Annotated in this window: 40 protein-coding genes, 2 tRNA genes and 1 other RNA gene (2 of these 43 only partly in view); 22 read left to right on the forward strand and 21 right to left on the reverse strand. The window is 71.0% G+C overall.

Annotated elements, in window-relative coordinates; genetic code table 11:
• The 4 genes from ACLQ2R_RS14470 to rnpB all read left to right on the forward strand — a co-directional run.
• A protein-coding gene (locus ACLQ2R_RS14470; protein ID WP_425959994.1) for a Nif3-like dinuclear metal center hexameric protein crosses the window boundary here: on the forward strand, positions 1-402 show its 3' end. 435 nt of this gene lie to the left of the window's left edge; only the last 402 of its 837 coding nucleotides appear in the window; the start codon falls outside the window, past its left edge; it ends in the stop codon at positions 400-402.
• The gene (locus tag ACLQ2R_RS14475) at positions 399-1,139 is read left to right on the forward strand and encodes a zinc ribbon domain-containing protein (protein WP_425959995.1); all 741 of its coding nucleotides are present in this window, start codon (positions 399-401) and stop codon (positions 1,137-1,139) included. The genes ACLQ2R_RS14470 and ACLQ2R_RS14475 overlap by 4 nt, the downstream gene beginning before the upstream one ends.
• A gap of 26 nt (positions 1,140-1,165) precedes the next feature.
• A complete protein-coding gene (locus ACLQ2R_RS14480; RefSeq protein ID WP_425959996.1) occupies positions 1,166-2,644 on the forward strand; it encodes a histidine phosphatase family protein in 1,479 nt (492 codons plus the stop codon).
• A 165-nt stretch (positions 2,645-2,809) separates the two neighbouring features.
• Positions 2,810-3,204, forward strand: an RNA gene (gene rnpB / locus ACLQ2R_RS14485) — RNase P RNA component class A.
• 508 nt (positions 3,205-3,712) lie between these two features.
• Here the strand turns inward: rnpB and ACLQ2R_RS14490 are convergent.
• The gene (locus ACLQ2R_RS14490; protein WP_425959997.1) at positions 3,713-5,185 is read right to left on the reverse strand and encodes a hypothetical protein; all 1,473 of its coding nucleotides are present in this window, start codon (positions 5,183-5,185) and stop codon (positions 3,713-3,715) included.
• Between the two features lie 291 nt (positions 5,186-5,476).
• On the opposite strand from ACLQ2R_RS14490, the gene ACLQ2R_RS14495 reads away from it, so the two are divergent.
• Genes ACLQ2R_RS14495 through ACLQ2R_RS14510 form a run of 4 tightly spaced genes read left to right on the forward strand, consistent with a single transcriptional unit; the run spans position 5,477 to position 9,926 of the window.
• On the forward strand, positions 5,477-6,244 hold the full coding sequence (locus tag ACLQ2R_RS14495; protein WP_425959998.1) for an ABC transporter ATP-binding protein: 768 nt from the start codon (positions 5,477-5,479) through the stop codon (positions 6,242-6,244).
• On the forward strand, positions 6,229-8,058 hold the full coding sequence (locus ACLQ2R_RS14500) for a hypothetical protein (protein ID WP_425959999.1): 1,830 nt from the start codon (positions 6,229-6,231) through the stop codon (positions 8,056-8,058). The genes ACLQ2R_RS14495 and ACLQ2R_RS14500 overlap by 16 nt, the downstream gene beginning before the upstream one ends.
• A 36-nt stretch (positions 8,059-8,094) precedes the next feature.
• Positions 8,095-9,303, forward strand: a complete 1,209-nt coding sequence (locus ACLQ2R_RS14505; protein WP_425960000.1) for a sensor histidine kinase — start codon at positions 8,095-8,097, stop codon at positions 9,301-9,303.
• Positions 9,300-9,926 carry a response regulator transcription factor gene (locus ACLQ2R_RS14510; RefSeq protein ID WP_425960001.1) on the forward strand — a complete coding sequence of 209 codons (627 nt, stop codon included), beginning with the start codon at positions 9,300-9,302 and terminating at the stop codon, positions 9,924-9,926. Before ACLQ2R_RS14505 ends, ACLQ2R_RS14510 begins: the two co-directional genes overlap by 4 nt.
• A gap of 137 nt (positions 9,927-10,063) precedes the next feature.
• Here the strand turns inward: ACLQ2R_RS14510 and ACLQ2R_RS14515 are convergent, their stop codons facing one another.
• The gene (locus ACLQ2R_RS14515; protein WP_425960002.1) at positions 10,064-10,573 is read right to left on the reverse strand and encodes a MarR family winged helix-turn-helix transcriptional regulator; all 510 of its coding nucleotides are present in this window, start codon (positions 10,571-10,573) and stop codon (positions 10,064-10,066) included.
• 133 nt (positions 10,574-10,706) lie between these two features.
• Between ACLQ2R_RS14515 and ACLQ2R_RS14520 the strand changes: the two genes are divergently transcribed.
• On the forward strand, positions 10,707-11,498 hold the full coding sequence (locus ACLQ2R_RS14520; protein ID WP_425960003.1) for a hypothetical protein: 792 nt from the start codon (positions 10,707-10,709) through the stop codon (positions 11,496-11,498).
• A gap of 229 nt (positions 11,499-11,727) precedes the next feature.
• A complete protein-coding gene (locus tag ACLQ2R_RS14525) occupies positions 11,728-12,081 on the forward strand; it encodes a DoxX family protein (protein ID WP_425960004.1) in 354 nt (117 codons plus the stop codon).
• A 76-nt stretch (positions 12,082-12,157) separates the two neighbouring features.
• Here ACLQ2R_RS14525 and ACLQ2R_RS14530 read toward each other — a convergent pair whose 3' ends face one another.
• Together ACLQ2R_RS14530 and ACLQ2R_RS14535 are read right to left on the reverse strand one after the other, a co-directional pair.
• Positions 12,158-12,463, reverse strand: coding sequence for a hypothetical protein (locus ACLQ2R_RS14530; RefSeq protein WP_425960005.1), 306 nt, complete (start codon positions 12,461-12,463; stop codon positions 12,158-12,160).
• 78 nt (positions 12,464-12,541) lie between these two features.
• Complete coding sequence (locus tag ACLQ2R_RS14535; RefSeq protein WP_425960006.1) at positions 12,542-14,287, reverse strand: helix-turn-helix domain-containing protein; 1,746 nt, start codon at positions 14,285-14,287, stop codon at positions 12,542-12,544.
• 915 nt (positions 14,288-15,202) lie between these two features.
• Between ACLQ2R_RS14535 and ACLQ2R_RS14540 the strand changes: the two genes are divergently transcribed.
• Positions 15,203-17,893 carry a ricin-type beta-trefoil lectin domain protein gene (locus ACLQ2R_RS14540; RefSeq protein ID WP_425960007.1) on the forward strand — a complete coding sequence of 897 codons (2,691 nt, stop codon included), beginning with the start codon at positions 15,203-15,205 and terminating at the stop codon, positions 17,891-17,893.
• Positions 17,894-18,095: 202 nt separating this feature from the next.
• Here ACLQ2R_RS14540 and ACLQ2R_RS14545 read toward each other — a convergent pair whose 3' ends face one another.
• Positions 18,096-19,472 carry a hypothetical protein gene (locus tag ACLQ2R_RS14545; protein WP_425960008.1) on the reverse strand — a complete coding sequence of 459 codons (1,377 nt, stop codon included), beginning with the start codon at positions 19,470-19,472 and terminating at the stop codon, positions 18,096-18,098.
• A gap of 833 nt (positions 19,473-20,305) precedes the next feature.
• Here ACLQ2R_RS14545 and ACLQ2R_RS14550 point away from each other — a divergent pair.
• The 6 genes from ACLQ2R_RS14550 (at position 20,306) to ACLQ2R_RS14575 (ending at position 26,353) form a co-directional block, all read left to right on the forward strand.
• Positions 20,306-21,721, forward strand: a complete 1,416-nt coding sequence (locus ACLQ2R_RS14550; protein WP_425960009.1) for a hypothetical protein — start codon at positions 20,306-20,308, stop codon at positions 21,719-21,721.
• A 46-nt stretch (positions 21,722-21,767) separates the two neighbouring features.
• A tRNA-Lys gene (locus ACLQ2R_RS14555) sits at positions 21,768-21,840 on the forward strand.
• Between the two features lie 20 nt (positions 21,841-21,860).
• A tRNA-Pro gene (locus ACLQ2R_RS14560) sits at positions 21,861-21,935 on the forward strand.
• Between the two features lie 200 nt (positions 21,936-22,135).
• Positions 22,136-23,521 carry a hypothetical protein gene (locus tag ACLQ2R_RS14565; protein ID WP_425960010.1) on the forward strand — a complete coding sequence of 462 codons (1,386 nt, stop codon included), beginning with the start codon at positions 22,136-22,138 and terminating at the stop codon, positions 23,519-23,521.
• A gap of 169 nt (positions 23,522-23,690) precedes the next feature.
• Entirely contained in the window at positions 23,691-25,115 is a 1,425-nt protein-coding gene (locus tag ACLQ2R_RS14570) for an AAA family ATPase (RefSeq protein ID WP_425960011.1), read from the forward strand.
• Positions 25,112-26,353 carry a DUF2201 family putative metallopeptidase gene (locus ACLQ2R_RS14575; protein ID WP_425960012.1) on the forward strand — a complete coding sequence of 414 codons (1,242 nt, stop codon included), beginning with the start codon at positions 25,112-25,114 and terminating at the stop codon, positions 26,351-26,353. The genes ACLQ2R_RS14570 and ACLQ2R_RS14575 overlap by 4 nt, the downstream gene beginning before the upstream one ends.
• Positions 26,354-26,517: 164 nt before the next feature.
• Here the strand turns inward: ACLQ2R_RS14575 and ACLQ2R_RS14580 are convergent, their stop codons facing one another.
• From ACLQ2R_RS14580 to ACLQ2R_RS14595, 4 genes are read right to left on the reverse strand one after another with little or no spacing between them, the layout of a single operon-like run.
• Complete coding sequence (locus tag ACLQ2R_RS14580) at positions 26,518-26,673, reverse strand: hypothetical protein (protein WP_425960013.1); 156 nt, start codon at positions 26,671-26,673, stop codon at positions 26,518-26,520.
• A complete protein-coding gene (locus ACLQ2R_RS14585) occupies positions 26,660-27,511 on the reverse strand; it encodes a macro domain-containing protein (RefSeq protein ID WP_425960014.1) in 852 nt (283 codons plus the stop codon). Before ACLQ2R_RS14585 ends, ACLQ2R_RS14580 begins: the two co-directional genes overlap by 14 nt.
• 8 nt (positions 27,512-27,519) lie before the next feature.
• Positions 27,520-28,218 carry a TIR domain-containing protein gene (locus ACLQ2R_RS14590; protein ID WP_425960015.1) on the reverse strand — a complete coding sequence of 233 codons (699 nt, stop codon included), beginning with the start codon at positions 28,216-28,218 and terminating at the stop codon, positions 27,520-27,522.
• Between the two features lie 7 nt (positions 28,219-28,225).
• Entirely contained in the window at positions 28,226-29,869 is a 1,644-nt protein-coding gene (locus ACLQ2R_RS14595) for a hypothetical protein (protein WP_425960016.1), read from the reverse strand.
• Positions 29,870-30,658: 789 nt separating this feature from the next.
• Here ACLQ2R_RS14595 and ACLQ2R_RS14600 point away from each other — a divergent pair.
• Positions 30,659-30,901 (forward strand): hypothetical protein, encoded by a 243-nt coding sequence (locus ACLQ2R_RS14600; protein WP_425960017.1) that lies wholly within the window; start codon positions 30,659-30,661, stop codon positions 30,899-30,901.
• A 26-nt stretch (positions 30,902-30,927) separates the two neighbouring features.
• Here ACLQ2R_RS14600 and ACLQ2R_RS14605 read toward each other — a convergent pair whose 3' ends face one another.
• The 6 genes from ACLQ2R_RS14605 to ACLQ2R_RS14630 all read right to left on the reverse strand — a co-directional run bounded on the left by ACLQ2R_RS14605 (position 30,928) and on the right by ACLQ2R_RS14630 (position 43,044).
• Positions 30,928-32,259: a TIGR02679 family protein gene (locus ACLQ2R_RS14605; protein ID WP_425960018.1), complete on the reverse strand. Its 1,332-nt coding sequence runs from the start codon at positions 32,257-32,259 to the stop codon at positions 30,928-30,930.
• Positions 32,256-36,473 carry a TIGR02680 family protein gene (locus ACLQ2R_RS14610; RefSeq protein WP_425960019.1) on the reverse strand — a complete coding sequence of 1,406 codons (4,218 nt, stop codon included), beginning with the start codon at positions 36,471-36,473 and terminating at the stop codon, positions 32,256-32,258. The genes ACLQ2R_RS14605 and ACLQ2R_RS14610 overlap by 4 nt, the downstream gene beginning before the upstream one ends.
• A complete protein-coding gene (locus ACLQ2R_RS14615; protein ID WP_425960020.1) occupies positions 36,470-37,711 on the reverse strand; it encodes a TIGR02678 family protein in 1,242 nt (413 codons plus the stop codon). The genes ACLQ2R_RS14610 and ACLQ2R_RS14615 overlap by 4 nt, the downstream gene beginning before the upstream one ends.
• Entirely contained in the window at positions 37,708-39,249 is a 1,542-nt protein-coding gene (locus tag ACLQ2R_RS14620; protein WP_425960021.1) for a DUF2397 domain-containing protein, read from the reverse strand. Before ACLQ2R_RS14620 ends, ACLQ2R_RS14615 begins: the two co-directional genes overlap by 4 nt.
• A gap of 162 nt (positions 39,250-39,411) precedes the next feature.
• On the reverse strand, positions 39,412-39,789 hold the full coding sequence (locus ACLQ2R_RS14625) for a VOC family protein (protein WP_425960022.1): 378 nt from the start codon (positions 39,787-39,789) through the stop codon (positions 39,412-39,414).
• Positions 39,790-39,813: 24 nt separating this feature from the next.
• Positions 39,814-43,044, reverse strand: a complete 3,231-nt coding sequence (locus ACLQ2R_RS14630) for a tetratricopeptide repeat protein (RefSeq protein ID WP_425960023.1) — start codon at positions 43,042-43,044, stop codon at positions 39,814-39,816.
• Between the two features lie 484 nt (positions 43,045-43,528).
• Between ACLQ2R_RS14630 and ACLQ2R_RS14635 the strand changes: the two genes are divergently transcribed.
• Positions 43,529-44,518 carry a ParB/RepB/Spo0J family partition protein gene (locus ACLQ2R_RS14635; protein WP_425960024.1) on the forward strand — a complete coding sequence of 330 codons (990 nt, stop codon included), beginning with the start codon at positions 43,529-43,531 and terminating at the stop codon, positions 44,516-44,518.
• Between the two features lie 272 nt (positions 44,519-44,790).
• Here ACLQ2R_RS14635 and ACLQ2R_RS14640 read toward each other — a convergent pair whose 3' ends face one another.
• Entirely contained in the window at positions 44,791-46,935 is a 2,145-nt protein-coding gene (locus ACLQ2R_RS14640) for a hypothetical protein (protein WP_425960025.1), read from the reverse strand.
• 650 nt (positions 46,936-47,585) lie between these two features.
• On the opposite strand from ACLQ2R_RS14640, the gene ACLQ2R_RS14645 reads away from it, so the two are divergent.
• The 3 genes from ACLQ2R_RS14645 to ACLQ2R_RS14655 all read left to right on the forward strand — a co-directional run bounded on the left by ACLQ2R_RS14645 (position 47,586) and on the right by ACLQ2R_RS14655 (position 50,986).
• Positions 47,586-48,566, forward strand: coding sequence for a hypothetical protein (locus tag ACLQ2R_RS14645; protein ID WP_425960026.1), 981 nt, complete (start codon positions 47,586-47,588; stop codon positions 48,564-48,566).
• 390 nt (positions 48,567-48,956) lie between these two features.
• Positions 48,957-49,913, forward strand: coding sequence for a TIGR01777 family oxidoreductase (locus ACLQ2R_RS14650; protein WP_425960027.1), 957 nt, complete (start codon positions 48,957-48,959; stop codon positions 49,911-49,913).
• Positions 49,914-50,221: 308 nt separating this feature from the next.
• A complete protein-coding gene (locus ACLQ2R_RS14655) occupies positions 50,222-50,986 on the forward strand; it encodes a VOC family protein (RefSeq protein WP_425960028.1) in 765 nt (254 codons plus the stop codon).
• Positions 50,987-51,071: 85 nt separating this feature from the next.
• On the opposite strand, the gene ACLQ2R_RS14660 is transcribed toward ACLQ2R_RS14655, so the two are convergent.
• From ACLQ2R_RS14660 to ACLQ2R_RS14680, 5 genes are all read right to left on the reverse strand, one after another.
• Positions 51,072-53,717, reverse strand: a complete 2,646-nt coding sequence (locus ACLQ2R_RS14660) for a DUF6493 family protein (RefSeq protein WP_425960029.1) — start codon at positions 53,715-53,717, stop codon at positions 51,072-51,074.
• Positions 53,714-55,039 (reverse strand): SWIM zinc finger family protein, encoded by a 1,326-nt coding sequence (locus ACLQ2R_RS14665; RefSeq protein ID WP_425960030.1) that lies wholly within the window; start codon positions 55,037-55,039, stop codon positions 53,714-53,716. Before ACLQ2R_RS14665 ends, ACLQ2R_RS14660 begins: the two co-directional genes overlap by 4 nt.
• A 367-nt stretch (positions 55,040-55,406) precedes the next feature.
• A complete protein-coding gene (locus tag ACLQ2R_RS14670) occupies positions 55,407-56,300 on the reverse strand; it encodes a hypothetical protein (protein WP_425960031.1) in 894 nt (297 codons plus the stop codon).
• Positions 56,297-57,097: an ABC transporter permease gene (locus ACLQ2R_RS14675; protein ID WP_425960032.1), complete on the reverse strand. Its 801-nt coding sequence runs from the start codon at positions 57,095-57,097 to the stop codon at positions 56,297-56,299. The genes ACLQ2R_RS14670 and ACLQ2R_RS14675 overlap by 4 nt, the downstream gene beginning before the upstream one ends.
• A protein-coding gene (locus ACLQ2R_RS14680; RefSeq protein ID WP_425960033.1) for an ABC transporter ATP-binding protein crosses the window boundary here: on the reverse strand, positions 57,094-57,671 show its 3' portion. It continues 136 nt past the right edge of the window; 578 of the gene's 714 nt are visible here — the last part of the coding sequence; its start codon lies off the right edge, out of view; it ends in the stop codon at positions 57,094-57,096. Before ACLQ2R_RS14680 ends, ACLQ2R_RS14675 begins: the two co-directional genes overlap by 4 nt.

Here is a 57,671-nt window from a genome sequence, read left to right on the forward strand (position 1 = left end):
GCCCCCGTACCGCTCGCCGAGTTCGCCCGGCAGGCCGCGCGCGGCCTGCCCGCCACCGCCGGCGGCCTGCGGGTCGCCGGAGACCTCGAACGCCCGGTGCTGCGGGTCGCGGTCAGCGGGGGAGCGGGGGACTCCCTGCTCGGCGCGGCCCGCGCCGCCGGGGTGGACGTGTTCCTCACCGCCGACCTGCGCCACCACCCGGCGAGCGAGTTCGTCGAGGACCCCGGCGCCCCCGCGCTGATCGACGCGGCCCACTGGGCCACCGAGTGGCCCTGGCTCGCCGACGCCGCGGGCCATCTCACGTCCGCGATGGCCGCGCGGGGGATTAATGTTGAGACGCGCGTATCCGAGACGGTCACGGACGCCTGGAACACAACAGCAAAGTGCGAGGATTTCACGTGAAAGCAGCCCCTGCGGCCCAGAAGCGTCTGCTTGACCTGGCCGAACTCGACTCCGCCCTCGACAGGCTGGCCCACCGCCGCCGTACCCTGCCCGAGCTGGCCCAGATCGACGAGCTCTCCGCCCGCATCGCCCGCATCGCGACACAGGTGATCGCCGCCGAGACCGAGTCCGGGGACCTCGCCCGCGAGCAGACCAAGGCCGAGGCCGACGTCGACTCGGTCCGCAGCCGCGCCACGCGCGACCAGAAGCGCCTCGACTCCGGCCAGGTCTCCTCCCCCAAGGACCTGGCCAGCCTCCAGTCCGAGATCGCCTCCCTGAGCCGCAGGCAGAGCGACCTGGAGGAGGTCGTCCTGGAGATCATGGAGCGCCGCGAGACCGCCGACGCGCAGGTCTCCAGGCTCGTGGCCGAGCGCGACGAGCTCGCCGGCACCCGCGGCACCGCCGAGGACCGCAGGAACGCCGTCTTCGCCGAGATCGACAAGGAGAAGGGCGAGGTCCAGGCCAGGCGCGAGGAGGTCGCCGCCGACATCCCGGCCGACCTGCTCGCCCTCTACGGCAAGCTCAGGGAGCAGTTCGGGGTGGGTGCCGCGATGCTTCAGGGCGCCCGCTGCCAGGGCTGCCGCACGAGCCTGTCCATCGCCGAGATCAACCGCATCAGGGCGGCCTCGCAGGAGGAGGTCATCCGCTGCGAGGAGTGCCGCCGGATCCTGGTCCGCACCGCCGAGTCCGGCCTGTGACCCCTCCCTCGTCCTCGTCCTCGTCCTTGTCTTCGTCCGGGTCGGCGTCGGCGTCGGCGGCCTCGTACGTCGTCGAGGCCGACGGCGGCTCCCGGGGCAACCCGGGGCCCGCCGGGTACGGGGCCGTCGTCAAGGACGCCGCCGACGGCCAGATCCTGGTCGAGACGGCCGAGGCGATCGGCACCCAGACCAACAACGTCGCCGAGTACCGGGGCCTCATCGCGGGCCTGGCCTCCCTGCTGGCCCTGGCCGGGGACGGCGCCAAGGTCGAGGTCCGGATGGACTCCAAGCTGGTCGTCGAGCAGATGGCCGGCCGCTGGAAGATCAAGAACGAGGGCCTTCGCCCGCTCGCCCTGGAGGCCGGGGCCCTGGCCAGGCGCCTGAAGGTCACCTGGCGCTGGATCCCCCGGGAGAAGAACAAGGACGCCGACCGCCTGGCCAACGAGGCCATGGACGCCGCCGCCAAGGGGCGTCCCTGGGCCCTGTCGGCGTCGTCGGCGTCCTCGGGCGCGGTGGCGGGCACGTCCGCCGCCCCGGCCGCGAAGCCGACCGGCGCCACAGGAACGTCAGGCTCGTCCACGGAAGCGTCGGCGGCCTCGTCCACGAAAGCCTCCACCTCGTCAGCCTCCACCTCGTCAGCCTCCGCCTCGTCGCGAACGAGGACGTCCGCCTCGTCCGGGGCCGGAACGTCCGGTGGCCGGTCCTCCGCAAAGGGCACCTCCACCACCCCCGGCGGCGGCGCGCCCGCCGAGAACCTGCTCCTCTTCGACACCGTCACCGACGTCACCGACGTCACCGAGGCCGTGCGGCCTCCGGCGAAGGTGAAGGCGAAGGCGGAGCGGAAGGCCACGCCGACGAGCCCCGGCACCGGCTGGCGTCCGCCCACCTCCGTCGCGACCTCGCTGTACCTGCTCCGGCACGGCGAGACGCCCTTCTCGGTCGAGCGCAGGTTCTCCGGGCTCGGCGACCCCGAGCTCACCCCCAACGGCGTGGCCCAGGCCGAGGCAGCCGCCGCGAAGCTGGCAGGGGAGCCGTACGGCCTCCAGGTGATCGTCAGCTCCCCGCTCAGGCGCGCCCGCGCCACCGCGGAGGCCGTCGCCGCGAAGACCGGCCTGGACGTCGTCGTCGAGGAGGGGCTCAGGGAGACCGACTTCGGCGACTGGGAGGGCCACACCTTCACCGAGATCCAGCGCCGCTGGCCCGACGAGCTCTCCGCGTGGCTGGCGGACCCGTCCGCCGCGCCGCCGGGTGGGGAGAGTTTCGGGGTGGCGGCGCGGCGGGTCGAGGCGACCAGGGACCTGCTGATCGAGCGCTACGAGGGCAAGACGGTTCTCGTCGTCTCCCACGTCACACCGATCAAGATGCTCGTGCGGTTCGCGTTGATGGCCCCCCTCGCAGCGCTGTACCGCATGCACCTCGACCTGTCGGCCCTGTCCCTGATCGAGTACTACGCCGACGGCCCGTCGGTGGTGAAGGCGTTCAACGACACCTCGCACCTCCGCTGAACCGGCGGTCCCGGGCCCGTTCCCGGACCCGGCGCGGGACGGCACGCCGGACACCTCAGTCGCTGTCCTGACGTGTTCCGTCCCGCTCGATCCCCATTCCAGCGCGGACGACTTGCCGCTCGGTTGGAGCCCACTTGGGAGCCGATAGGCTTGGATCACGGCGGACGAGCCGGCCGGGCGGCCGCGTCGGGTCTCTTCGGAGGCCCGCCGAGGAAGGTCCGGGCTCCACAGGGCAGGGTGGTCGGTAACGCCGACCCGGGGCGACCCGCGGGAAAGTGCCACAGAGAACAGACCGCCCCGTCGCGAGACGGGGTAAGGGTGAAACGGTGGTGTAAGAGACCACCAGCGCCCACGGTGACGTGGGCGGCTTGGTAAACCCCACCCGGAGCAAGGTCAAGAAGGGACGCTCTCCGGAGCGTCCCGCGCGCGACGTTCGAGGGCTGCCCGCCCGAGCCGCGCGGGTAGACCGCTTGAGGCCGCCGGCAACGACGGCCCTAGATGGATGGTCGCCCCTTCACGCGAGTGAAGGACAAAACCCGGCCTACAGGCCGACTCGTCCGCCCTTGTAGTTCTGAGCTGGGCCTTTTGGTCATTCATGATCCAGAAGTCAGCATCGGGTCAGCACGAGGCTCTTCCGGCACGGCGCCGTACGCCGCATCCATCATGGTTCGTACGGTCGTGTCAGCCTCGGGTACAGGTGCCCTTACGTGTTCACCGTCTCCGTGATCGAAGCATGGCCAATGCGACATTCGTGCCAGAGTCGCAAAAGAGGCGGGGCGGCAAGGGAGACGGGACCGTTTCTTCCACGGTCCCGCATGGTCGAGCGGGGTTTCGACCCGCGTCGTGCCGGTGCCGGTCGGCGAGGGCCGGCTAGCGACTCCCGGCGTCGCTCGGGCCGGGTTCGGCGAGGTCGTCGTTGAAGGTGCGATAGGTGGCGACGGCGTCGTCGAGGAATCGCGCGGACGACGGCTCCGGCTCACCTCCGGTAGTTTCGCTCGGTGGCCCCGTACGGCTCCGGCCCGGGACCTGCCGTCGGCCACGGACCACGAGGTGCGTGGCCGACGCGAGTCAGAAGTCGCGCCACTCGTCGAGCCAATCGCCGGCCTGGGAATCGGGGACGCCGGCGCGTTGCGCCAGGCCGAAGAAGGCGTCCGCGGCCTCTTCTCGCCGGAGCGTGTCGATGATCTCGTAGCGTTCGTCGATCCCGTTGAGTTTCTCCACGAGAGTCCGCAGGATCGGCCGCGCCTCGTCCGCCGTGGCGGGATCGCCGGCGGGCAGGCGGTCGATGGCGCGCGAGGCGGACGCGTAGGCCTCGCACGCGGCGGTGCCCGCCCGCTCGTCGTCATCGGCCCAGTCACGCAGCGGGTTGTCGACGTTGGCCGCCAGCCAGGCGTCGGACTTGGCGCCCCGAACGGTCACGTGGACGGGGTTGCCCTTGTGGCGAGCCTTGAGGAGCGTGGCCTGGCTGCGTCGCACCCCGTCGACGCCCAGGCGGCGCAGGGAAGCGCCGGAAGGCGGCAGGAAGGACGCGTCGACGCCGTAGGCGTCGGTGAGCCGCAGGGTGTGCAGCCGCGGGAAGCCGCTCAGGTCGAACGCGTCCAGCAGTCGGCCGTAGGGCCGGCTCCACCGCAGGTGCAGCGACTCCAGGTCGGTGAGAGCTCCCAGCGCGGCCGGTGACAGGTCACCCGTCACGTGAAGGTCGAGATCGCGAACTCCGTGCAGGCCGTCCGGGACGGTACCGGCCGCGGCGGTCATGGTCAGCCGGATCCACCGGCCGTTCTCGGCCGCCTCGACCGCCTCGGGGGGTTCGGCCGTCAGGCGCAGGTCCATCAGCCCGGGTGGCAGGCGCAGGTGCCGGAGCCCGGTGCCGGAGATCGTCAGTGTGGTGAGATGCGTCGTGCTCAGATCGACGCTGTCCGGCGGGTCGTTCCAGGTGAGCTGATCGATGAGGGGCCGGGCGGTGAGAGCCTCGGCGAGGCCGCGATCGGAACCGGAGTGTCGCAGCGCGGTCAGGTGGGGCAGCGCGTCCAGGGCCGCCCAGCGGAGCCGGGGGAGGTGAGCCGGAAGGTCGAGATCATACGTCGTGGCGCGCAGGGGCAGCGGTCCGCCGCCGAGATCGACCACGACCGGATCGTGCACGTGCCTGTTGTAGGCGGCCTTGGCGTCCGCGGGCACCCGCAGGTCCCAGTGCCGCTGGTGGACGATGGACAGCGGTACGTTCTCCCAGACGCCGTAGGAGTCGGTCTCCTGCGGGACACCGGGAAGGAGCGGCATCCACCCGAGCCGGACGAGATCCGGTGGCGGGGGAACGGAGAGGTCGACCCTGAGCGCGTTCGTTCTCCTCGGCCCCTTCCACCAGTTGTGGTGGGTGAGGACGAGAGGGACGGCCGAGGAGAGGTCCTCCAGTGTGGGCATCGCCTCCGAGTACCAGTCGAGCGCGCACACCGTCCCCCAGCCGTCGGCGCCGATCCCGCCCACCTGGCACGCGCCGTAACCACCCAGCGGGAGGAGCACGACCGCGACGTCACCGACCTTCATCATGGTCGTGAAGGTAGCAACCGCCTATGACAGGATCACGTTCGCTCCGGTCGTCACTGACCGTACGGCCGGGCCGGTTCGGTCCCGCCGCGGCGGACCGTTCTTTCCCGGCCGCCCACCGCCATCCCGCCTTCGTGCCGGAGCCGGAGGAGGGACCGAGCCGTTTCCGCACGGTTCCGCGCGGCCGGGCGTGGGGCACGGCCGAGCATCAACCGATCGGTTGATGCGGGAATCCACCGTCCCGCCCCCCGCACGGGCGATCCGTCACCCCCGCTCCCGCGCGACTCTCAAGGCATGCCAACACACCAGGAGCCAGCACTCCGTACCACCGGACTCCGAAAGGCCTTCGGCGACCACCTGGCCGTCGACGACATCCACCTCACCGTCCCCGCCGGGTCCTTCTACGGCCTGGTCGGTCCCAACGGCGCCGGCAAGACCACCACCCTGGCCATGGCCGTCGGCCTGCTCCGCCCCGACGCCGGCAGCGCCGAGATCTTCGGCGTGGACGTCTGGCGCGACACCGTCCGGGCCAAGGGGCTGATCGGCGTGCTGCCCGACGGCAACGCCATGCCGGAACGGCTCACCGGCCGTGAGGTCCTCACCTACCTCGGCCTGCTGCGCGGCCTGCCCCCCGCCGTCGTCGCCGAGCGCACCGACGAGCTCCTGCGGGTCCTCGAACTCGAATCCGCGGAGCGGACCCTGGTCATCGAGTACTCCACCGGCATGCGCAAGAAGATCGGCCTGGCCGTCGCCCTCCTGCACGCGCCCCGCCTGCTCGTCCTGGACGAGCCCTTCGAGGCCGTCGACCCCGTCTCCTCGGCCACGATCAGGGCCATCCTGCGCAGGTTCACCGGCAGCGGCGGCTCGGTGATCATCTCCAGTCACGTCATGGCCCTCGTCGAGCAGCTCTGCGACCACGTGGGCGTCATCTCCGACGGCCGCGTCGTGGCCGCGGGGCCGCTGGCCGACGTACGCGGCGCCGCGACCCTGGAGGACGCCTTCGTCGACCTCGTCGGCGCCCGCACCGCAGGAACGGAGGGGCTGGCATGGCTCACCTCCTGACCCCCGGACCGCCCCCCGGCCTGCCCGCGCTGGCGCGGCACATGGTCCGCATGCGGCTGACACTCATGCGCCACTCCCTGCGCGGCGACAACGCCTCCAACCTCTACACCGCCGTCCTGTTCGGGCTGGTCATGGCCTTCGGGACGATCGCCGTGGCCGTCCTGTGGCCCGTCCACCTGCCCCTCGTCCTGGCCGTGTGGCTCTGCGGCTGGGTCTTCGGCCCCATCTTCACCGGGGGCGGCAGCGAGGCCCTGCGGCCCGAGTACTTCTCCATGCTCCCGGTCCCGCCGCGCCGGATCGCGGCGGCACTGCTCGCCGGAGCCTTCGCGGGCCCCGCGCCCGCGGTCAATCTCATCGCCCTGCTGTCCCTGCCCGTGTACGGCTGGCGCTTCGGACCGGCCGGAGTGCTCATCGGCCTGGCGGCGGTCCCCGCCACGCTCGTCACCATGGTGATGATCTCCCGCGTCGTCGTGGCGCTCATCGGCCTGTTCGTCAGATCCCGCGCCACCGCGGCCACCGTCGGCATCGTCACCGGCACCGCCATCGCCCTGTGCGGCAACGGCTGGGCACCCGCCGTGGCCCTGGGCGGCGCCGACACCGCCTCCTGGTCCCAGGTCCTCGTCCGCGTCCTGCCCTCCGGATGGGGCGTGGCCGCCGTCGAGGCCCCCTGGCCGCTCGCCCTCGCCGTCCTCGCCGCGAACGCCGGCGTGATCGCCCTCCTCCTGGCCGTCTGGGCGAGCCTGCTGTCGCGGCGCGTCGTCTCGGCCGCACGCGGCGGTGTGCCGCCCCGCCGTGGCACGCCCCGCCCCCTCCCCGCGACCGGCGGTGCCCGCATCGTCGCCGCCAAGGAACTGCGCGCCTGGTGGCGCGACCTCGTCCGCATCCAGCTCCTCGCCACCGCCCTGTCCTACGCCGTCGTCACCCCCCTCCTGCTCGTCACCATCGACGTCTGGATCCTGGTCCCCTTCACGGGACTCATCACGATCGTGATCGCCGCCGCGTCCTCGGCGAACCTCTACGGCGCCGACGGGACCGCCCTGTGGCTCACCCTCATGACCCCCGGCGCGGAACGCGCCGACGTACGCGGCCGCCAGCTGGCCTGGCTCCTCGTCGTCGGCCCGGCCGCCGTCGTCCTCTCCCTGGGCGGCACCCTCGTCAGCGGCCAGACCTGGGCGTGGCCGTGGACACTCGGCCTGCTCCCCGCCCTCCTCGGCGGCGGCGCCGGGATCGTCGTCCTGCTCGCCGTCACCTCGCTCGTCCCCGGCACCGACCCCCACAGGCGCGGCGGCAACCCGCTCAGCACCGGCGCCGACGAGAGCGCCGAAACCGGCCTCGCCTGGCTCGTGCTCCTCGCGGTCCCCGCCACCGCCCTTCCCGCGGCCGGCGCCATCCTCCTCGACCCCTGGGCCGGCGTCGCCACCGGTGTGCTGACCGGCGCTCTCGGTGCCTGGGGATTCGGCAGGATCGCCTATCGCAGGCTCGAGAGGCACGGGACCGACCTGCTCACCCTCATGAAGCACGGCCCGCCCCCCAAGGCCGACAAGCCCACCACCGCGGACCTCCCCGTCCGGCACCGCATCGGCGTCACGATCTGCTACGCCGTCGCCTGGCTGCCGCTGTTCCCCCAGGGACTCGTGCCCATGGTCATGAAGATCTTCGGCGTCGAGGAGCGCGTATGGTTCCTCGCCCTTCATCTCCCGCCGGTCTGGCAATGGCCCACCATCGTCTTCATGATTGCCCTAGGGCTGCTCATGTACGGCTACGCCATCCTGATCCCCATGCGCCTGAACTCGTCCACGTCGGCCGTCAGGTGAGACCCGTCCGTACCCGACAGGAGGGCCGCGTCCCGGATGAACGACCCCTTCCCGCTCTCCGCCTGGGAACGACGCTTCGATCACGCCGTCGAGGTCGTCCCCCACATCACCCTCGCCGCCTCCCTCGTCATCAGCCTGTTCTCACCGCAGCAGCCCGAAGGCGGGATCCCCCGCACCCTCGTGCTCACCGCCGTGGCCCTCGCCTGGACTCTCGGCGCCCGCGTCCTCCTTCCCGCCGCCGTGCGCCGGCGGAGGGCCGCGGTCACCGTTCACTTCATCGGCGTCCTGGCCACCGCCGCGCTGCTGGCCGTCCACGACCAGATCTTCGTCATCTACTGCATCTCCGGCTTCTTCCTCGCCGCGAACTTCGCTCCCTCCAGGTGGACCTTCCCCGCCGTCGCCGCCACCTCCGTCGTCCTGTACGGATCGGTGCTCGACTGGTCCCAGGCCACCGTCCAGCTCGTCGCCTTCTACCTGGTGATCGTCGTCGTGCAGACCCTCGCCATCGGCGGTGGCCACATCGCCGGCATCAGGCTCGAGGACCGGCAGCGCAAATACCGCAAGGCGGTCAGCGACCTTCAGGCCGCCCTGGAGGAGAACGCCGACCTCCACGCCCAGCTCCTCACCCAGGCGCGCCAGGCCGGCATCCTCGACGAACGCGGGCGCATGGCACGTGAGATCCACGACACCCTCGCCCAGGGTCTCACCGGCATCATCACCCAGTTACGCGCCGCCCAGCGCGTCGAGGACTCCGGCACCCACGTCGACCTCGCGCTCGGCCTCGCGCAGGACAGCCTCACCGAAGCCCGTCGATCCGTCGCCGCCCTCCAGCCCCACCAGCTCGAGAACGCCCGTCTCCCCGAGGCCATGACCACCCTGGCCCGCGACTGGACCCGGACCACCGGTGTCGGCCTCCGCGTCGAGGTGACCGGCGACCGCGTCCCCCTCAGCCCCGCCATCGAGGTCACCCTCTTCCGGGTCGCCCAGGAGGCCCTCGCCAACGTCGCCAAACACGCGGGCGCCACCCGGGCGGGCCTCACCCTCTCCTACGCCGGCGCCGTCGTCCTGCTCGACATCCGCGACGACGGCACCGGCGTCCACGACCCCGACGGCAAGGGGTTCGGCCTCAGCAGCATGAGACAACGTCTCCGCGGCGTGGGCGGCTCCCTGGAGATCGAGAGCACGCCCGGCGAGGGCACCGCCGTCAGCGCCACCGTCCCCGCGCTTCAAGGAACCCCCCGATGATCCGTCTCCTCATCGTCGACGACCACCCCATCGTCCGCGACGGCCTGCGCGCCGCCTTCGAGGCCGAGCCCGACATCCATGTCGCCGGCGAGGCCGCCAACGGCCGCGAGGGAATCGACCGCGCCGCCGCACTCGAGGTCGACATCGTCCTCATGGACCTGCGCATGCCCGAGATGGACGGCGTCGCCGCCATCACCGCCCTGCGCCGTTCCCACCCTCGCATCAAGACCCTCGTCCTGACCACCTTCGACGGCGACTCCGACGTCCTGCCCGCCATCGCGGCGGGCGCCACCGGCTACCTCCTCAAGGACGCCCCCACCGACGAACTCCTGCGTGCCGTCCGCGCCGCGGCCGCCGGTGAGCCGGTCCTGTCCCCCTCCGTCGCCGGCCGTCTGATGGGCCAGGTGGGCAGACCGGTCAAGGCCGCCCTCACCGACCGCGAACTCCAGGTCCTCACCCTCGTCGCCGACGGCGCCTCCAACCGCCAGGCGGCCGCCAGGCTCTTCATCAGCGAGGCCAGTATCAAGACCCACCTGCTGCACATCTACGACAAGCTCGGCGTCCGCGTCCGCGTCCGCGCCGCCGCCGTCGGCGAGGGGTATCGACGAGGTCTGCTCCGTTAGCCGGCCGGCAGCCCGCCTTCACGGGGTCACCCTCGCCCGGCCGGAGGAACGCCGTGGACGGCAGCCGGCGGAGCCGTCTTTCCACGGTCCCGTACGGTCGAGCGGGGGCTCGGTCGGCGCCGGCCGGCGAGGGCGGGCTAACGATTCCCGGCGTCGCCCGGGCCGGGTCCGGCGAGGTCGCCGTTGAAGGTGCGATAGGTGGCGACGGCGTCGTCGAGGAACCGCGCGACGACGCGCCGCTCCTCGGCGGAGTAGGTCGCCAGGACGTCGTTCAGCGAGTCGGCGAGGGGGCGCAGCTGCCGCCGGGTGGTGAGCAACGCCTCCGAGGTGGGCTCCAGGGTGACCCTGCGGCGGTCGTGCGGGTCTCGGCGGCGGGCGAGGTGGCCGGCCCGTTCGAGCCGGTCGACGAGCGTGGTCGCCGAACCCGAGGTCAGTCCGACCAGGGTTCCCAGCTCGACCGGGCCGAGCGGGCGCGCGGCGGTCATGAGGTGCTTCATCGCCTGGTACTCGCTCGGGCTGAGGGCGAGCCGGCGTCCCAGCGTGATGTCCAGCGCGGCCGCCGCGACCACGAGACGGTGCAGCGCCCAGGACACGTCGTCCGGCGACGGCTCCGCCTCGCGTTCCTCGCCCGTTCTCCCTTTCGCCATGGCTCCATGCTATCTTAGCTTGATAATCAAGTGACTTGATTGTAGAGGTATGTCGCGCGCGATGACACCACCGGCCGGTACGGCCGTTTCCGCCACCCATGAGAGCGCGTGACCCGACGGAAGGAGAACCGGCATGACCGTCCCGACCGATACCGAGACCGGCACGAAGGCGGCGGACCGTGTGCGGGCCGTCGCCGTGGGGGCCGCCGCGGCCGCGATGATTCTCGTCCCGACGCTCGGTCCGCTGCTCGCCGGAACCCGGGAAGGCGCCGAGGAGTTCGACACCGAGATCACGCCTCCCGACTACGCCTTCGCGATCTGGGCTCCGATCTTCGCGGCCGGCGCCGCCGACGCCGTCCAGCACGCCGTGAACCCGGCGGCGGCGGTCAACCGGCGCACCGGATGGTGGCTCACCGGCGCGTACACGGCGAACGCCTGCTGGTCGATCGCGGCCCAGTCGGGCCGTTTCCGCTACACGCCCTTCATCCTTCCCGTGGCCGCGGGCCTCGCCGCCACCGCGCACCGCAGGGCCCAGCACGACCGGCCGCGTGGCACGGAGCGTCTGAGGGCCCACAGCGCCGGCCTGCTCCTCGGGTGGACGGGCGTCGCCTCCGTCGTCAACGCCTTCGCGGTCCAGCGGCGCGGCAGGTTCGCGACCACCACCCGAACCGGGCGGAACACCGCCCGCCTCGCCGTGGCGGGAGCCGCGGCCCTCCTGAGCGCGGCCATCGCGACGAGCCGGTACGGTCACACCTCCATCGCCCTGGCCGGGACCTGGGCGCTGGCGACCAGCGCGGCCAACCCCGCGCGCACGCCCCGGACCCGGCAGGTCAACGCGGCGGCGGCCGCCCTCGTCGCCGCCACCACGGCGACGCGGCTCCGGAGGACCGGAACAGGGACCGTGCGAGATCGGCGCACCGCCTGACATTCGGGACGGCTGCTTCGTCGGACTACCGGGACGCCGGGCCGTAAGGCTCGAACACCGCCGAGGTCGAGAGGGGAAGCCGGCATGCGCACGCGCACGCCGTCCCCTCGCACGTGCTCGGGTGGTCGTCGTACCCCGCGCCGCACGCCGAAGACGCGCGGCGATCGACGACGCACCGGCAGGCGTGCTCGGCGGACGTTCCCGAAGAGAACGACCACAAAGGAGAACCGTGTTCGCCGTCTATGCCACCGTCACCGTCTTCGCCTCGTTGCTGAACGGCAGCGCCGCCGTCGTCTACCTGATCGGCCACGAGTTTCCCAAGTCCCAGCTGGACATGAAGGGCCTGCCGCGGTCGTGGGCCCCGGCGCTGGGCATGGTGCTGGCGGCGGGCTCCCTGGGGCTGCTGGGCGGGTTCGCCATCCCGATGCTGGGGACGCTCGCCGCCTCCGGCCTCGTGGTGTACTTCATCCTCGCGTTCCTCGCGCACCTGCGCGTGGGCTCCCGCACGCTCGCGAACTTGACCGGGTTCCTCGTCACCTCGGTGGCCGCGCTCGCCGTGAACCTGCTGTACCACTGGTGGTGACCCCCGGAGACGGGCTCACCCACCCGGCCGCCGGGTCCCCGGGCGACGCCACGGCCCCTGACCGGAGTACGTGTGGTCAGGGGCCGTGAGTCGCCTTCACCCGCCGCCACCCGGCGGTGAGCCGGTCGGACGGGCCGTCCCGCCTCCCGTGAGCGGCGGTGACACGTCCGGTTCCGTCGACCCGGTGCTCATAGCCGACGTAGCAGTTGACGCCGTCCGACTCGCGGTAGCACTTCGCCGTCTCGATGCCGCTGATCTTGGTGTAGACGTTGGCGGCGACCCTGCGCCACGACCCGTGGAAGTTCAGCCAGCAGTCCTCGTACTGGAGCGTGAACGCGTCGGTGTCGGCCCAGATGTTCCAGCTGCAGGTGTGGCCGTTCACGCTCCGCGTGTCGCAGTTGTTCCCGGGGTTCACCGGATTCCAGACGTCGCCCCCGCCCCAGTCCCAGATGACGAGGACTCAGGACCGGGACTCGACGAGGATCGGCTCTTCGGTGATCGTGATCGTGTCCCCCGGCCGGACGGCCTCCGCGGTGCCGTCCAACCGGCTCACCGCGCGGACGCGAGGGCCGGCCGTGGTCTCGGCCGTTCCGCCGATCGTCCAGCGGATCGTCGCCTCGTGGTGATCCCCGGGCTCGGCGACGGTGAACTCGCACTGCCACACGTTCTCCGGCATGCCGACGGCCGTCCCGTGACCGCACGAACGGCTGGCGGCGTGGATCAGCCACCGCTGCAGCCGTTCCACCGCCAGCGCGGCGTGGGTGGGGACTCCTCCGACCGCCTGCAGGACGATCGGGATCTTGGTGCCGCCCCAGTTGTAGAAGTACATGCGCTCGAGGTTGAGGTTGCGCGCGTACAGGCCGGTGAGGAAGAAGCGCACGGCGTGGTTCCTGGCCCTGGTCTCGTCCAGCGGTCCCTGCAGCCGAATCGAGTAGGTGGTGCCGGTGTTCCACAGCCGGGGATGGATGCCGGCCCGGTGGAACGCCCGGTCGACGGTGGTCACGAGGTGCAGCATGCTTTCCGGCGGGTCGGACGGGGTGCGCTGGTGAAGCTTGATCCCGGCGACGTCACAGTGACCGTACCCGCCGAGCGCGGCGAACCGCTGAAACGCCCGGCGGCCTTCTGCGGTCCACAACTGCCCCATGCCGGGGCATACCAGGGTCGCTTCGGGGTCTGCCGCGCGAATGATCCCGGCGGCCCGGCGCGTCATCTCCACCAGGGTCTCCATGCTGCCCGCGTAGAATCGCCGGTCGTTGCCCAGCACCCACAGCTCGTAGGCCTGGATGCGCCCCGTGTAGCGCTTCACCAGGGCGCTCAGGAACACGTCCCAGTCGTTCAGGTCGTCGGGCGGTGCCGCTCGCGTGCCGTCCGGGTAGGGGGCCAGGGGGCCTGCGGGACTGGCCCACGGGGGAGTGCCGCCCACGACGAACAGTACGGGGAGCCCGGCCTTCTCCGCGCCGCCGACGTGCCGGTCGAGCACCGACCAGTCGAACGTGCCCCGCTCCGGCTGGATCTCCGCCCAGCGTGTCCCGCCGTCCCACAGGCGCACCGCGCCGACCCGGAACGTCGGCATGGCCCCGGTCCCGGTGTTGAGGGTGACACCGAAGAGCGTACGCGGCACCGCCGCCTCGGGCAGGGTCCACGAGGGGCCGCTCACCCACTGCGGCGTCCGCCCGGAGGGCCGCGGCGCGGGCGACGAGCTCGCCGTCAGGACGAACACGCACAGGATCACCAGTCCCACACCGAGGAACGTCGTGTGCCGCACGTCGAAGGACCTGGACCGCCACGGGATCACGCCGCTCGCCGACGGTTCCGGAGTTCCCCCGGCCACCTCCTGGCCCCGTGGGCCCGGTCCCGCGACCTGCCGATCCGGGGCCGGGGTGTTCCCGGTGGCCTCGATCCCGTCGGGATCCGCGGGGGGACGCGACGGCACGAGCCCGGGTGTTCCCGCCGCGTGCTCCGGGGAGGCGATCGCGCGCGTCCAGCGCCGGTACAGCTCCTCCAGCTCGGCCCTGCTCGCCCCGCACGCTCTGGCGACACGCTCCAGCGTTCCGTAGCTGTCCGGCACGATCTCGCCCCGGCAGTAACGGTGCACGGTGGAACGGCTCATGCCGGTGCGGCGTGCCAGTGCCTCGTAGCTGCGGCCACTGCGCCGCTTCAGTTCGGCAAGCAGTTCGGCCAGGTCCTCGGCCGGCGCTCCTCCCATCTCTCATCTCCCTCGATCCGGAATGGTGGAGCATCCTAGGCCGACGAAAAACCTACTGCCTCGCCGCTTCCGGTGCCAGCGACGGTCGCGGGCACGCTCCCTACCCGGTCTGGCGGAGCGGGCGTCCGCCTCCCCTGCGAGGTCGTGGAGATCCTTCGCCCGCGACCGGCGCCGTCGCCGACCGGGCCGGACGGGGACGCGCCGCCCCGAAGGACCGTGGCCCGAGCTGGCCCGAGCTGGCCCGAGCTGGCCCGCGCGGGACCGACGTCCGCCCTTCGCGCGTCGACGGGCGGCCAACGCTTCCTCCGTCGATGAAAGTTTCATCGACGAATATGATTCGTCGCCTCCGATGTGAACGGCGTCGTTCCTCACCCCGTTCGGAGAGCCGGCCGATCCGGCGCGGATCCGGTGTGCCGCGGGCGCCGCGCGGGGGATCGCGCCGGACGGCCGGTGACCGCCGCGGCGACGGGGACATCGGTCCTTGAACTGGCGGATCGGGTCCACGGGCCGCCAGGTCGCACCGCGCGCACGCCCGGCGGGATCCCGGCGGGTCTCGCGAGCGGTTCACCGCGGCGCGGAAAGGTCACCAGGCGTCGCGGTGCCCGGGGGGCGGGGACGTGCCTTTTCCGGCTTCGCCGACTGTTGCGAGACGCCCCTGTTAATGCGACATTACCCCCAGACGTCAGTCGGCATACGTCATACGTTACAGAACGGTAACGACATGTCTGTTATGGACTCATGAGGCGCGTCATGAGAAGACCTCTCACGCCCCGGCGACGGTGACCCGCGTCGGCGCGATGCCGGGACGGCCGGCCACGGCTCCGCCGGCACCGGCGAGTTCTGCCCGGCGAGTTCTGCCACGGCGGGGTGATCGCGCGTGAACACCCTGCTCGGAACCAGCGAAAGGAACAGAGCGTGAAGTCAGTCTCGTCCACTACCGGGAAGGCGTTGGCGGCGCTTGCGGTGCTCGCCGCCGCCGTGCTGCCGGCCGTCGCAGGTAACACCTCGGCCTCGGCGGCGGCCCAGGCGACCTACTACGTCGCCCCCGACGGCGACGACGCCAACCCCGGGACGATCACGTCGCCGTTCAGGACCCTGCAGCGCGCGAGGGACGTCGTCCGCACGGTGAACGCCACCATGACCGACGACATCCAGGTGTACCTCCGCGGGGGCACCTACCCGGTCGGCGGCACGATCGACTTCACGCCGGCCGACTCCGGGACGAACGGGCACCGGGTCATCTACGCCGCGTACCAGAACGAGACGCCGATCCTCAGCGGAGGCGTTCAGGTCACCGGGTGGACGCAGCACAGCGGCAACATCTGGAAGGCCCCGCTGAACCGCGCCAACAAGCTGCGCGCGCTCTACGTCAACGACAAGCGCGCCTACATGGCGTCGAAGACGATCGCGTCGGCGGGGTGCTCCGGGACCTACACCATCACGGCGGGGCAGGCGTCCTGGGCGTGGGAGTCGGGGTCGCAGTGCGCGGGATCGAAATACAGTCTGAACGACTTCCCCGCCATCGCCGGAAATCAGGACGACATCGAGGTGGAGACGGGGACGACCTGGACCACGGCCATCGTGGGAGTCCGGCAGGTCACCAGTGACGGCGCGAACCGCATCGCCCTGTTCCAGCAGCCGGGAGCGGCCATCGCCCAGGGCGCCTTCAACGGGAACGCCCAGGTCGGCGGCAGCCACAAGGTGATGAACGCCTACGAGTTCCTGGACGCGCCGGGCGAGTTCTTCTTCGACAAGACGAGCCGGACGGTCTACTACTACAAGGCGAGCTCCGAGAACATGGCGACCGCGTCGGTCTTCGCACCGAACAACGTGTCCACCGTTCTCAAGGTCGCCGGCACCTCCACGAGCAACCGCGCCCGGAACATCACCTTCTCCGGCCTCACCGTCCAGCACTCCGACTGGAACCTGTTCAACGTGGCCGGCTCGGCGTTCAAGCAGGCCCAGCAGGGCAACCTCGGCGCACAGGTGTACGCCAAGCAGAACTTCCACGCCTACTACTACCGCAACGTCGACATGGCGCCCGGCATCATTCAGATCGACAACGCCGACGGGCTCGTGCTGGAGAGGAACCGGGTACAGCACACCGGCGTCGACGGAATCAACATGGTCAACGACGTGGTGAACACGCAGTTGATCGGGAACCACACGAACGACATCGCCGGATCCGCCATCGCCGTGGGCCATCCCCAGCACGTCTACATCGGCGACCACACCTCGACGAACCGCGAGAAGTATCCCGTCCAGGTCGAGGGGGCGCCCAAGAACATCACGATAAGGAACAACTACCTCTACGACAGTGCCGTGCTGTTCAACGGGCACAGCCCCATCTCGGCGTACTTCGCCGACGGCCTGTCCATCCAGCGCAACCGCATCGAGAAGACCCCGTGGTCCGGCGTGACGCTCGGCTGGGGCTGGTGGAACTTCGACGGATCGTCGGGCTCGATCGCGCCCAACCGGCCGACCACCACGGCGAAGAACAACACCATCAGCCACAACCACTTCATCGACACGGTGCAGCGCCTGAGCGACACGGCCCCCGTCTACACGCTGGGCAGCCAGCCGGGAACCACGATCACCGACAACTACATGCAGGGCGTCCCGTCCGGCCACAAGTACGGACTCCACCCGGACGAGGGCTCGGCGTACATCACCTTCCGCGACAACGTCCTGAGCGTGGACAAGAACATCACCTGGCTCGTCAACTCCGACGACTTCGGGCGCAAGCACGACCTGAGCATCACGCAGACCTACGGTCCCATCAACAAGGTCTCCAACAAGAACCTGCCGAACAGCACGGTCCAGGACATCCTCGTGTCCTCCGACTACGTCTGGCCGTCGCAGGCCTACGGCATCGCCGTGAACTCCGGGCTGGAGGACGCGTACAGGAACATCGTCCCGCAGGGCAATCTCTCCCTGCCGGACCACGTCCTGCCCGCCAGCACGTTCGTCGCCGCCGGTACGACGTCGATTCCCATCCGCAGCGCCGGCGACGCGAGCAAGGCGGTCTGGCTGGCCCCCTCGGGGACGACGTCCTTCACCGCCGGCGCCACGATGACCAGGGCGGGCGGGACCGCGACCACCATCGCCGTCCCGACGACGGCCGGTGAGTACCGCCTCTACGTCGTGGACGCCCAGGGGAACCGGTCGGCCGAGTCGAAGTCCCTCGTCAGGCAGGGCAACGGCGGAGGCAACCAGCAGAACGGCACGATCGTGGGCGGCCAGTCCGGCCGGTGCGTGGACGTCACCGGCGCCGCGGCGACCAACGGCGCCCAGGCACAGCTGTGGGACTGCAACGGCGGCACCAACCAGCGGTGGACGTACACCTCGGGCAAGCAGTTGCAGGTGTTCGGCAACAAGTGCCTGGACGCCTCCGGCCAGGGCACCGCGAACGGCACCCAGGTGGTGATCTGGGACTGCAACGGGCAGGCCAACCAGCAGTGGAACCTCACCTCCAACGGCACCGTCACCGGTGTGCAGTCCGGATTGTGCCTGGACGCCTTCGGCGGCGGCACCGCCAACGGCACGAAGATCATTCTGTGGTCGTGCAACAGCGGCACGAACCAGCGGTGGACCCTGCGCAACTGACGTGAGGTCCCGCGGGTCACGGACGGTCGAACACGCACCGTCCGCGGCCCGCCCGCCGGGGCCAGGAGGCCGCTCGGCGACCTGCCCGGCCCCGCGCTCACGGCAGGGCCCCACCGAGCCGGCGACCGGGCCGGGCCGGTGTCTCCGGCCCGGAGCGGTCTGCCCGCCTGCTCGGCGAGGGTCCGGCGACGTGTGAGGGGGCTCAGGTGGGGAGCAGGGCCAGCAGGTTGGCGGGGAAGTGCGCGAAGTCGTCGGGGCGGATGGCGCGCAGGACGGTCGCGGCGAGCACCGGGTCGCGCTGGATCATGAGGGTCGCGGTGTCCGGCCGGCTGAAGAACTGCACGGTCATGGACAGCAGCTCGGTGTCACCGGAGGAGTAGACCTTGGCGGGATAGTACTTCCCGACTCTCTGCTGGTTCGACTGCGCGTAGTACGCCTCGAACGCCGGCATGGCACTGACGTCGAAGGCGGGTTCGGGCTTGTCCGCGTTGGGATAGATGTTGACGAGCTGGGGGCCGACCATGCGCATCCTGAGGATCTGCTGCAGGCGCATCCACTCGATCACGGGAAGGTAGAACTCGACCTGGTGCCCGATCTCGTGCACCACCGTCGAGACCTCGTCCATCACCGAGAGGCGCACCTTGTTGCCCACGCGCGCGGCGTTCGCCCGGTACTGCGTCACCCGGGTGCCGATCCAGAAACGACCGGGCTCGACGGTGTCCTCGGTGACCTCGATGTTCGACACGTGCTCCTCGGGGGGCCTGCGCGACGGCTGCACGAGGGCGGCGTAGACGAGCATGCCCGTCGGGGCGTCCTTGTAGAACCGCTCGACGTGTTTGCCGAAGTGCTTCTGGGTCTTGCACGCGTCGGTGACCCTGATGTTGGGCAGGGTGCCGCCCTGGGCGCCGGAGCCGACGGCGAGCTTGCCGGCGTACATGGCCTGGACCACCCTGAGGCCCTCCAGCGCCTGGACCAGCGCGGTTCTGTCGGCCGGGGTGGGATCGCCGGGCGTGTTCACCGCGTTGAGGACCTGGTCGGCGGCCTCCACCAGGGGATCCTTGATCGAGCCCGGGGCGTGGTTCTGGATGAGGAGCTTCAGGTCGGCGGGGACGTCCGCGTGGTTGAGGTAGAGCCGCCGCTCGCACACGGCGACGTAGGGGTCGACGCGCGCGCGTACCGCCGCGTTCACCCGCGCGTGTTCGGCGTCGTCGGCGACGATGGTGTTGGCCGTCGTGTAGGAGCTGGTCGCCCTGATGGCGACCATGGACACGTAGGACACGACCGAGGAGCCGCCGACCATGGGCGAGCACGCGTGCATCGCCGCGTCGACGTGGTTGTTCAGGACGGCCAGCGCGGGCGCGGCGAGCGTGTCGAGCTGGGGGTCGGGAACCGCCGCGAGGAAGTCCGCGACCGCGGCGGCGCACACCGCGTTCTGCGTGATCCCGGCCTCCTTGACGTGCTCCTCCAGGCGCGCCAGCAGCAGCTGGAAGACGGTCGGCGCGACCGCGCCGGGGGTGCAGTTCGCGGTGGAACGGTCCCCGCGCATGCCGCTGTCGGGGGAAGGTTGAGCGGGAAACATGGTGGGCCCTTTCGGGAGAGGTGCGGTGGCGAACCGTGGATCAGATCATCGCTGAATGAGAGTGATATTTCAGCGGAAAAGATGACGTGCGAAGCTTAGACCGGCCGGGTCCGCCCGGCAATTCGCCCTCGCAACATGTCCGCATTCGGACATTTAGCCGGAAAATTGAATTTGATCCCGCCTTAAAGCTTTGAGGCGGGATCATTCTATTTTTCGGGTGATGTACTCCGGGCCGCTTCGTCCTCACCTCCGGCACCGGAGGCGCCCCGAACGGGGTCTCCTGCGGCGTGTCCTGCCGGCGGCCATGATCGATTTCCGCTCCGACGACGTCCTTTCCGCCTCCGGCGGGACCGTGGCCCGCGCACGCCGCGGTGCGGGTGCCGGTCCGGTTCGAGTGTCGGCGGGGGCTTCGCGTGCGCCCTCGGAAGAAGGGTGATTTGTCGTTTTGTGCTATATGTTCGAAATAGCATATTTTGCAATCATCTTTGCGGGTCACCGCAACCCGCCGTTCGAAATGCGGGGAGGACCGAGTGCGGTCTACGCCGTTGGCGGACTTATCTGTGTTTTGCGAATTCACCGAGGTATCTGCAAACCGATGGGGCGAGGCGGCTGTCCTCTGGTGACATGTCCGGAGCGGCACCGGCCGGCTCACACGACGGGGGGGCGGGCTGAGCCGGGTCGCGTGTCCGGTCGGCGTGCCCCGAGGGCGCATCGGGGGCACATGGCGTTGGAGGGCGGGGAGGCTCGGGTCCTCGTCCTCGTCCCGGTGCGCCGCGGCCGGCGACCGGATAATCCGGTCGAAATGGGCCATGACCAACCGGAATGATGACCGCATGACGTTTCGCGATGACCGTACCCGACCGCCCCGCCGGAAGATCCTGGTCGAGTTGCACGCCTCGCTCGACCGCCGGTACCGGCCCGAGGACATCGCTGATCTGGTGCTCCAGGCACTGGACGGGCGTCTGTCGCGGCGGGAGCGCGTGGTGCTGGACCGCGCGGCCAGGCACGCCTCGCGCCGGCAGGGCGGGTTCTCCTCGATGTCCACCGACTACGCCCGTCCGGTCGGCGGAGCGCGGCAGGTCGCGGTGGCCACCCGGCTGTTCGAACGGGCGGTGGAGGTCGATCCCGAGGACCCGGAATCGCTGCTGGAGTTCGCGGCGACCATGGGCCGCGAGATCGGGTGGACGCCCGGGCGCACCGACTTCCTGGCCGACCGGCTGAACCGGGAGGCCCGGGACGCCGCGGGTGTGGACGTGTCCAAGCGGCAGTACAACCGCCGCTTCCGGATGTTGCGCAGGCTCGCCGCCAAGGCGGACACGCTCGGCGCCGAACACGACAAGCGGCGCCTGCTCATGGCGGGCGTCACCGGCTTCGGGGCGGACATCGCGCCGGAGCGGTTCGCCGCGGACGCCGACGCGGCGTGCTTCGTGGCGTACTACACCGCGCGGCGCAAGGTACGCCGGGAGTTCAGCCTGTCGGGACGGGAGAACCCGTTCGATGAGATCGCTTCCCTGCTGCTCGACCGGTGCAGGGCCGGCAGTGACTGGTGGATGATCGCGCAGGTGCGGGCCGCCCCCGACGTCCTGGGACACCTGACCGAACAGGAACGGGGACGGCTGCTCGGCCAGTGGTCGGCGGTCATGCGGCACAGCGCGGAACTGCTGCGCGGCCGCTGGAACCCGCACACCGAACGCACGACGATGATCGTCAAGCGTGGCGACGACTCCACCACCTGGAACAACCTGGCGGTCGCCTACAACACGGCCCGCGCGGGCTGGCTGGCCTGCCTGGCCTCGCTGAACGCACTCGACCTGCTGGACGTGGCGTGCCCGGGCAAGGCGATGCGGCTGATGGCCGCCGACCTGGTCAACTGGCACAGCGGCAGCGGCGGTGGCGTCGATCCGAACACGGCGGTGTGGGCGGCGCTGCCGCCGCCGTGGGAGGTCCTGGACGGGAGCGCGATCTGCTCCCGCGCCGACGTCGAGGCGGCATGCCGTACGGCGCAGCTGGACCCGGAGCGGTCGGGCTGGACCATGCCCGCGCCCGCGCGCGGGGTGGCGGTGTTCCGGCCGACGCCCGAACTGGTGCACGGAGTGAGCATCGCCGACCCGGTCTGGGCCGCCCTGCTCCGGCGGGCGGGGGTGTTCAGCGGCAAGCACGTCAAGCCCGAGATGATCGCCGATGCCCACCGGGGGCTGGCCTCCGGGGTGGTCGCCGGCGACCTGCCCGCCCGGAATCGTGACCGTTAATGCTGTGGCGCCCACCAGGCGGCGTCGAGGAGAATGAGGACCGCGGCCCGCTGTAGTTCAGTGGTAGAACGCCTGGCTCTTCATCCAGGTGGGCGCCGGTTCGAGCCCGGCCGGCGGGGCCGTACGTCATGGGCGTGATCTCGTTGTAGCTCAGTGGTAGAGCTCCCGGCTCGGGACCGGGTGGGCGCCGGTTCGAGCCCGGTCGACGAGGCCACCGCTCAGCGGTTCTCCGCGCGGGGCGGGGAGGTGATGAGCGGCCGCTCATGCCCCGCCCCCCCGCCCCACGCGCGACCGGCACCACCGTGAGGCCCGGTTTTTCGTACGTGGCGGATCCGGCTCGGGAAGTTGTACGCTGATCGCGATGAACATCTACTTCAGCAGATTGGGGGCCCCGTTCCAGCAAGGTGAGTGCTGATGCGCTCCTTGACCGTGAACGAGGATTCCCGCCTTTCCCTCTGGCTGCACGTGCGCGAGTTCGCCGTGCCGCCCCCCATGATCGAGTCCGCGACCGCCCGCCGCCTCAGCGGTGACTGGGCGGGAGCGTGTGCCGCGGCACACGTCGACGTCGATCTCGACCTGCGCTCCGCCGCTCGCGCCCACGGCGGAGAACTCGCCTCCCGCGTCCGGGACGATCTGCGCCGTCTGGCTCCCGACCTGCTGCGCTGGCACATGCCGAGGATCGCCCCCGACGGCCTGCTGCGACCGGGCCTGACCGTCTCCCTGGCCCGGTACCGTCCGGCGTCGCACGGGGGCGGCGGCACGGTGCACCTCGTGGCCCGGACCCCACCGGCCTGGGCGGACGCCGGTCAGCGGATCAGCCTGGCCCTGTGGGACGGGTCCCGGTCCGGGGCCGGCGCGCACCCGCACCCCCGCCCTCACCGGTGCTTCCGCCTCGACCTGCACCGCCACCTGTGGGACGCCCGCAGGGTCGGTGAGCTGCGGGTCCGCTCAGGGGCGGACCGGCCGCCCGCCGACGGCCGCCCTCCTGCCGGCCTCGGCGTACCGCTGGAGCGCGGCTGCGCCGTGGACCGGTGGGCGGCCGAGGCGCGGACACTCCTGCGGGAGGAGGGGCTGACCGGCGGTGCCGTCGCCGTGCGGCTCGGGGGACGGCGCCGGCTGGTGCTGGAGCCGGAAGCCGACGGGGACACCCGCGGACTCCCGGCGTCACGGATCACGGCGGCCCCCGCGAGGGGCGGCGGACGCGCGCTGCCGGTGCTGCCCGACGCGGCGACATGGGTGCTCCCCGACCTGGCGCTGCTTCGCGCCGGGCTGATCGAGGCTGACCGGCTGCACCCGCTCGTCGCGTCGGCGCTCGTGCCGGGCCGTCCACCGGGCGGTGCCTCGCGGCTCCCCGGCGGCACGGCCGGCCGGCGCCTGGTCGAGTGCCGGGGCGCCCGGCACCGGATCGGTCTCGTGGACGGCGTGCTCGTCGCGCTGGACCACGATCCGGCGGAGATCCGTCGCGAGAAGCTGCTGGCCGCGCTGACCGGCACCCCGCTGCCCTGCCTGCGGGTGATCGACGAGGAGCACCGTGACCCGGAGTCCCTCGCCGACGTCCGCGCACGCCTGGACCACGGCGACGCCACCGGCGCCCTGACCGTCGTCGAGGATCTCCTCGATTCCGGCGCACCGCTGCCTGCGGGCACCCTGCGGGACGAGCTGGAGACGGCGGCACTGCGGCGGATCGCGTACGGGCTGTTCCGGGCCGGGCTGGCCGAGGCCGGGCAGGGGCCGGCCCCCCGGCCCGACCGCCGTCCCAGCGGCAGCCGCGCACGTCCGCGTCACACGATGTTCCGCTGATCCGCGGGTTCCGCCGATCCGCGAGCCCTGTCGATCCGCGAGTTCCACCGATCCGCGAGCCCTGTCGATCCGCGGGTCCCATGATCCGCGGGTTCCGCCCTCCTCGTGTCGTCTCATCGCGTTCCTGTCATGACGTCATCCTGCTCGACCAGACCTCGAAGGTGATCCAATGCCCGCATCCGTCCTGCCCGCGTCTCCGTCCACCGCCCTCCTGCCCGCATCCCCGCCCGCTCCCACCCCGCCCGCTCCTACCCCGCTCACTTCCACCCCGTCGGCGACGACCGTGCCCGTGACCACCCCGCCCGTGACCACCCCGCCCGTGACCACCCCGCCCGTGACCACCGTGCCCCCGTCCGCGGCCGCCGCGTCCTCCGGCCCGGCCCATGCCTCCAGGCTGGACGTCGCCGCCGATCTGCTCGCCCTGCTCCGCGACACGGACACGGAGCCGCGCGCCGACACGCAGCTGGAGGCGCTGACCCTGGCCGTGGCGGCCGACCTGCCGGTGCTGCTGTGGGGAGAGCCGGGGATCGGCAAGACCGCGGCCCTGGAGCAGCTCGCCGCGACCCTCGACCTGCCGCTGACCACGGTGATCGCCAGCGTGCACGAACCGTCGGACTTCTCCGGCCTGCCCGTGGTCGGTGACGACCCCGCGGTCCAGGGCGTCCCGATGGCCCCGCCGGACTGGGCCGTACGCCTGGCCGGGACGGGCCGTGGGCTGCTCTTCCTGGACGAGCTGTCCACGGCGCCGCCGGCCGTCCAGGCCGCCCTGCTCCGCCTCGTGCTGGAGCGGCGGGTCGGCGCCCTGCGGCTCCCGCCCGGGGTCCGGATCGTGGCGGCCGCCAACCCGCGCTCCTCCGCGGCCGACGGCTGGGAGCTGAGCGCGCCCCTGGCCAACCGGTTCGTCCACCTGCAGTGGGTACACGACCACGACGTCGTGGTACGCGGCCTCGGCGGGACCTGGCCGCGGGCGTCGCTGCCACGGCTCGACCCCGCTCGGTTGCCGGAGGCCGTGACGTTCGCCCGCCGCGCGGTGTGCGGGCTGCTGGCCGCCCGCCCCGCCCTCGTGCACCGGTTGCCGGGCAACGAGGTCCGCCGGGGCGGCGCATGGCCCTCGCCCCGCAGCTGGGAGATGGCGCTGCGCCTGACCGCCTTCGCCACCGCGGCGAACACGTCCCGGGAGGTGCTGTCCATGCTGGTCCGGGGCGCGGTGGGGGACGGCCCGGGGCTGGAACTGCTGGCCGGCCTGGACCGGATGGATCTCCCCGACCCCGAGACGCTGCTGGCCGATCCTGCGGCGGCCGGCCTTCCGGAGCGGGGCGACCTGCGTCAGGCCGTGCTCGACGGCGTCGTGGAGGCCGTGCGGAAGCGGCCGGAGAAGGCACGCTGGGACGCGGCGTGGGCGGTGCTGGTCCGAGCCCTGGAGACCGGGGCCCCGGACCTGGTGGTCGTACCCGCGAGCACGCTCGCCGCGCTGCGCCGCGAGGACTGGGACGTCCCGGCGTCGATCGAGAGGCTTGCCGGGGTGGTGTCGCTGGGCGGGCGCGCGGACAGGGCCGCGGCGCGGGCCGCGGCCGTCGCGGGGCCGGGCCGATGACGCCCGGCGCGGGGGGAACCCTGGATCTGGAGAAGCTCTTCGCCGCCCGGCTGCTCGCGGCGCGGGCCCGGCCCTACCTGGCGACGGCGCTGTTCGCGCTGCACACGGTCGAGTCGCGGCTCGTGCCGACGATGGCCGTGGACCGGCACTGGCGGTGCTACGTCTCGCCGGTGTTCGTCGCCCGGACCCCGGTGGAGGAGCTGGCGGGGGTGTGGGTGCACGAGGTCTCCCACCTGCTGCGCGACCATCACGGGCGCAGCGACCGGGTCGCGGCGGAGCGGGGACTGACCGGGCCGGGGGAGCGGCTGCGGATGAACATCGCCGCGGACCTCGAGATCAACGACGACGTGTACGGGAACGGCCTGGTCCGGCCCGAAGATGCCGTCGAACCGGGAAGCCTCGGGTTGCCCGAGGGGAAGCTCATGGAGGACTACCTGCGCCGGTTCCGGCTCGGGCCGTACACCCAGGGCCTGGTCTGGCTGGACTGCGGCAGCGGCGCCGACGGGCTGGAGCGGGAGTGGGAGCTCGGGCCGGACGGCGCGAACGGGCTCGGCCCGCAGGAACGGGACGCGGTCCGGTTCCGGGTGGCGGAAGGCATCACCGCCCGCCCCGGGAACGCCCCGAAGGGGTGGCGGCGGTGGGCGGAGGAGGCGTTCCACCCGCCGCAGCCGTGGCGGGACCTGCTCGGCGCGGCGCTCCGCTCGGCGGTCTCGGGGCCGGGCGCGGGGGAGGACTACGTCTACGGCCGGCCGTCGCGGCGGTCCGCCGGCCTGCCCGGCGTCGTCCTGCCGAGCCTGCGGCGCAGACCGCCCCGGGTCTGCGTGGTCATCGACACCTCGGGATCGGTCAGCGACGCCGAACTGGGCAGCGCGCTCCTGGAGGTCGCCGCGATCGTCCGGGCCGTGGGCGGCCGGCGCGACCTGGTCGGGGTGCTGTCGTGCGACGCGGCGGCCCAGGTCGTGGACCCGCTGTGCCGCGCCGAGGGAATCTCGCTGGTGGGCGGCGGCGGGACGGACCTGCGTACGGGCTTCGCCGCGGCGCTGCGGGCGAGGCCGCGGCCGGACGTCGTCGTGATCCTGACCGACGGTCAGACCCCCTGGCCGCACGAGCGGCCACCGTGCCGGACGGTGGTGGGACTGTTCCCGCGCGAGAGCTCGTCCGGATCGTGGGACGAGGAGGATCCCGGCTACGTGCCGGACACCCCGCCCGAATGGGCGCGGGTGGTCGCCATCGGCTGACCGTACCGGGCGGTCGAAGGCCGGTCGGCGGATCGGCGTGAGCCCCGGCGGCCGGCGACCAGGAACGGCGCCGCCCGGGCCGGGACGACGACGGTCCGGGCGGCGCGACGGGACCCGCGGCCTGCCGCGTCGCGGGATCCGGTGCGCGGGCATTCTCGTTCCCGTCATCGGGCGGAGTCGACGGTCGCGGGACGCCAGGCCAGCCAGCCGCGGCACAGCACGTAGGCCGACGCGACGACCGCGACCAGCGCGACGTCGATGACGGCGGAGATCCGGCCGGCCGCATGACTGTGGCCGTCTTCTCTGCTACAAAGCCGCAAGAAAAGCCTGCATCTCCAACAGGTCTACCTTTTCTGCATCTTCGGGTCGAATAACAACAGTAAGTTTACGGCATATCGGCTGGGTGCGTGAGTGAGCAATGAATGACAAGATGATCACCTTCAGCAGGTTTTCGCGATCGAGCGAATGCACCCTGGCCAGCTCGGCCCCCATGACTGGAATCGCCACTTTGCTCAGCTGACCTCTCTGGCCGATCACCTTCCAGAGTTGTCCGAAGCTTACCCAGAGGTCGTTCATGGATGATTGCGCTGTCAATTCGTTGTTCAATCTACTGTAGGCGACACAGTAAATCTTCTGCTGCGGTGAGCCGATTACGGCGATGGTTCCTATGGGGTAACGTCTTAGTTTGCCTTTGAGTTTGGTGGCTCTGGTCTCCGTCTCAAGTGGCTCAACACCCGAAAGAGCCTTGTCCAGTTCCCTGTCGAGACGGCAACGATCCTCTCCGTAGGTTTGGCGTAGTAATTGCCCCTGTAAGCTGGACTCATTGATTATGTAGTTATCCGTGGTATCAGTGTCGAAGGTGTCGCTGAATCCCACCACGAGATCTGCCTCCTCATTGAATATGTCCCCTATTCGAATGACGATGGTCAGGTCCGGATGAGTGAACTCACGCATTGCCCGACTGCGCGGATAAGATCGCACAAAAGCCCAGATAATGCAGATGGCCAACGAGACACCTGTCATCAGTCCAGGATAAGCGAACCGTAGGCCGAAGACCTGGCCGGCGAACTGAACTATGGCGGAGATCAAGCCGAAAGCGATAAGAAACTGTGAGGCCAGGAGAGTGCGCCCTCGGGAGGTGCGCAGGAGAAGTCGCATGCTGTACATCATCGCTGGGAGCCGTCTCCATCGATGGGGCGGCGGGTGTACGCACTGAGATCGCGAAAATGTTCGTTGTCTGCGAAGTCGACTCCAGTGTCGTTCATCACGCAACCGGTTGTCTCAAGTCGCTGTCGGAGTTTCAGTACACTCTCGATAGAGCCGTCGAACGCGATGTAGTTGCGTCCTCCTGTGTCAGAAAAGGGTCGTAACTGGCCCAACTGCACGAGCACGGTTCGTTCAGGGCTGATCCCAAAAGCCATTCCTGCCTCGAACAAAACGTTCGGCCGGGCTTGACACTGCATTTCGCGATCGAATTGATTCTCATGAAGTGAAGGATGAAGGCGGACGATGTCGTCCGGAGTCAACAGCACCACCACAGCCTGCACCATGGTGAAAGCGTGGCGAACAACATCCCCCAGATAGGGGCTGCCGGATCCTGTATCTCGTACAATCGACTCCCACTCAAGAGGGTGGAGGCCCATCCTGCGTAATAAGTCAAAAATGCTCTTCCTTGCCTGTGAGTCCCGACCGTGAACAACGAAGACGGCTCGCTCATTCACGCCGGGGTTCGTCGATCCTCGTCGAGAGCCCTGCTCTGGCGTGGGTTCGTAGCCATAGGTTGTCGCTCTGGCATTTGGGCCGGCTGCCATACTGTTCGCGTTAACCTGTCCTCCGCTGATTTGAATGCCATGGTTATGATTCATGCCCGCCTCATTTTTTCGCTGACCCGCCATTGTTTTTCGCTGTGCTTTGCCCCTGGGTGTACGTCGTCGCCTGTGCTCCGTTTCCTGCGGCGATGCTCTCTGCGGTGATCGAACTGTTGCCGGTCACCAGCACGCCGTTATTGAGGATTGTGGTCTGCCTCTGTATGAGCTCTCCTGTGTCGATGCCATGATCGTCCAGGAACTTGACCAAAGAGTCGAAAATTCGCTGCTCGACGACCTTGGTGTACATCTCGCTGTCCAGCTTCTGGAAATAGCGCTGATAGCGTGAATCACTGGCCCACTCTCGAATGCTGTAGAAAGCTCCGTGATCGAAATTGCGGTCGGAGATATTCCCGTTTAATTTCGCGAGCGCCCTGCGATCATCCCTGAACTCTGCAACGTGAGTGAAGCCCGAGAGTAGGCCGGTGACGATTCTTATACTTCGCAGGACTAGCCAGGCGTATTCTCTGAATGTCGACACCTGTGATGTCGTATCGTACTTGTGAAACGGGGTGCGAAGTGGGGTGAGAATCGAATGACTGGCTTCGATGAAAAGGTTCTGTTTGACCATGACGAATCGGAGAAAAATTGTGAGCGCCAGCTCACCGTCCCATCCGAGCAGACGTGCGACTATATAAGGACGGGCCCTCATGTCGGGCTTCGACAGAACATCCTGGAATTTCTCTTCGTCAACTTTCGGGCGGGGGCGACCATTGTGGTCAATGAAAATGTGATCCTTCCACGCATCGCGACCGCTGACGAAAACTCTGTCCTCCACGGTCAGGCCAAGCCATTCAAGCGACTCCACCTGGCTCTTCACGTAATCCCGTATATCGTGAACTTCAAACGGTTTGGGATCTCCACCATGACTTGCGGGCTTCTTTATGTCGATTGCGAACGACCAGCCTCCTATGGCTTTTCCGTATCCGCGAAAAGGCTTGAATCCTTGGTATATCGTCACGTTTCCTGCGGCCAGCTCGGAGATCTCGTCGAGGCGTTTACGCAGGAGAGGGTTCCGGGGTTCCGGTGCGGAATTCTCTGAGAACCCATCTCGGCTGAGCGCTCCCGTCATCACACGGTTGTAGGCCAGTTCGGAGAGGAAGGTAACAAGCGAAGATGTTGCGATCATGATGCCCAGGGCCCACGGTAGAAGAACGAGTGGTTCTGTGGACAACGTGGATGCGGCTACCGCAATGCAGCCGAGGATCGTGACCATTGCGGGAAGATTGACGGTCGTCAACACGATATCGCGCAAAGCCCATCGCCGCCGCGCTTCGCAGGCGTGCTTGAGAACGGCCATGACATCGAGTCCAGGAGACATGGCGATGCTACGGCGTGGTTGCCGGATGATATGTGCGAAGAGTTGTTTAACAAAAAGGGGGTCGGTCTGTGCTGCGCAGCACAAATAGCGTGTCACCTGGTCGTCCGCCTTGGCCACGTCCACAACGGGAACAGGCGGAACAAGGCCATCCGCCATGGGCTGTTCCGTCAGGAGGCCTGAAGCGCCCTGGCCGTTCCGTGCTACCTGCAGACAATCGGCGCAGGCGCTTTCGTCTGTCGCTTGTGCTGGGCAATCGGCACAGCGCATCCCGTCGCCCTTCCCTCTTTCGAAGATGAAAGATCTTGGAGTTTTACCTGGTTCAGCGGTCATCGAAGGCCCTGGGGTTGGCACTCATGCCTCTATACACTCTTGCGGCGGTGACGGCCAGTCCTATGGCTGGACATCTCGAATTTCGGTTGTAGATATCTGTGTCCGAAATATGGTGCCGTAATCACCTGCCTAGTCTTCGACTCTGTATCGGCCTTGAGGGTCAGGCCGGTTCGAGTGGCCGACGGTTGCGGGAAGATGGAATCATCGCTCTCTCGATCGCACGGAAGGAGGGGTAACGTCGGCCACATCTCTCCATCGTTGCCGATGCGCCATCCAACCTTCCTGTCTTTCAGACAGAGGATCGAAGGTGGCAAGAGGTCGGAAAGTTCCTCGAGGCCGACGACAAGATGAGACGTGGCGGCCAAACAGGAAGGAGCGATTCTTGATCGACAGGGCGGGCTGACATGCTCATTCAATGACTCGCCGGCCTCGGGGAGTCTCTTATGGCTGCTTGTCTCTGTGGCGGCCGTGTCTTCCCGGACTCGCCTGCCGTGAAGGCAGGCGGAAACGGTGACGATGTTTCCGTCCTTTTTGTCGACCGTGTGAATCCGCTTTCATGTCCCACAGACCGCAGACTCATAGCGGAGACCCGTCCTGCCACGCCGGTCCTGCTCGTAGCGGATCAGCATTCGGCGGCAGCGACCGCAGTCGTCACCGAGTTGCCGCAGCCCCAGGCTCGGAGCGCGGTCGCGGGCCGGCGATCGTCGCGGCCTACGCCGACCGCTGGGGCGTCGAGTCCGCACCGCAGGGCAAGACCGTCTGGTTCGTCTGCGTGGAACCGGGGTCCCGGTGAGCGGCTCGCTGTCCGTCCTGGGCATGCCGGACGACGTGCGCGTCTGCGTACGCTGCGGTGCCTGCATCGTCACGCTGGCCGCCGCCGTACGCGTGATCTGGGCCGATCTCGTGGACGACGCGATCCCGGCCGAGGTCGTCGAGCAGATCACCGCACCCGTCACCGATGTCTGGGTGGACGTGTCGTGCGACCCGTCGTGCCCGCCGGGCGATCACGAGCCGTACGGTGACCGGCCGTGATGTCACCCCCGCGCCGGAACCGTCGCTCACGACGGGAGGGCCGATGGAGCCGCCTCGTACGCGCGCAGATCGGTGAGCAGGGCCGTCAGCAGCATCTCCTCATGGACGGCGGAGTTCCGGCGGCGCATCGTGTCCTCAAGGGCCGGATCCCACGGGGTCGGGATCGGCGAGCCGGTCAGGGCGAGCCTCGCGTCCGCTGGGAGGGCGGCCACGGCGTCCCGGTAGTCGCCGGCGCCCATCCGCCACGGTGTCAGACCGGCCGCGAACATGCGGGCCGCGATCGCGACCCCGGGCCAGTCGAAGTCACCGTGATAGCGAACGGCCGCACCCGCGTCCACGAGCCGCCGCAACGCCACCCATCCCGCGAGGGACGGATTGCCCGCCGGGCAGACCATGGGGACGGTCACGCGTGCCCGCGCCGCCGCCTGCAGGACCTGCGGGTTCTCGCACGCGAACACCCGCGTGCCGGGGACGGCGAGCCGTGCGTCCGCCGCCGCGCCGCGGAGCTCGTGCAGGGTCAGGTGCGTGACCAGTCCCATGTCGGCGCGGTCCCGCATCATCGCCGACCAGGGATCGCTCCCCGGTGGCCGCAGGGACCAGACGAGCACGGTGCCCGACACCAGGTCGGTCGCCACCCCCAGCCGCGCCCACAGGTCACGCCGTTCCTCGGCCGTCTCCGGTACGGCGACGCCGAACGCGGCGGCCGCCGCGCGCAACACGAGCGAGCCGGGGAGCCTGCCGTCGTCGAGGCCGTGCGCGTCGCCGAGACAGCGACCGGCCAGCTCCGCGATCTCCCAGCCGGGATCTCGCGCGACGGGGCCGCCGAAGTCACCCGACGCCGAGAGTTCGGCGAGCACGGCCGCGAACCGGGCGACCGCCACGGCGGCGGTGTCGACACCGGCCCGGGTCAGCAGTCCCGAGCGGCGTATGCCTTCGACGAACGCCGGGGCCCACGGTGCCCGCACGGCTCCGGCGGACGCCAGGGCGGCGTCCAGTCGCGCCCATACGTCGGCCCATGAGGCGTGCGCCCTCTCTTTGACCGCCGCTCGATCCACAAGACCGTCCCCGGTGAGCTGCGCGACGACCGTGACCAGGCCCGCGGCCGCCGCCGAGGACCGGAGCGCCTCGTCGAGCGCGGTGAGGGGGACGCGGGTCCGGCCCGCGGCGACGGGCCTGCCGAGCAGGCCGGACAACCGGTCGGCGCCGTTCTCGTCAAGCGTCACGGTGACCGTTCCCGCCACGGCGAGCCTGCCGCGCTCCAGCTTGCCGCGTACGGCCGTCCACAGGGGAGCGAGGCAGGCGTCGGCGAGGTAGCGCCGGGTGCGTTCCGGCAGCCGGGGCTCGGCGGGCGGGTTCACCGGGCGGGCCGCAGATGACGATTGTGGCCGTCCCAGTGGATGTGGGTGGTCACCGCGGCGGTGCCCTCCCCGCGCCGGATCTCGTAGCAGTCCAGCAGGGGAACCTGCGGGTAGAAGCCCCACAGTGCGTGGCCGGTCATCGCGAAGTCCAGATCGAGCCGGACGAGCAGACCCATCAGCTCCCCGATCGTACGGTCGTCGACCTTGGCGAAGGCGTCGTCGAGCAGGATGAGCCGGAGTGCGCGCTCCGTGTCCGGCAGGCCGGACAGGTAGGCGTCGGCCGCGGCGAACAACGTCACGTACGACACGAACCGGATCTCCCCCTGGCTCAGCTTGGCCCGGCGGCTGATCTTCCGCTCCCGTCCCTGCTCGGGACCGGTGATGACGACCTCCATCTCGTGCCACGACCGGTAGTCCAGCGCCGCCTTCAGGTGGACCGCGTACCCCGCGGTCGGGTCCGTGGCGAACTCCTCGCCGACGCGGGCGTTGAGCAGCTCGGTCAGCTCGTTCTCCTGCTCGGGGGAGCGTACGGCCCCGGCCGTGGCGACGAGCGCGCGGATCCTGGCGACGGTGGGGCCCGCGGCGTCGGAGAGGTTCCAGCGCAGCCTGACCCCGATGCCGTGGCTGGTGCTGATGCCGGCCAGGCTCACGTTCATGGCCTCGACCAGCTCCTTGGCCTGCTTGAGCCGCTGCCGCAGTTCCTCGGCGACGCCGCCGAGGATGAACTCGGTGAAGACGCGTCGTTCGCGGTCGCTCAGCGCCGACCGTCCCGCTTCACACTGGAGGTGGAGGTCGGCCGCGGCCTCCGCGAGGGAGCGCTGCCCGGTCGCGTCGGCGATCGCCGTCAGCCGGACGCCGTCCCGCACCGTGGGGATGACGTCGAAGCCGCCGGCGAGTTCGCGTTCCGCCGTCTGCTGGGCACGGATCAGCGCGTTCTCGTCGGCGACCTGGCCGCGCCTGTCCAACGCGGCCGTCACGGCCCCGACGGCCGCCTCGACATTGGGAGGATCGATGGGCGTCAACGGGACGTGGAGATGAGGTCGCCCGGTCGCGGCCGCCGCCACTCCGGGAAGCGCCAGCCGGGCGAGAAGCCTCTCCGCGGTCTCGGTGAGCCGGGCACGCTCCCGCTGGGCCTCCTCCCGGGCCAGCCGCGCCTCGGCTTCGGCCTTGCCCTTCTGCACGGCGAGCTCGGCGACGTGCCTGCGGGTGGATTCCAGTTCGCGGCGGCACGCCGCCAGCCCGGCCTCGGCGGAGTACAGATCGGCTCGTGCCTGCTCGGCCGTGGCGCCCACGTTCTCCCTGATCGCGGCCAGCTCCGCGGCCTCCCCGTGCCACGTGCCCCACTTCTCGGCTGCGGTCACTTCGGCCTCGTGCCGCGTTCGCCGGGATGCCCGCGCTCCGGCCACGGCGTTCGCGTGCAGGCCGACACGGTGGCGCAGTTCCGCCAGTCGCTGCGCGGCCGTCCCGCACAGGCGTACGGCGTCCCGGAGTCCGTCCTGCGCCGCGGAGAGGTCGTCCGTGGTGGCCGGCAGGCCGAATTCGGCGCATGCCGCCCGGTGCGCGGTGAGGGCGCCACTCCACTCCCGGCGGAGGTCGGCGGCGACCCGGCGCGCTTCGTGGCACATCGGCTCGATTCTCTTCACCCGCTGCCGCGCGGCGACGGTCAGCGTGTGGGCCGACCGGACCGGCTCGCTCGTCGGCGCGGTGCGCAGGTGAGCGCCGAGCGCGTCGCGTTCGTCGTGCAGCGCCCGCCGCCGGAGGGCCCGGCTCTCGGCGGCATCGGCCAGGGCGGCGAGGGAGACGTCGATCTCGGCGAGCCGGACGGCCCGGGCGGCGGCTCGGGCCGCCGCGCCGATATGCCGGGCCGTCGCCGTCCGGTGGCGACCGGTGAGGGGGCCGTTGCCCCAGGCACCCTCGGTGTCCACCCAGGTGGGATGGCCCCGATCGCCCAGCGCGACGCGGTCGAGCACGTCGCGCACCAGTTCCGCCGGGAGCGCGGACGCGGGCTCGACGACCAGCGCGTCGCTCAGCGGATTCGCGGCCACCGGGCCGGTGGCGCGCAGCAGAAGACGGCCGTCCGGGGCCGCGAGACCGTCGTCCGTGATCGTGGCCGTCAGAAGTCCCGAGGCGAGCAGGGCGCCCTCAAGGCCCGCGCGTTGCCCCTCGTCCAGCCGGGTGGCGAAGTCGACGGCACGCCACAGCGGCACCTCGTCGCCGGACACCGGACGCGTCCAGTGCGGCGGGGGCGGGTCAGGATCGCGTGCGGCGAGCAGCCCTCTCCGCTCGTCCTCCAGCGCCTGCCGTCGTTCCCCGTCCGACCGGTCCTCGGAGTCGAGCACGGCGAGGGCGCGGGAGAGCCGGTCGTGAGCCGCGTCGGCCGCCGGCCTCGTCACGTGGTCGAGCGCGGAGACCAGGTCCATCGCGTCGTCCCCGACGAGCGCGCCGGCGTCGTCGAGCACCGGTCGCAGAGCGGTCGCGGCCCAATCGACGCCGTTCAGCAACGTCCGGGTCGGCTCACCGGTCGTCCACGCCGACCAGGCGCGTGCGAGAGCGAGTGCGGCGGCGTCCCTGGCCCTTTCCTGCTCCTCGGCCTCCGTTGTGGCGTCGGCCAGCCGCTGTTCGGCCTCGGAGGCCTTCTTGTCGGCCGATTCCACCTCACGTGCCTGCTCGTCGAGGCGGCGCGCCTGCTCCAGACGCGTGCCCGCGTGCGCGCCACGTTGTGCCGCCGTGCGGGAGACCTTGTTCACCTGGTCGACGGCCTCGCCCAGCTCCGAGGGGGTCGTCTCCAGGCGCACCGGGGCCGGACGGGTGACCGGCTCGGGTTCGGTGTGCAGGCCGAGCCTGACCGTTTCCGTGGCGCCCGGTTCGCCGTCGGCCACGGCGCAGGCGACGCCCGGCACGGTGGCGCGCACGCCGGCGAACAGCAGCAGATCCTGTGTCTCCGCGATGGCCTCCATGGCGACACCGGCCGTCTCGACGGCCTCGCGGGCGCGCTCGTCGGCTCCCGCCACCTTGCCCGCCTCGTCGTCCCGGGCGGCGCTCGCCGCCCCGATCGCCACCTCGGCGGTGTCCCCGAGGGCCTGCACCCTGCGCTCCCGCTCGTCGAGATCACGGACGGCGCCGTACGCCTTCGAGGCGCGGATGCCCTCGGCGCTCCTGCGCAACTCCTCCTCGTCGGTCGCCAGCTCCGCCGTCCTCGCCTCGGCCTGCATATGCTGCTCGGCCAGCAGCACATGGTCGCCGTGCAGCTTTTCGGCACGTCGCTCGCCCTTCCGGACGGCGGTGGCGGCCGCCCGGGCGGCCTCGGCGGTCTCGCTCAGGACACCCACGGCGTACCGCCGATAGACGTCGAGGAATCCGGACACCACCCGGTACGCCGTCTCCAGCCTCTGCTGAGCGGCGCGCGTCTCGGAGAGACCGTCGAGTTGCTCGCCCGCTCGCGACAGCGCGGTCTCGCTGGGCGGCGGCAACGCGTCGGTCAGGATCTGCGGCAGCCTGCCCTCGTCGATCCGGTTGCCGACATCCGGGGCCCGGAGTGTCCGCAGCAACTGGAGCAGACCGGCGAAACGCTCCTTGCCGGAATCGCCCGTCAGCCCGAAGACCGTGCCGCGGACGCGTTCACGGTGGACGTCCGACGAGTCGGCGATGCGATCCGCGCCTATCGCCTCGGCCAGCCCCTCACGCGACAGCGGGGTACGGTCGTCGCCGAGCAGGATCAGATCGTGCCCGACCCGGCGCGGTGTGGTGAAGTACCACGCTTTCGCCTCGCCGGTGGATCTCGCGAACCGGACCAGAGCTCCCAGTGTGACGTACTCCGGCTCTGCCGTCCCGTCCGAGGTCTCTCCGTCGTCTCCGTGGCGGATGAGCTCCAGCCAGAGGTAGCCGAGCCGGTTGGGCTGCTCCTGCCCACCGGCGCGCATCAGGTCCTCGAGGCGTACGCGGCCCGATCCGGTCGCGTCCATCCTGCGGCGGTCACCGTCGAGGAGGAAGGGCAGGAGCATCTCCAGGGCCCTGGACTTCCCCGAACCGTTGGTGCCTCGCAGCACCAGACGCCCGCCGGAGAAGGCGAACTCGGTCTCGTAGTAGTGCCAGACATTGATCATGCCTGCCCGGTGCAGGCGCCACCGATACGGATGGTGCTGTGGCGGGGTCCGTTCGAGGCCCGCGGACCCGTCGATCACGGAGATCGGACTCGTACGATCCATGGTGGTCATGCCGTCTCTCCGCTCTCGTCCGTGAACAGCGGGTCCTGCGTCTCCCGCGGATCGGCGCCGAGCCGTCTCCTGGCGCGTGTCGTGGCCGACACGTCTCGTACGCCGGGCCGGTAACGGGCGGCGGCCGGATGAACGACCATTCCCTCGGTCCCCACGGTGGCCAGGCCCACGGACGCCAGCAGGTGAACGACCTCGTCCCGGAAGCGAATGGGATCGTTCACGATGTCGTTCCGCCACGCCTTGGCATGGCGGAGCGCGAGATCGCCCAGGCTGCCGTCGACGACCGGCCACGGCGCGAGCACGCCTGTGAGGGCCCGGCCGTCGAGGATCACCTGCTCGCCGGCCTTCGGTTCGAGGACCTCGATGAGTGCGTCGAGGAGAAGCAACGCGGCCTGCCGCACGGTCCCGGTGCCGGGAAAGGCGACATCGGTGAGCCGTTCGTCCGCGTCGTACGCGAGGGCGCCCTCCGCCCGGACTTCGAGCCCCAGGCCGAAACTCTCGTCCAGAACGCGGGTGAGCTCGGTGCGCTCCCTGCTCAGCACGTCGCGCTCGGCCTCGCTGAGATCCCCGCGATGCACCACCGGGTTCTCCACCAGCTTGCGGCGGAGGGAACGACGGGGCTGGTCGGGCACGCCCGGATCGTCGGCCCACAGGAGCTCGGGGCGCGCGAGCGGGTACAGGGGACGCGCGACCAGGTGCGGCAGCAGGCTCCGGTTGACGGTCAGCAACGCCTCCTCGCGGCGTTCACCCCATGCCGCCACGCTTCCGTCCGTCTCCGACAGCACACCCCAGGCGAGCAGGAAGTCGATCGCGGCCACGAGGTCACGTCGTTCGGCGAGCGTGTCGTCGATCGTGATGCCCGTGGTGGCCGCGTCCGCCCGGATCTGCTCCACGAGCTGCGACACCAGGACCTGTTCCCCTGCGTCCGGCGCCAGCAGGCCGGCACAGACCAGGGCGAGATAGGCGTAGGTCCGTGGCGTGAACTCGCCGCCGGAGGGGCGGCGGGCGGGACGGACAGGAGCGTCGGGCGACAAGGGCGCCTTGACCAGCCGGGCGAAACCGGTCTCGACGACCAGGGCATAGCCCAGCGATCTGGCGAAGGCCGCTTTGAGCGCGCCGGCGTGCTTGCGGACGAGGGCGAGCTGTCCGGGGTGCCGGTGTGCGGTGAGCACGGGGTCGGCGAGAAGGGCACGGGCGGCGACGCGCCGCTCGTCGGCGTCGTGGGTCGCGATCGTCATCCCTCGGTTCCCGTCTGCTCGTCATCGGCCAGGGGGGCGTCGCCGAGCGAGGCGACGCTCAGGCCCAGATCGTGAACGGTGAGCCGGCCGTCGTCGGAGTACACGCGGGTCATGCCTCCTGGGCGGGGCACGACGACCAGTGCGAGGTTCAGGTCTGTGTCCACGGACGTGACCGGACCGGTCAGGTCCGGTGTGACGGCCATCAGATCGGAGAGCCTGTCCAGCAAAAGCTCGCAGGCCGCACGGGTGATCCTGGCCTCGCTCAGGTCTCCCACGGCGATGAGCTCGGCCGCCGCCCCGGCCTTGCGGGCGACCTCCTCTTCCGCTTCCGCCAGCAGTCGCTCACGGTCGAGACCCGGGTCGGGAACGCGTGCCGTGCGCCCCCGTGCCGCGCGGTCACCGCGTTCCCGCAGCGATACCGGCACATCGACCGGGTCGGCGTCCCACCACGAGGTGCTCGCCGTGGCCCGGCCGCCGACCTCGTCAGGGCCCATGAGCAGGTGCCGGGAGGGATAGGCGCCGAACGCCGCCGCGAAGATGCGGTGCGCCTCCTCGGTGTCGGCCTCGGCGAACCAGGTCGCGAGACGGAGGAGATCGGCGCGCCTGGACACCCCGGTGCCCGCGGCGGCCAGCATGCGCTTCGCGTTCGCGAGGAGCTGACCGAGTGCCTGCTCCGCCGCCGCTCGCAGCTGAGCGGGCCCAGAGCGCCCGCCCCTGCCGTACCACGCGGCCAGCTCCACCCATTCGGCGGCCGTCCGGCCAGGTGAACGCTCAGCAGGGCTGCCGTCGGGGCCGGTCAGTCCGGGAAGTGTGGCGAGCGTCGCGAGAAGCCGGTCGAGATCGGCGAGTATTCCGTCCAGCCGGTCGGCGACCGCGGGCGCGTGCCGGGCGACGTCCGCCGATATGAGGTCGACGTATTCGAGGAGCAGGGTCTTGAACGCCGCGTACTCGGCTCCCGTCAGGTCGTACCGGGACATGACCTGATGGAGGTAGGCGTAGAAATCCCGCACGCTTTCGGTGAAGAACCGCTGGTTGTTGAAGACGGTGGTCACATCGGCGGCCAGTGTCTCGACGTTCAGGCGCCGTTCGCCCGAAAGCCACCCCAGGATGTGGCCGAGAAGCTCGGCCGTGCCACCGAGCAGCTCACGCGCGACCTCTCGCGCGCCGTCGGTCGCGGTGAGCAGCTCCTCGACCTGCCGGTGCACCTTGCCGCCGAGTTTCGAGACCTGATATCGGGATCGGGAGCGCAGCCACTCCGAGACGGTCGCCACCCGGGCGTCGCGCACCGACCGGACCAGATTTCCCCATGACTCGAGCTGCCGGCATCGGTCTTCCACGTCGTCCGCCGACAGCGTGATCCCGGCATCCTCCAGCAGTGCGGCGGCCTCCACGGCTGACAGGTCCGTGAGCAGCGTGCCGGTGAAGAGCCGCATCAGCGTCACGTACTCGTGAGCGTGCTTGTCGGCGGTCGCATAGCGGTAAAGGTCCAGTCGAATGCTTGCCTTCGCCGGAAAGGCCCTCGCGTCTTCCGGCTCCATGCCACACCCACCTCACGCCTGCGATCGGCGCAGGCCGCCACCGCCGGGCGACGGTCCCTGCCTAGGCTAGAGAAAGTCTCTGAAGTTTTCGCAAAATTGCCCTCCTGTATATTCGAAAGTTTTCTCGAAACGGGATAGGCGAATATGGCTTGGCGATCTGTCTCAGCGCCGGATCAAGCAGAATGGATGCCCGGCCGGATCGGCGTAGGTCCGCCAGTTCCGTCCTTCGGAACCGTCGTCCAACACCGTCGCCCCCCGGGCGAGCACCTGCTCCTGGGCCTCGTCCAGATCGGTGACACCGAAGTCCAGGTGGAACTGCTGGGGCCGGGCCGGGTCGGGCCACAGCGGGGGCCTGTGGTCCGCCACCCGCTGAAAGGCGAGGACCAGGCCGGACGGTGCGTGCAACGTCGCCCAGTCCTCGTTGAGGGACCATCGCCGATCCGGCTGATTGAGGGTCCCGCCGAGTATCGATCGGTAGAACTCGGCGAGTTCCATCGGACCGGAGCAGTCCAGCACCACACACTGCAGATCGGCGATCATGGGTGGATCCTAGGCGGCCGTCGGCTATCGGGTGGTGTCGGGTATCGAAGGCTCGCGAATTTCTTGAAGGCCGACGATGCCGTTCTCGGCCGCGAGGCATTCTTCTACGCTCTCTCTTTCGGGAGCGCCGATCTCAGTGAAGATGTTCAATGCCCGCTGCCACGAATCGACGGCTTCGGGGTGTTTCGTCCGATGCAGGGCATCACCCATACCCCGATGAGCACGGGCCTGCTCGTAAAGATGGCCGATGCTTTCGGCCAGCGCCAGTGCCTGTCGATGGTGATCCAGAGCCTCGGCCGGCTTGTCCGTGACGCACGCGGCCTGCCCCATACCGTTGAGGACGGCGGCCTTGTTGAAAGGGTCAGCTATCTCGTCGATCATGGCCAAGGCCTGTTGGTGATGATCCCGAGCTTCCGAATGACGGCCCGACTGCAGATAGAAGTTGCCGAGCTCGGCCAACGTCTCGGCCTGGCTGGAGCGATTTCCTATCTCACGGCCGAGCGCAAGAGACTGCCGGTAGCAGGGCAGGGCCTCCTGGTAACGACGTAACCCCGTGTAGGCGGCCCCGAGGGTGTTCAGTATCTCAACCTCCCAGCCACGATCACCGGTCCGGCGAGCGACGGCGAGCGCCAGCCGGGAGTGACTCACCGCAAGTTCATGACGTCCCAACCGGCCGTAGGTGTAGCCGAGAGTGCCCAGTGCCCGGCCCTCGGTCACCTGATCCTCGATACCACGTGCGCAGGCCAGAGCCTGTTCCTGATAACGCAGGGCAAGGCGATAGCGCCCCATCCGCTCGTAGTTGATGCCGATGTTCAACAAGTTGCGGGCCTCGCGCTGACGGTTACCGGTTTCACGAGACAGAACGAGGCTTCGCTCCAGGTAGCCGTTCGACCGCTCGTAATTCCCTGTCATCGCGCAGGTTATGCCGAGATTTATCAGAGCGCGGCTCTGCGTGGCACGATCGCCGATTCGGGAGGCGAGGTCGAGTGCCTGCCGGTGATGCTGGAGGGCTTGCTCGTACCGCGCGCTCTTCCAGAAGGTGATGCCGAGATTGATGAGTATCTGGATGTGCACGTTCTGGTCGCCGAGCCGCTGGGTGACATCGGAGGCATGACGATGAAGGGCCAACGCCTCGCTGTAGTGAACGTGGTAATAGAGGTACTGCCACAAGGTCATGGACATGTCGACGGCCCAGATGTCGTGAACGGTGAGGGCCGCCGCCACGAGGTTACCGCGCTCGGCATCCAGCCAGGCGACTGCTTGGTCACGGGTGGTGACGGCCTGCGGTTCCGCCAAGGGCACGGGTTCGGACAAGGGCCGATGAGAGCTGCCGTGGCCGAGGGTACGCACGCAAAGGAGCGCGGCGGCCAGGTAGTAGGCGCGCAGGCGGTCCGCGGCGGCGTCGCGCTCGCCTTCGGACTCGGTGGCCAGGCAGGTCTGCTGGGCGTAGTCGCGCAGCAGGTCGTGGAAGCTGTAGCGGCCGGCGGTGTGCTGCTGGAGGAGGTGGGCGTCGAGCAGTTCCTCCAGCGTGCCCTCGGCCTCCGCCGGGGACGAGCCGGTGAGGGCCGCGGCCGCGTGGGCGTCGAAGTCGTCGCCCGGAACGAGGCCGAGCAACCGGAACATCCGCTGCTGGACGGTGGTCAGCTGCTCGTAGGACACCGTGAAGGCGGCGGCGACGTCGTGGTCACCGGTACGCAGTTCCCGCAGCCTGCGCCGCTGGTCGCCCAGCCGGTCGGCCAGGTCCCGCACCGTCCAGGCGGGACGGTGGAGCAGCCGGGCGGCGGCGATCCGTAGCGCCAGCGGCAGGCACCCGCAGAGGTCGGCGACCTCGTCGATCACCCGCCGTTCCGCGTGGGCGCGCTCGACGCCGATGATGCGGACGAACAGGGCGACGGCCTCGGCCCGCGACAGCACGTCCAGGGAGAGCACCGTGACGTCGTCCAGGTCCGCCAGCCGCCGCCTGCTGGTGATCACGATGTGACCGCCCGGCCGGCCCGAGAGCAGCGGCCGTACCTGGCCGGCGGTGGCGGCGTTGTCGAGCACGACGAGCATCCGGCGGCCGGCCGTCGCCGATCGCCACAGGGCGGCGGCCTCCTCGATGTCGTCGGGAATCCTCTCCTGCGCCGTGCCCGTCGCGCGCAGCAGGGTACGCAGGGCCTCGAGAGGGGTGACCGGCCGCCGGCCGGGGGTGTGGCCGTGCAGGTCCAGGAAGAGCTGCCCGTCGGGGAAACGGGCGGCCAGCCGGTGGGCCACGTGTACGGCCAGGGCGGTCTTGCCGACGCCGGCCATTCCGTCGATCGCCTCGATGACCACCGCCGAGTGCGCGTCCTTGACCGCCCCCCGCACCAGCCGCTCGATCTCGTCGTCCCGGCTGGTGAAGTCACCGATGGCCCGCGGCAGCTGGCACAGCCCGGTCACCTCGAAGGCGGGGGACGGGTCGTCGGGAGGCGCCGCCGAGCCGGCGGTGGTGTGCGGTGCCGTCCGCTCACCTTCCGGCGTGACGGCCGGCACGGTCAGGTGGAGTTCCGGGTCGGTCGCCAGGACGCGCCGGTGCAACCGCTGAAGGTCCGGGCCCGGCTCGGTGCCCAGCTCGGTGGTGAGGACCCGGCGCAGATCGCGGAAGACGGTCAGGGTCTCGGACTGCCTGCCGACGCGGTACAGCGCGAGCATCAGCTGCCCGTGCAGCGGTTCGTGCAGGGGATGGTCGGTCACCAGCCGGCGCAACTCACCGATCAGCTCGGCATGGCGGCCCAGCGCCAGATCGGCTGAGATCCGCTCGGCGAGAACGGTCAGTCGCTGCTCGTCCAGCGCGATCCCCTCGGCCGCCTGCAGTTCGGCGCCGGTGCCGGTCAGGGCGGGACCCCGCCACAGTGCCAGCGCGTCATGGAACCGCTGTGCCGCCCGCGGGACGTCGCCTGCCGCCAGAAGCCGCCGGCCCTCCGACGTCGCGGTGAGGAACGCCTCGAGATCCGAATCGCCAGGGGGGAAGCGCAGGCAGTATCCGGTGGGCATACGCGTCAAGGCATCGGAGTCGTTCAGCAGGCGGCGCAGCGACCACACGTAGTTGTGCAGGCGCTTCCGAGCCGAGGCCGGATGATCGGCCCCCCACAACGCGGTCAGCAGCCGATCCTGGGAGACGGTCCTCCCGGCGTTCATGACCAGCACCGCCAGCAGCGTCCGTTGTTTCTCACCGACGACCGCGATCGAATGTCCGTCGCGCCACAATTCCACCGGCCCCAGTACGCGGAATCGCACCGTCGTCCTCCTCCGAAGCCGATGTGTCCGCGGGAACTCCACCCTGAACGTGGACACCGGTTGCCACGCGGTGACGACCAGCGTAATTGATCTCTTCTGCATTCGATCTGCTCGAGCTGCCGGAGTACGGGTCACCCGCGCTTCACCTGGAGGATCAGCCGTTGGAAGACCGCCGGACATGCCCGGGCTGTGCTCGTCCGAATACTCGCAGGTCCTCCGGCTCGGGAGGCTGAGCCGCGATGCGGAACAAGATCGAGATAAATGGTGGGAAAAGTCCGAGAGCGCGATCTGGAATGGTGTCCGGGAAATCCCGGCAGAACGGGGGAGGGCCCGGCGGAGTGCCGGCGGGCCCGGAGCGGGAGCGAAGGACTTCGTCGGAGGTGAGACCGGATTGGCTGACCGGGCTGGAACAACCGTCCTGTTGTACGGAGACCGGATCGCGAAGGAGGCATCGGATGAGGATTACTGTCTCAGGCTCTCGCAGGTGGAGACGGTCCCGGTCCGCTCGCTGCTGTCCGCAGACACGCCGCGAAGCATGGGGGAGGACCTGCAGCACATCCGGCTGCTGTCCAGCCTGGAGGAGACCGCGCTGCCCCCGGTGATCGTGCATCGGCCCACGATGCGGATCGTGGACGGGATGCATCGTCTGCGGGTGGCGATGCTGCGGGGGGACAGGAACATCCGGGTGCGGTTCTTCGACGGCGACGAGCGCGACGCGTTCGTGATCGCGGTCAGGGAGAACATCGCGCACGGCCTGCCGTTGTCCGCCGCCGACCGCGCGGCGGCCGTCGACCGGATCGTCCGCTCGCACCCGCACTGGTCCGACAGGGTGATCGGCAAGGTCGCGGGACTGCCCGCCCGGACGGTGGGCACCATTCGTCGTTCGGTGTTCACCGGGAGTGCCCAGCCGGTGTCGCAGCCGAGGAACGATCGGCGTATTCGCGGGCTGGGCAGTTCCGCGGGCCGGATCCGTGCGGCCGAGTTGATGGCGAGGGAGCCGCATGCCTCGCTGCGGCGGATCGCGAAGCAGGCGGGGATCTCGCCGAGTACGGTGCGAGACGTCCGCAAGCGTCTCGAGCGCGGGGAAGGTCCGCTGCCGAACTCGTCGCGATCCGCTGACGCGCGACCTGACGCGGCGTCGCGGAAGCAACCCGCCGCTTCCGGCGTCCCGGCTCCGGCGACCGCGTCCGAGCCCTGTGCCGCCGGATCACCCGAACCGGGATGTGACCGCCGCCGGGCGTCGCCGTTGCAGATCCTGATCAAGGATCCGGCTCTGCGGTCACGGGAGCACAATCGGATCCTCCTGCGCATGCTCAGCATGAGTGTCGCGCTCGCGCCGAGCCGGGAGCAGCTGATCGACGCGGTTCCGGAGCACTGCGTGGATCTGGTCTGCCAGGCGGCCAAGGAGAACGCCGCCGCCTGGGCGGAGTTCGCCAGGGACCTTGAGCGCAGAGCGAAAAGGACCAGAGGGTGAGCGGAGAGACGACGCCGGTGTGCGGCCACTGACAATCGGCGGTGGCACACGACTTTTTGGAATGTGTTTCCCGGTCCGGGCGTCGGCCGGTCGTGAGGAAGGCTCGAAAGCTGAGATACCAGCAGGCCCGATTGGGCCTACCTGGAATTGAACCAGGTTGAAGGAAGCTCTCGAATGGCCTCACGACCGGAGCGCGAGGAAGGCGGGAAGGCTGGCTTTACCAGAAAAGAGTGAGAAGGAAGCCCTCCCATGGCCTCGCGACCGTCACGTTATCAGGCGGGGATCAGCTCGTGCAGCGTCCCTGGCGCGTACACCCGCGTGCCCGCCGGAAGATCCGACGGCGCCCGCAGGCCGATGTAGGTGGTGTGCTCGCCCGACGATCCCTTCCGCCGCAGCAGGCCGGCCAGGTACCGGACCCGCAGGTGGTCACGCTCGACGATCGAGCGCACCAGCAGGGAGGTCGTGAGGCGGTTGCCCTCGACCTGGTTGAAGCGGGGCGCGCCCTTCAGGTAGAGGTGCAGCCACTTCACCCGCCAGGCCCCGTCGTCGCCGCGCAGGAAGACGAGCGGCAGGGCGACCCGCCCCGACCCGCGCAGGTCGGACTTCATCCGCACGGTACGCGGCTCGAACGGCATGCCCTCCTGCTCGGCGTCCCTGGTCATGTAGCCGAAGAACGCCTCGGCGGCCTCGTCGAACGCCTCCCCGCTGTAGATGTCCACCTGCGGGATGACGATCGGTCGCTCCGCCTGCGCGAGGCGGACGTCGATGAACTCGCTCGCGCCCTCGGGGGCGTCGACGAGGTCGCCGGAGTACGTGGCGAAGTCGTTGCCGTAGTTCGTCCACGAGATGTGCTCGGGGTCGCCGTAGGAGGCGTCCAGCATCAGGGCCGACAGGTCGTAGTCGGTGCGCTGCCCGGCCTGCCGCCAGTGGACGAAGAACCGCAGCAGGTCCCCGTCCACCGCCGACAGCGAGCCGCGCGGCAGCATGCCGAGCCCGGGCGCGACGGCCTTGCCGGACAGCGGCAGGGCGACGTCGAGCGCGTCGGGGTCGACGATCAGCGTGCCGGGGTCGGGAAGGCGCCGGGTGATCTCCTCGTCCAGGACGGCCGCCGCCCGTGACACGACGTCCTCCTCGATCGGGGGGCGGGTGTCGGCCGCCGTCCAGGCCCTGCCGTGCCGGTTGACGAAGACGCGCCCGGCCGCGGGGGCGAGCCGGTTCTGCAGGTGCTCGCGCAACGACAACAGGACCCGGCCGGAGGCGCCCGCCGCGGCCCTCTCGGCGGCGTCCAGCACGGCCGAGGCGGGCGAGCCGGTCCGCAGCAGGTGGTCGAGGCGGCGCAGCAGCGCGCCGGGCGCCTTCTCCAGCAGCTCGACGGCGTCGCCGGTGCGGCCCGCCGACAGGGCCTCCTCCACCCGGCTGTCGAGGCCGCGCGCCCGGCGTACGCCTCTGGCGACCTCGAAGACGTGCGCGGCGCGCGGGAAGCCCGGGTGCTCGCCGGGGTGGAGGCGTTCGCCGAGCCGCTTCCACCGCTCGCGGTACCGGGTGACGTCGCCGAGCGCGGCCGGGGAGGCGACCGCGTCCAGGGCCCGCAGGAGAGCGCGGCGCTCGGCCCGGGGGAACGAGCGGAACCGGGTGGGGACGGCCAGCGTGACGTCACCGCCGGAGAGGCCGCAGGCGAGCCGGAGCACGTCGGTCACCGTGTCCACGAGCGGCGGGCGGCCCGCGGCCAGGCGTACCTCGTTGAGGACGGCGCGGTTCTCGCGCACCGGGATGCGCTCGGGCTCGTCGGCGCAGAACGCGGCCAGCGACCGCAGCGCCGTCAGGTCCTCGGCGGGCAGCGGCACCTCCGAGCCCGCCAGCGACAGGTAGAGCTCGCGCGCCTCCGCCTCCAGGGCTCCGCCGAGCTCCAGCACGGTCACCCGGTCGCCGGCCAGCGGGATCAGCTCGGCGTGCGCGGCCAGCAGGTCGGCGTAGGTGTGCCGGTAGCGGCCGTAGCCGGGCAGCGCGAGCAGGTCGACCACCGGCGACGGGACGGGCGTGGCGGCGACCGGGTCGAGCATGGCCCGGCGCAGCAACCCGGCCCAGAACTCCACGGTGCCGGGCACGTTCTCCGGGAAGTCGACGAAGTACGCGTTGTGCCGGACGTGGTCGCCGACCAGGTGACGAACGGCCGCCAGGACCCGTACACCGAGATCGATCACCGTCTCCCCGGGCAGCCTGCCCAGGCGTTCCAGCAGGGCCGCCGAGCAGGTGAAGCCGACGCTCAGCAGCGCGGCGTCGAGCTGGCGCGCGACCACCTCTCCCCGGCCCGGGGTGTCGGCGGTGTCGGCGGTGTCGGCGGCGTCTTCGGGGGTGCCGGGGGCGTCGATGGGGACCCGAAGCCGCCTGGCGATGACGAGGCTTTCCAGAGTGTCCACGGACGCACCTTATAGGCGTGAAGTGTTATGTCCTGGGGATTTTCCGTGCTCGCACGATCGACGATCCGGTGCCGGCCGCGAGGTGGGAGGGCCGGGCGTGGAGGCCGGCCGTGAAAGCCGTTCGTGCGCATCCGACCCGTCGCGGGATGTCACGGTCGGCACGACACGAGCGCGAGCGACCCGTCCCCGGCGGGTACCGCGTCATCGGGATGAGCTCGACGCGTCGCGTTCGATGACCCCGATGACGGTGTCCACCGGCACGGGCGAGGCGGGTGCGTGACGGTGACGCGTTCTTACGGACCTCTTACGGAGGCTCTCCGGCCCGTGACCCGTCGGGGGGCCATGGCGATCATGTAAGGCACAGAGATCACGAGAAATGAGGATTCATGGCACGCGCCCTCCGACCATCGCGGCTTCTCGTCGCGCTCCCCTTGAGCGGCATGGTCCTGGCATTGATCGGGACCCTTCCCGCCGCCTCGGCCGACACGTCCCCCGGGCCTCCCGCCGCCGCCGGGCCCGTCCTCGCCCCGGCATTCCAGCCGGCGCGAGAACCGAGGCCGGCGTGGCCGTCCGCCCCGAGCGCGACACCGACGCCCGCCCCCGCTTCCACCGCCTCCGGATGGCAGGTGACATCCGGTCCGGAACTGCCGATGAACAGCGGCCTTGTGGACGTCGCCGCCGTCGACGCGAACCACGCCTGGGCCGTCGGTCATCAGGGGTCGACGTACGGCGGCACAACTCCCGAGCGTCCGTACGCGCTGCTGAGCTGGGACGGGACGGGGTGGACGGAGCAGACGCTTCCCGACAGGCCCTGGAACCTGGAGGCCGTCAGCGCGTCGAGCGAGGACGACGTCTGGGTCCTCGGAAAGGCCGAAGGCTACTTCTCCTACGCCGCACGCTGGGACGGCAACGCCTGGCGTACCTTCGTTCCCTTCCCCGACGACCAGTACGTGGGCCTGAACGACGTCGCCGCCACGGGGCGGGACCACGCCTGGATGGTCGGGGCCTCGACCGGCCGCCCCTTCATCGCCGAATGGGACGGCCGGGAGTTCAAGGCGGTGTTCACCGGCACCAACACCGGTCCCGGGTCCGCACGCCTGATGGCCGTGACCGCCGAGGGAAGGTCCGAGGCCTGGGCCGTGGGGCGTGCCGACGACAAACCGCTCATCATGCGCTGGGACGGCGCCTCCTGGCGTGAGACCCCCACCCCCTCCGTCCCCGGAGGGGAACTCTGGGGTGTTCACAGGGTCTCGGCGAACGACGTGTGGGCGGTGGGCTCGACAGGCCGCGAAAGCCTCACCCCCAAGCCCCTCCTCCTGCACTGGAACGGCGTCAGGTGGCGATCGGTCACGTCTCCGATCAGCACGGGAGCGCTCTACGGCATCACCGGGGACGCGTCGGGACGCCTCTGGGTGAGCAGCCACGACAACAGGGGGAACGCCACGTTCCTCCGTTACGTGAACGGCCGGTGGACGACCGTGCCCGCCTCCGGGACGTTCGAGCACTCGCCCTACATCCGGAACCTCGTGAGCGTTCCCGGCACCACGACCACCTGGGCGGTCGGAAACATGACCCACCCCGGCGGCTGGCCGTACGAGTACGTGATCGCGCGTCACGGTTCACTCGGCTAGATGCGCGGCCGGGCGGGATGACGAAGTCCTCCTCCGCCGTCCGGACGGCACGGCCGGTTCGTTCTCGACGACGAGGACGATGAAGGGGTGAGAACCGGTCCGGTATGCCCCCGGCAGGGCGCGCCGGGCCGGTGTCGCCGACGTCCGGCGGGAGGCCGTGGTGGACGGCGGCGGGGGACGATGTCCGGCGAGGGCCAGATTCCCGGACGCGGCGTCGGTCCAGGCCGGTGACCGGGAACGGCGCCGCCACTCCGCGCGGCGGGGCGGTGAACGCGTACCGGAGGCCCCCGGCGCTCCTGCGGACCCGCGCCGCGCGGCCGTACGGGACACCCTCCTTTGAACGCGTTCAATCGGCGCGTTAGGCTCGCACCACACGTCCTGGGGGGTCCGATGAAGATAGTGATACCCGGCGGAAGCGGTCAGGTGGGTGCGATCCTGGATCGCGCGCTGACCGCCGCGGGACATGACGTCGTGGTGCTGACCAGACGGCCGGCGCGGGAGCGCGAGGTCCGCTGGGACGGGGAGACCCCCGGGCCCTGGGCGCAGGAGATCGACGGCAGCGACGTCGTGGTCAACCTGGCCGGACGCAGTGTCGACTGCCGCTACACCCCCGCCACCCTGAAGGCCATGATGGACTCGCGGGTGAACTCCACCCGGGTCGTGGGCGAGGCGATCGCGGCCTCCGCGCGGCCTCCCCGGGTCTGGTTGCAGATGAGCACCGCCACCGTCTACGCCCACCGCTTCGACGCGCCCAACGACGAGGCGACCGGCGTGCTCGGCGGCACCGAACCCGGCGTCCCGGGCTACTGGGGCTACAGCGTCGAGATCGCGAAGGCGTGGGAACGGGAGCAGGAGCGGGCCGCGACCCCGCACACCCGCAAGGTCGCGCTGCGCACCGCCATGGTGATGAGCCCCGATCGCGGCGGCGTCTTCGACGTCCTGCTGCGGATGGCGCGGCTCGGCCTCGGCGGGCCGATCGCGGGCGGCGCGCAGTACGTGTCCTGGATCCACGACCGCGACTTCGTCCGCGCCGTCGAGTTCCTGGCCGGACGGGACGACCTGTCCGGGCCGGTGAACCTCGCCGCTCCCGATCCTCTGCCGCAGCGGGCGTTCATGCGCGTGCTGCGCGCGGCGTGGGGTGTGCCGGTCGGCCTGCCCGCGACGCGGTGGATGGCCGAACTCGGCGCGTTCGCGCTGCGCTCGGACACCGAACTGCTGCTGAAGAGCCGCCGGGTCGTCCCCGGCCGCCTGCTCGAAGCGGGTTTCGCCTTCGAGCACGCCGGGTGGCCGGAGGCCGCAGACGACCTCGTACGGCGCGTGCGCGGAGGGGCCGGCGCCACCGGGTGAGGCGCGTGCGTGCAGGGGGCCGCGTCACCGGGTGAGGCGCGTGCGTGCAGGGGGCCGCGTCACCGGGTGAGGAGCGTGCGTGCAGGGGGTCGGGCCACCGGGTGAGGCGCGTGCGCGGAGAGGACCGCGTCACCGGGTGAGGCGCCCGGGCGCCGGAGGCGGATGATCGGGAACTGTCGGTGGGCCGTGTCAGGCTGGCGGGCGACCGGCTCAATCAATCCGCCCCAGCGCACGGAAACCCCGGAGGACGGGCACGGAAGCCCGGAGGACGGGTCACCGGCACGTGCGCGCGTCGAAGGACGAGGTCCATGCTCACCACCCGCTATGTCCCCGGTGCCCCCAACTGGATCGACCTGGGTACGCCCGACGTCGAGGCCGCCGCCGCCTTCTACGGCCCCCTGCTCGGCTGGAGCCTGCGGTCGGCAGGGCCGCAGGCGGGCGGCTACGGCTTCTTCGAGCTCGACGGCAAGGTCGTCGCCGCCGTCGGGCCGCTCACCCAGGAGGGGGCGGCCTCGGCGTGGACGCCGTACTTCCGGACCGCCGACGCCGACGCCACGGCGAAGGCGGTCGAGCAGGCGGGCGGGACCGTGCGCGTCGCGCCGGACGACGTCTTCGACAAGGGCAGGATGGCCGGGTTCACCGACCCCGCCGGTGCGGAGTTCGCCGTCTGGCAGCCGGGCGCGATCACGGGCCTCGACCTCGTCACCGAGAACGGCTCCCTGGCCTGGCTGGAGCTGTACGTCCCCCAGAACGACGTCGTGCGTTCCTTCTACCAAACTGTCCTTGGCTGGAAGATCCAGGACATCTCCTTCGGCGACATGCCGTACCTGCTGCTGTCGACCCCCGGGGACGACAGCCAGGACCTGGGAGGCGTCATGGGGCTCCAGGAGGGGGACCGGCCGCACTGGCTGTCGTACTTCGAGGTGGCCGACTGTGACGCGGCCGTCGACCGGGTGCGGGAGCTGGGCGGCGACATCGTCGCACCCGCCGCCGACATCGAGGGCGTCGGCCGTTTCGCCGTGGCCGCCGACCCCTTCGGCGCGCGCTTCGCCGTCATCGCCAGCGTCGGCTGATCCGGGTACGGTGCCCGGCCGCTCCGTGCGAGACGGCCGGGCACCGTACGGGCCCGTGGCCCGGCGGCACCCGGCCGTCCCGGGATCAGGGGGGAAGGAGCCGGACGAGGCGGGCCGCCTCACGGGCCATCCGGCTCGATCCGCCGCGTGCGGCGATCGCCGCCAGGCCGGGGACGTGCGTGGTGCCGCCGGGCGGGGCTGTCCTGACGCCGAGCGCGATGAGGTCGGCCAGGCCGCCGGCCGGCCGCTCGCCGTCGGCGGGCAGGACGCGGGGAAGAGCCGCCGCGACGATCCGCCACACCTGCGCGCCCGCGCCCGCGCGTTCGGCCTCGGCCAGCGAGGGGACGACGCGGCTCAGCGTCACCATGCCGTTCCCGACCAGGTGGCCGAGCTGGTCTCCCACGTCGGAGGCGGGCAGGTCACCGGTCGCGGCGAGGGCCAGGAGCACGTCCAGCGCCGCCGTACGCCCGGCCGGGTCCTCGTCGTTCAGGTGGAAGACCAGGATGGCCGCGAAGGCGGGGCCCAGGGGGCCGTCCGCGCGGGCGAGGTCGTGAAGGACCGGCAGGCCGGGGCTGCGCTCGCGCCACTCCCAGTCGAACAACGGCAGCAGGTGGGCCGCGACGACCTCGCGGTGGGAGGGCATGACCCCGGCCCACCAGTTCATGCACCCGCCCCGGTGACGGACGTCCCTCTCGGGGTCACGGCACAGCGGGTCGATCAGGTCGAGCCCGGTCGGTGAGGCCGCGACGAACGTGGACGCGCACGGGTCGCGGTAGTACTCCGGCGGGCGCCCCTCGTCGAACCAGCGGTCGGTGTCGGCGGTGTAGCGGTAGCGGACCGTCACGACGGGATCGGCCGGCAGGTCTCCGGCCATCCAGCGCGCCACGAGCCGCCCGGCGGGGCCGGTGAGCCGGGCGGCCCTCGCGGCCACCTCGGCGTCGACCCGCCGGGGGATCCTCAGCAGTGCCTGATGCAGGTCGACGTTCAGCGGTTCCCTGCCCGCTTCCTCCAGCCGTTCGAGGCGGGCGAGGAGCTCGGCGGGGTCGACATGGCCGCTGTCGCTCGTCGGGGTGGCCAGCAGCACCGGCGGCAGGTCGCCCGCCCGCGCCGCGGTGACGAGCTCGGCCATTCGGCGCATGATCAGCAGGAACGGCACCGAGGCTCGGCTCGGGTCCGGCAACCGGGGCACGGACGGCGGCGTCCACGGAGAGGTGATGGCCTGCATGGTCCTCCACAACCACGACAACGGATTGTCGTCCTCACCCCACCACCCCCACCTGCGGGCCGGTAGCGGGGCCAGAGCCTTCCGTACGGCCGCGGGATCGCGGTGGGTGAGCTCGACCAGCCCCGCCATCAACCGTTCGGTGCCCAGCCAGCCGAGTTCGCTGAAAGGGTCGTTCGCGAGCCGGGTGAACTCCGCGGCGAGTTCGGTCACGGTGGTGACGGGCGGCGGGGACTCGGCGGGGGGCAGGGCCGGAGCGATCAGGGGGACCGGCTCGTCGCCCTCCGCCGATCCGTCGTTCCCCGCGAGGCTCTCGTCGCGCGCCGGTCTCTGCGAGACGCCGAGGAGCGCGCGCAGGTCGGCGGGCAGGGCGGCGGCCGCGTCGCGCAGCGGTGCCGCATCCAGGTGCGCGGCGTGCTTGACGGCCAGTCGTACGGCGCGTTCCTGCACGTCGGAGGAGTCGTGGCCGAAGGCGGCCGCCAGGGCCGCGGCCGCCGCCTCGGCGTACTCGGGTCCCAGGCGCACGGACCGGTCGAGCCAGGACAGGCCGGCGCGCACGAGCTTCTTCTCCGGCCGGTACATCAGCGCGTCGAGGGCCTCGGCGAAGTCGCCGGGCGTCACGCCGGGTGCGACACCGGGCGTCACGGCGGGTGGGGCGGTGGGCAGCGCGCGCAGGTGGCCCAGGGCGAGTTCGGCGACCGTGCCGGGCGCGGACGGCAGCAGCCGCAGGTAGTCGCGGGCCCGGGGCGCCACCTCGGCGGGGGAGGGGGCCAGCGCCTGGTGCAGGCGGACGAAGAAGCGCAGCTGAAGCGCGGTGCCGCCGCGCAGGAACCGGCCGACGCACCCCTCCAGCAGCATGTCGCGGTCGACCCGGCCGTCGGCGGCCAGCGCGCGGAGCCCGCCCAGCCAGGTACGGCCGTCGGCGGGGTCGTACTCCCACTGCAGGACCTCGCCGACGCCCTGGGCGTGGAAGATCCTCGGCAGGAGCGCGTCCGCCAGCGGGTCGGTGGCCAGCGTGCCGGACACCTGCCGTCCGCCGAGCACCGCCGACACCCAGCCCACGACGAAACCGTCGCCGGTGGGCGGCTCGATGCCCGTCCGGCTGATCAGGGCCGCGGTCAGCCCGTAGTTCGGGTCGCCCCCGCGGAGCCTGCCCGCCAGCCGTGTCGCCAGCTCGGCCTGCCAGGCGTGCGGGCGGACGCCGGCCAGGCCGAGCAGCCGCGGGGTGTCGTCGACCGTCTCGCCGGCGCCGACCAGGCCGCGCCGGGTGAGCCAGGACGCCACCGAGGTCGCGGTGGCGATCGTGCCGGCACCAGCCGCGCGCAACGCCTCGGCGTGCTCCCCGGCTCCGCGCCAGGAGTCCAGGTAGAGCCGGATCTCCTTGAGATGCCCGGGAAGTTCCTTGGCGACCTGGCGCCTGGCGGCGTCGTCCAGGGTCACGACCAGTGCCGCGACGCCGTCGGCGTCGCTCTTGTCGATCAGCTCGCGTACGTCGTCCCACGCGGTCACGTCCGGGTCTCCTTCACGATCTGCGCGGCGAGCACGTGCTTGCACGGCCCGCGTTCCCCCCGATGTCTGGCCCACCACGGGCAGGTGCACGCGGTGCCGCGTACCTCGCGGACCTGGTCGCCGGAGGCCACCAGGGCACGATCGGGGCCGTCGAACCGCACGGCCCCGCCGTCGGCGAGCTCGCGGGCGGCCCTGGCGCGCGGGTTCATCGCGGCGACCCTGTCGCGGTCGTAGGGCAGCTCGCGGTGGAAGTAGCCGGCCTCGGCGGTGTCGTAGCCCACCCGGCCGGCCGCGCCGAGCCGGATCAGCGCGTCCCGCACCCGGGACACCTCCAGGCCGGAACGCTCGGCCAGCAGGTCGGGCTCCACCCTCGGCTCGAAGGCCAGCAGCGCGCCGACCAGGTCGGCGTCGTCCGCGCCGTCGTCGTCGGCGGCCAGCGTCCGCAGGACGGCACCCTCGGTGGAGAAGGAACGCCCGCTGTCGGGGGACAGGGTGAGCACGTACCGCATGCCGGGCAGTTCCAGCTCCCACGCGCTCGCCACGGCCGCCTCCGGGCGGGCCGGGCCGTACAGCCTGAGGGTTCTGGCGAAGCGCAGCAGCGTGAGCATCGTCGCCAGCCGGTCCGGGCCGGGAAGGCAGACGGCGCCGGGGACCGGGTTCGCGGTCAGCCGCAGCGAACGGCCCGAGGGCAGGGCCCACAGGACCGAGCCGGCCCGGCGGGGCAGCGCGCGCAGGAAACGCACCGCCTCGGGGCCGGTGAGCTCCGCCCGCAGGTCGAAACCGGCGGTGACGAGCTGGACCTCGGCGAAACCGCGCAGCCACCGCTCGGGCAGCGGCACCTTCTTCTCCACCACCGCGCCGTCCAGCGTGGTGACGGCCAGCTCGTCGCGCCCGACGCCCAGGTGGAGGGGGTCGGCGCCGCCGACGCGGGCCAGCGCCTCGCGCAGCGGGCCGTTGACGTCGACGTTGGTGGTGCCCAGGTCGATCACCTCCCCGTCGAGGGCGCGTTCCAGCACGTCGAGGCGGGCGTAGACGCCGCCGCAGGCGGAGAACGACTCGAAACGGAGCCGGTCGCCGTTGCAGGTCACCACCGGATCGCGGGAGAAGGTCGGGGCCGGGTTGTCGTAGCGGGCCTGCGCGACGTTCGCGACGGCCAGCAGCCCGGCCGCGGCGGGAGCGGCCTCGGTCAGCAGGCCGCTGAAGAAGCGGGGGCGACTCGTCAGGCCGCGCGCCGTACGCCCGCCCGAGGTGGACAAGGCCAGGTGCCCGGCGTCGAGCGTGGAGGGGCCGGCGTACGCGTACGCCTGTACCGCGTTGGTCATGATCGGGACCGTAGCCAGGGTCACCGACATTTATCGCGCGCGCTCCGTTCCGCACCCGTTCGTCACCTGGGTCCGTTCCGCACCATTCGTCGCCCGGGTTCGTTCCGTCAGGGGTGTGACGCGGGCGAGCGGATGAGGACATCGGTGGTCCCACGGACGCCGGTGGGGAGATCGCCGGATCAGGGCTTCTCGGGGCGGACGCCCAGCTCCCCGGCGACGTGCCTCACGTTCTGGTCGCCTCTGCCGTCGCGGAAGGCCCTGACGGTGATCTCCGAGGGATCGCGGACGCCGAGCGCCCGGCCGGCGGGTGACGGCGGGCAGGGAGAGGGAGTGCTTCACCTGCCGGAGGGACCGGACGACGAGACCCTCAGCCGTCCCGCCGGGAGAAGATCATCCAGGAGCCCGCGGTGAGCAGGAATGCCCAGGTGGTGAGCGCGAGCAGCCCGCCGGTGCGGCCCAGGGAGGTGCCCGGGTCGCCGGGCGTGCCCAGCAGGGCGAGGGCCGCCTCGTGGGGGAGGAGCCTCACCAGGTCCGGCAGGCTTCCTGCCAGCAGTGGTGAGACGAGGACCGGCGTGACGACGAGCACGGCGAGCGGGAGGGCGACGCCCCTCGCGACGACGGCGAGGCCATGGCCGATCAGGGCGAACAGGAGGTGGATCCCGAGGAGCGCCGCCAGGTCACGGGCCGCGGCGCCGGCCCCGAGGTGGCCGCCGGTGACCTCCGGCACGTACCGGACGAGGTGGCCGGGAAGGACGACGGGAACCGTCGCGAGGAGAACGGCCGTCGCGGTCGCGGCAAGCTTGGCGGCGTACAGCCGGTTCCGGCCGGGCACGGCGGCGAGGGTGACGCGGACCTGCCCGGTGCGGTACTCGCCGCCCGCCGCGTGGACGGCGATCGCGACGAGGACGTAGGCGGGGGACAGCATGAGCGTGCCCAGCCGCTCGATCGCGACCGGCCCGTCCTGGCCGGCGATCCGCACGACGTCGGTGGTGGCGAGGAGCGCGAGGGCGAGGTTCGCGGCCGAGGCGAGGGCCACGGCGATCCAGGTGGCGGGCAGGGTACGGATCTTGAGGAGCTCCGCGGCCAGGACGTCGCCGAAGCGGGGGGCGCCGGTGGCGCGCGACACATCGCCGGTCGTGCCGGTCGTGCCGGTTCTGACAGTCTCGCCGGACCTGCCGGACCTGCCGGTGGTTCCGTCGAAGCTGCCGGACCTGACGGTCTCGTCGATCTCGTGGGGCACCCCGGGATCGGCGGTGCTCATCGGGCGTCCCTCCTGGCGAGCGTGATCCCGGCGACGACCGTGGTCACCAGCGCCCAGCCGGCGAGCACGAGCAGGCCGTGCCCCGGGCCGGCGCTGAGGCGGTTCGCGTCGGCGTCCAGCAGCAGGTTCCGCCCGGCACTGGCCGGGAAGAACGCGTCCAGGGCCGGGCCGGCCTCGGACGGCGACTGCACCATGGTGAAGGCGATCAGTACGACGACGCCGACGACGCCGACCAGGGTGCCGCGGCCGATGACGGCGATCGCGGAACCGGTCAGCGAGAACAGCACCGCGAAGACGACGAACTTCCCCTGCCCGAGGAACGCCTCCCCGGTCAGCAGCAGGCCCGGGTTCCAGTCCTTGACGGCCGCGTACGTCGAGGCGGTGCTGATCCCCGCGATCAGGATCGCCACGACGATCAGGTAGGCGGTGAGCGCGAGCGTCTTCGCGACGAGCAGCAGGCCCCGCCGGGGGATCGCGAGCACGGTCGGCCCGAGCTGGTGCGCGCGGAACTCCTGCCCGGCCATCATCGCGGCGACGATCGGCAGGAAGACGCCGATCTGCAGCGAGGAGGCGACGAGCATGTCGAGGATCGCCGCGTTCGCCGGCTGGGGGTCGTCGATGAAGATCTCGATGATGCCGTCGGGGGTGATGTTCGCCACCGCCTCGGCGTAGAGCCCCGCCGAGGCGGACACGATCAGCACGTCGAGGGCGAGAATGATCCCGGTGACGATCCACACGCCCGGCAGGGTGAGGATCTTGGACAGTTCCGCCCGGGTCGCGCGCAGCAGGGTGCTCACCGTCCCGGTCCCGGCCGGTCGCCGACGAGGGCGAAGAACGCCTCCTCCAGCGACGCGTGCCCCGCGGTGACCTCGGCGAGGGGGCCCTGGGCGACGACGCGGCCGTGGTCGATGACGACCACGTCGTCGGCGGTGCCGGCCATCTCCGCCATGAGGTGGCTGGACAGCAGTACGGTGCGGCCGGACGCGGCCTGGTCGCGCAGGAGGGTCCGGATCCAGCGGATCCCCTCCGGGTCCAGCCCGTTCGCGGGCTCGTCGAGGACGAGGATCTCCGGGTCGCCGAGCAGCGCCACGGCGATGCCGAGCCGCTGCCCCATCCCCAGGGAGTACTTCCTCACCCGCTGCCGGGCGACGTCGGCCAGGCCCACGATGTCGAGCACCTCGCCGACCCTGCGCCGGGGTATCCCGTTGGACCGGGCGATCCAGGTCAGATGGTCCACGGCCCGCCGCTCGGGCACCGGCCCCGCCCCGTCGAGCAGCGCCCCGACGGTGCGCAGCGGGTACGTCAGGTCGCGGTACCTCCTGCCGTTGATCGACGCGGTGCCGCCGGTCGCCGCGTCCAGGTCCAGCAGGA

It is taken from the genome of Streptosporangium sp. DT93 (assembly GCF_049844535.1).
Classification (GTDB): Bacteria; Actinomycetota; Actinomycetes; order Streptosporangiales; family Streptosporangiaceae; genus Streptosporangium.

Excerpts from the sequence above, each read along its gene's own strand:
- ACLQ2R_RS14490 (WP_425959997.1), bottom strand. The coding sequence starts at position 5,185 with ATGATGAAGGTCGGTGACGTCGCGGTCGTGCTCCTCCCGCTGGGTGGT.
- ACLQ2R_RS14495 (WP_425959998.1), top strand. The coding sequence starts at position 5,477 with ATGCCAACACACCAGGAGCCAGCACTCCGTACCACCGGACTCCGAAAG.
- ACLQ2R_RS14500 (WP_425959999.1), top strand. The coding sequence starts at position 6,229 with ATGGCTCACCTCCTGACCCCCGGACCGCCCCCCGGCCTGCCCGCGCTG.
- ACLQ2R_RS14505 (WP_425960000.1), top strand. The coding sequence starts at position 8,095 with ATGAACGACCCCTTCCCGCTCTCCGCCTGGGAACGACGCTTCGATCAC.
- ACLQ2R_RS14510 (WP_425960001.1), top strand. The coding sequence starts at position 9,300 with ATGATCCGTCTCCTCATCGTCGACGACCACCCCATCGTCCGCGACGGC.
- ACLQ2R_RS14515 (WP_425960002.1), bottom strand. The coding sequence starts at position 10,573 with ATGGCGAAAGGGAGAACGGGCGAGGAACGCGAGGCGGAGCCGTCGCCG.
- ACLQ2R_RS14520 (WP_425960003.1), top strand. The coding sequence starts at position 10,707 with ATGACCGTCCCGACCGATACCGAGACCGGCACGAAGGCGGCGGACCGT.
- ACLQ2R_RS14535 (WP_425960006.1), bottom strand. The coding sequence starts at position 14,287 with ATGGGAGGAGCGCCGGCCGAGGACCTGGCCGAACTGCTTGCCGAACTG.
- ACLQ2R_RS14545 (WP_425960008.1), bottom strand. The coding sequence starts at position 19,472 with ATGTTTCCCGCTCAACCTTCCCCCGACAGCGGCATGCGCGGGGACCGT.
- ACLQ2R_RS14550 (WP_425960009.1), top strand. The coding sequence starts at position 20,306 with ATGACGTTTCGCGATGACCGTACCCGACCGCCCCGCCGGAAGATCCTG.
- ACLQ2R_RS14565 (WP_425960010.1), top strand. The coding sequence starts at position 22,136 with ATGCGCTCCTTGACCGTGAACGAGGATTCCCGCCTTTCCCTCTGGCTG.
- ACLQ2R_RS14570 (WP_425960011.1), top strand. The coding sequence starts at position 23,691 with ATGCCCGCATCCGTCCTGCCCGCGTCTCCGTCCACCGCCCTCCTGCCC.
- ACLQ2R_RS14575 (WP_425960012.1), top strand. The coding sequence starts at position 25,112 with ATGACGCCCGGCGCGGGGGGAACCCTGGATCTGGAGAAGCTCTTCGCC.
- ACLQ2R_RS14585 (WP_425960014.1), bottom strand. The coding sequence starts at position 27,511 with ATGCGACTTCTCCTGCGCACCTCCCGAGGGCGCACTCTCCTGGCCTCA.
- ACLQ2R_RS14590 (WP_425960015.1), bottom strand. The coding sequence starts at position 28,218 with ATGAATCATAACCATGGCATTCAAATCAGCGGAGGACAGGTTAACGCG.
- ACLQ2R_RS14595 (WP_425960016.1), bottom strand. The coding sequence starts at position 29,869 with ATGACCGCTGAACCAGGTAAAACTCCAAGATCTTTCATCTTCGAAAGA.
- ACLQ2R_RS14610 (WP_425960019.1), bottom strand. The coding sequence starts at position 36,473 with ATGACCACCATGGATCGTACGAGTCCGATCTCCGTGATCGACGGGTCC.
- ACLQ2R_RS14615 (WP_425960020.1), bottom strand. The coding sequence starts at position 37,711 with ATGACGATCGCGACCCACGACGCCGACGAGCGGCGCGTCGCCGCCCGT.
- ACLQ2R_RS14620 (WP_425960021.1), bottom strand. The coding sequence starts at position 39,249 with ATGGAGCCGGAAGACGCGAGGGCCTTTCCGGCGAAGGCAAGCATTCGA.
- ACLQ2R_RS14625 (WP_425960022.1), bottom strand. The coding sequence starts at position 39,789 with ATGATCGCCGATCTGCAGTGTGTGGTGCTGGACTGCTCCGGTCCGATG.
- ACLQ2R_RS14645 (WP_425960026.1), top strand. The coding sequence starts at position 47,586 with ATGAACAGCGGCCTTGTGGACGTCGCCGCCGTCGACGCGAACCACGCC.
- ACLQ2R_RS14650 (WP_425960027.1), top strand. The coding sequence starts at position 48,957 with ATGAAGATAGTGATACCCGGCGGAAGCGGTCAGGTGGGTGCGATCCTG.
- ACLQ2R_RS14655 (WP_425960028.1), top strand. The coding sequence starts at position 50,222 with ATGCTCACCACCCGCTATGTCCCCGGTGCCCCCAACTGGATCGACCTG.
- ACLQ2R_RS14665 (WP_425960030.1), bottom strand. The coding sequence starts at position 55,039 with ATGACCAACGCGGTACAGGCGTACGCGTACGCCGGCCCCTCCACGCTC.
- ACLQ2R_RS14670 (WP_425960031.1), bottom strand. The coding sequence starts at position 56,300 with ATGAGCACCGCCGATCCCGGGGTGCCCCACGAGATCGACGAGACCGTC.